Origin of the sequence: Rhodovulum sp. PH10 (genome assembly GCF_000293785.1) — a bacterium.
Lineage (GTDB): Bacteria > Pseudomonadota > Alphaproteobacteria > Rhizobiales > Xanthobacteraceae > Rhodoplanes.
In genome coordinates, this window is sequence record NZ_AKZI01000041.1 from 1 (window position 1) to 46,264 (window position 46,264).

42 protein-coding genes and 1 tRNA gene are annotated in these 46,264 nt (G+C 67.6%); 25 read left to right on the forward strand and 18 right to left on the reverse strand.

Annotated elements, in window-relative coordinates:
- Positions 1-141: 141 nt before the first annotated feature.
- The 5 genes from A33M_RS08135 to A33M_RS08155 all read right to left on the reverse strand — a co-directional run bounded on the left by A33M_RS08135 (position 142) and on the right by A33M_RS08155 (position 6,386).
- Positions 142-1,362 carry an ABC transporter substrate-binding protein gene (locus A33M_RS08135; RefSeq protein WP_008385638.1) on the reverse strand — a complete coding sequence of 407 codons (1,221 nt, stop codon included), beginning with the start codon at positions 1,360-1,362 and terminating at the stop codon, positions 142-144.
- 70 nt (positions 1,363-1,432) lie between these two features.
- Positions 1,433-2,137, reverse strand: a complete 705-nt coding sequence (locus tag A33M_RS08140) for an ABC transporter ATP-binding protein (RefSeq protein ID WP_008385640.1) — start codon at positions 2,135-2,137, stop codon at positions 1,433-1,435.
- On the reverse strand, positions 2,130-2,921 hold the full coding sequence (locus A33M_RS08145; RefSeq protein WP_008385642.1) for an ABC transporter ATP-binding protein: 792 nt from the start codon (positions 2,919-2,921) through the stop codon (positions 2,130-2,132). Before A33M_RS08145 ends, A33M_RS08140 begins: the two co-directional genes overlap by 8 nt.
- A 495-nt stretch (positions 2,922-3,416) precedes the next feature.
- Positions 3,417-5,810: a hypothetical protein gene (locus tag A33M_RS08150; RefSeq protein ID WP_008385645.1), complete on the reverse strand. Its 2,394-nt coding sequence runs from the start codon at positions 5,808-5,810 to the stop codon at positions 3,417-3,419.
- Between the two features lie 126 nt (positions 5,811-5,936).
- Positions 5,937-6,386 (reverse strand): DUF6163 family protein, encoded by a 450-nt coding sequence (locus tag A33M_RS08155; protein ID WP_008385647.1) that lies wholly within the window; start codon positions 6,384-6,386, stop codon positions 5,937-5,939.
- 189 nt (positions 6,387-6,575) lie between these two features.
- Between A33M_RS08155 and hemB the strand changes: the two genes are divergently transcribed.
- Both hemB and A33M_RS23470 read left to right on the forward strand, forming a co-directional pair.
- Entirely contained in the window at positions 6,576-7,649 is a 1,074-nt protein-coding gene (gene hemB, locus A33M_RS08160) for a porphobilinogen synthase (RefSeq protein ID WP_008385649.1), read from the forward strand.
- 396 nt (positions 7,650-8,045) lie between these two features.
- Positions 8,046-8,696: a hypothetical protein gene (locus A33M_RS23470; protein WP_008385651.1), complete on the forward strand. Its 651-nt coding sequence runs from the start codon at positions 8,046-8,048 to the stop codon at positions 8,694-8,696.
- A 260-nt stretch (positions 8,697-8,956) separates the two neighbouring features.
- On the opposite strand, the gene A33M_RS08170 is transcribed toward A33M_RS23470, so the two are convergent.
- Entirely contained in the window at positions 8,957-10,180 is a 1,224-nt protein-coding gene (locus A33M_RS08170; protein WP_008385653.1) for a threonine ammonia-lyase, read from the reverse strand.
- Positions 10,181-10,366: 186 nt separating this feature from the next.
- Between A33M_RS08170 and A33M_RS08175 the strand changes: the two genes are divergently transcribed.
- The 4 genes from A33M_RS08175 (at position 10,367) to A33M_RS23765 (ending at position 14,441) form a co-directional block, all read left to right on the forward strand.
- The gene (locus A33M_RS08175; protein ID WP_008385655.1) at positions 10,367-10,906 is read left to right on the forward strand and encodes an RDD family protein; all 540 of its coding nucleotides are present in this window, start codon (positions 10,367-10,369) and stop codon (positions 10,904-10,906) included.
- Between the two features lie 89 nt (positions 10,907-10,995).
- A complete protein-coding gene (locus A33M_RS08180) occupies positions 10,996-11,739 on the forward strand; it encodes an arginyltransferase (protein WP_008385657.1) in 744 nt (247 codons plus the stop codon).
- Positions 11,740-11,763: 24 nt separating this feature from the next.
- Entirely contained in the window at positions 11,764-12,642 is an 879-nt protein-coding gene (locus A33M_RS22835; protein ID WP_083850370.1) for an HNH endonuclease, read from the forward strand.
- Between the two features lie 494 nt (positions 12,643-13,136).
- Complete coding sequence (locus tag A33M_RS23765) at positions 13,137-14,441, forward strand: hypothetical protein (RefSeq protein ID WP_157223379.1); 1,305 nt, start codon at positions 13,137-13,139, stop codon at positions 14,439-14,441.
- A 211-nt stretch (positions 14,442-14,652) separates the two neighbouring features.
- On the opposite strand, the gene A33M_RS08190 is transcribed toward A33M_RS23765, so the two are convergent.
- Positions 14,653-15,309 carry a recombinase family protein gene (locus A33M_RS08190; protein ID WP_040619716.1) on the reverse strand — a complete coding sequence of 219 codons (657 nt, stop codon included), beginning with the start codon at positions 15,307-15,309 and terminating at the stop codon, positions 14,653-14,655.
- 454 nt (positions 15,310-15,763) lie between these two features.
- Between A33M_RS08190 and A33M_RS22840 the strand changes: the two genes are divergently transcribed.
- Positions 15,764-16,480 carry a reverse transcriptase domain-containing protein gene (locus A33M_RS22840; protein ID WP_157223380.1) on the forward strand — a complete coding sequence of 239 codons (717 nt, stop codon included), beginning with the start codon at positions 15,764-15,766 and terminating at the stop codon, positions 16,478-16,480.
- A 57-nt stretch (positions 16,481-16,537) separates the two neighbouring features.
- Here the strand turns inward: A33M_RS22840 and A33M_RS22245 are convergent, their stop codons facing one another.
- From A33M_RS22245 to A33M_RS08215, 5 genes are all read right to left on the reverse strand, one after another.
- The gene (locus A33M_RS22245) at positions 16,538-18,001 is read right to left on the reverse strand and encodes a site-specific integrase (protein WP_052026948.1); all 1,464 of its coding nucleotides are present in this window, start codon (positions 17,999-18,001) and stop codon (positions 16,538-16,540) included.
- A gap of 220 nt (positions 18,002-18,221) precedes the next feature.
- A tRNA-Leu gene (locus A33M_RS08200) sits at positions 18,222-18,308 on the reverse strand.
- A 658-nt stretch (positions 18,309-18,966) separates the two neighbouring features.
- Positions 18,967-19,794, reverse strand: a complete 828-nt coding sequence (locus A33M_RS22250; protein ID WP_008385662.1) for a hypothetical protein — start codon at positions 19,792-19,794, stop codon at positions 18,967-18,969.
- A gap of 14 nt (positions 19,795-19,808) precedes the next feature.
- On the reverse strand, positions 19,809-20,330 hold the full coding sequence (gpt, locus tag A33M_RS08210) for a xanthine phosphoribosyltransferase (RefSeq protein ID WP_008385663.1): 522 nt from the start codon (positions 20,328-20,330) through the stop codon (positions 19,809-19,811).
- 41 nt (positions 20,331-20,371) lie between these two features.
- Entirely contained in the window at positions 20,372-21,100 is a 729-nt protein-coding gene (locus A33M_RS08215) for a competence/damage-inducible protein A (RefSeq protein WP_040619717.1), read from the reverse strand.
- 430 nt (positions 21,101-21,530) lie between these two features.
- Here A33M_RS08215 and A33M_RS08225 point away from each other — a divergent pair, with 430 nt between their 5' ends.
- The 5 genes from A33M_RS08225 (at position 21,531) to A33M_RS08245 (ending at position 26,267) form a co-directional block, all read left to right on the forward strand.
- Positions 21,531-22,949 carry a circularly permuted type 2 ATP-grasp protein gene (locus A33M_RS08225; protein WP_008385665.1) on the forward strand — a complete coding sequence of 473 codons (1,419 nt, stop codon included), beginning with the start codon at positions 21,531-21,533 and terminating at the stop codon, positions 22,947-22,949.
- 5 nt (positions 22,950-22,954) lie between these two features.
- Positions 22,955-23,896: an alpha-E domain-containing protein gene (locus A33M_RS08230; RefSeq protein WP_008385666.1), complete on the forward strand. Its 942-nt coding sequence runs from the start codon at positions 22,955-22,957 to the stop codon at positions 23,894-23,896.
- A 34-nt stretch (positions 23,897-23,930) separates the two neighbouring features.
- Entirely contained in the window at positions 23,931-24,755 is an 825-nt protein-coding gene (locus A33M_RS08235; RefSeq protein ID WP_008385668.1) for a transglutaminase family protein, read from the forward strand.
- Between the two features lie 138 nt (positions 24,756-24,893).
- Complete coding sequence (locus A33M_RS08240) at positions 24,894-25,634, forward strand: peptidase (protein WP_008385670.1); 741 nt, start codon at positions 24,894-24,896, stop codon at positions 25,632-25,634.
- Between the two features lie 165 nt (positions 25,635-25,799).
- The gene (locus A33M_RS08245) at positions 25,800-26,267 is read left to right on the forward strand and encodes a BLUF domain-containing protein (protein ID WP_083850372.1); all 468 of its coding nucleotides are present in this window, start codon (positions 25,800-25,802) and stop codon (positions 26,265-26,267) included.
- Between the two features lie 35 nt (positions 26,268-26,302).
- Here A33M_RS08245 and A33M_RS22255 read toward each other — a convergent pair whose 3' ends face one another.
- Both A33M_RS22255 and A33M_RS08255 read right to left on the reverse strand, forming a co-directional pair.
- Complete coding sequence (locus A33M_RS22255) at positions 26,303-29,227, reverse strand: hybrid sensor histidine kinase/response regulator (RefSeq protein WP_008385674.1); 2,925 nt, start codon at positions 29,225-29,227, stop codon at positions 26,303-26,305.
- 205 nt (positions 29,228-29,432) lie between these two features.
- Positions 29,433-29,807 (reverse strand): cyclophilin-like fold protein, encoded by a 375-nt coding sequence (locus tag A33M_RS08255; RefSeq protein ID WP_008385676.1) that lies wholly within the window; start codon positions 29,805-29,807, stop codon positions 29,433-29,435.
- Between the two features lie 252 nt (positions 29,808-30,059).
- On the opposite strand from A33M_RS08255, the gene A33M_RS08260 reads away from it, so the two are divergent.
- A complete protein-coding gene (locus A33M_RS08260; RefSeq protein WP_008385678.1) occupies positions 30,060-31,325 on the forward strand; it encodes a NupC/NupG family nucleoside CNT transporter in 1,266 nt (421 codons plus the stop codon).
- Between the two features lie 63 nt (positions 31,326-31,388).
- Here A33M_RS08260 and A33M_RS08265 read toward each other — a convergent pair whose 3' ends face one another.
- Together A33M_RS08265 and A33M_RS08270 are read right to left on the reverse strand one after the other, a co-directional pair.
- Positions 31,389-32,189, reverse strand: coding sequence for a 3-hydroxybutyrate dehydrogenase (locus tag A33M_RS08265; RefSeq protein ID WP_008385680.1), 801 nt, complete (start codon positions 32,187-32,189; stop codon positions 31,389-31,391).
- Between the two features lie 211 nt (positions 32,190-32,400).
- Positions 32,401-32,670, reverse strand: a complete 270-nt coding sequence (locus A33M_RS08270) for an usg protein (RefSeq protein ID WP_008385682.1) — start codon at positions 32,668-32,670, stop codon at positions 32,401-32,403.
- A 364-nt stretch (positions 32,671-33,034) separates the two neighbouring features.
- On the opposite strand from A33M_RS08270, the gene groES reads away from it, so the two are divergent.
- From groES to A33M_RS08295, 5 genes are all read left to right on the forward strand, one after another.
- Positions 33,035-33,349: a co-chaperone GroES gene (groES, locus tag A33M_RS08275; RefSeq protein WP_008385685.1), complete on the forward strand. Its 315-nt coding sequence runs from the start codon at positions 33,035-33,037 to the stop codon at positions 33,347-33,349.
- A 125-nt stretch (positions 33,350-33,474) separates the two neighbouring features.
- Positions 33,475-35,112, forward strand: coding sequence for a chaperonin GroEL (gene groL, locus A33M_RS08280; RefSeq protein ID WP_008385687.1), 1,638 nt, complete (start codon positions 33,475-33,477; stop codon positions 35,110-35,112).
- Positions 35,113-35,309: 197 nt separating this feature from the next.
- The gene (locus tag A33M_RS22260) at positions 35,310-35,870 is read left to right on the forward strand and encodes a Uma2 family endonuclease (protein WP_008385690.1); all 561 of its coding nucleotides are present in this window, start codon (positions 35,310-35,312) and stop codon (positions 35,868-35,870) included.
- Between the two features lie 559 nt (positions 35,871-36,429).
- Positions 36,430-37,125, forward strand: coding sequence for a cellulose biosynthesis protein BcsS (gene bcsS / locus A33M_RS08290; RefSeq protein WP_008385691.1), 696 nt, complete (start codon positions 36,430-36,432; stop codon positions 37,123-37,125).
- A gap of 56 nt (positions 37,126-37,181) precedes the next feature.
- Entirely contained in the window at positions 37,182-37,646 is a 465-nt protein-coding gene (locus A33M_RS08295; RefSeq protein ID WP_008385694.1) for an SRPBCC family protein, read from the forward strand.
- A 12-nt stretch (positions 37,647-37,658) separates the two neighbouring features.
- On the opposite strand, the gene A33M_RS08300 is transcribed toward A33M_RS08295, so the two are convergent.
- Positions 37,659-38,273 (reverse strand): nucleoside deaminase, encoded by a 615-nt coding sequence (locus A33M_RS08300; RefSeq protein WP_008385696.1) that lies wholly within the window; start codon positions 38,271-38,273, stop codon positions 37,659-37,661.
- Between the two features lie 427 nt (positions 38,274-38,700).
- Here A33M_RS08300 and A33M_RS24395 point away from each other — a divergent pair, with 427 nt between their 5' ends.
- Together A33M_RS24395 and A33M_RS08310 are read left to right on the forward strand one after the other, a co-directional pair.
- The gene (locus tag A33M_RS24395) at positions 38,701-39,030 is read left to right on the forward strand and encodes an ATPase inhibitor subunit zeta (RefSeq protein ID WP_008385698.1); all 330 of its coding nucleotides are present in this window, start codon (positions 38,701-38,703) and stop codon (positions 39,028-39,030) included.
- Positions 39,031-40,715: 1,685 nt separating this feature from the next.
- Entirely contained in the window at positions 40,716-41,573 is an 858-nt protein-coding gene (locus A33M_RS08310; RefSeq protein WP_008385703.1) for a universal stress protein, read from the forward strand.
- A gap of 105 nt (positions 41,574-41,678) precedes the next feature.
- Here the strand turns inward: A33M_RS08310 and A33M_RS08315 are convergent, their stop codons facing one another.
- A complete protein-coding gene (locus A33M_RS08315) occupies positions 41,679-42,134 on the reverse strand; it encodes an outer membrane protein assembly factor BamE (RefSeq protein WP_008385706.1) in 456 nt (151 codons plus the stop codon).
- Positions 42,135-42,413: 279 nt separating this feature from the next.
- On the opposite strand from A33M_RS08315, the gene A33M_RS08320 reads away from it, so the two are divergent.
- The 5 genes from A33M_RS08320 to A33M_RS24845 form a co-directional block, all read left to right on the forward strand.
- Positions 42,414-42,977 carry a YceD family protein gene (locus A33M_RS08320; protein ID WP_040619726.1) on the forward strand — a complete coding sequence of 188 codons (564 nt, stop codon included), beginning with the start codon at positions 42,414-42,416 and terminating at the stop codon, positions 42,975-42,977.
- 186 nt (positions 42,978-43,163) lie between these two features.
- Positions 43,164-44,207: a phosphate acyltransferase PlsX gene (gene plsX, locus A33M_RS08325; RefSeq protein ID WP_008385711.1), complete on the forward strand. Its 1,044-nt coding sequence runs from the start codon at positions 43,164-43,166 to the stop codon at positions 44,205-44,207.
- Positions 44,204-45,181 carry a beta-ketoacyl-ACP synthase III gene (locus A33M_RS08330; RefSeq protein ID WP_008385714.1) on the forward strand — a complete coding sequence of 326 codons (978 nt, stop codon included), beginning with the start codon at positions 44,204-44,206 and terminating at the stop codon, positions 45,179-45,181. The genes plsX and A33M_RS08330 overlap by 4 nt, the downstream gene beginning before the upstream one ends.
- Positions 45,182-45,369: 188 nt before the next feature.
- On the forward strand, positions 45,370-45,681 hold the full coding sequence (locus A33M_RS08335) for an integration host factor subunit alpha (RefSeq protein ID WP_008385715.1): 312 nt from the start codon (positions 45,370-45,372) through the stop codon (positions 45,679-45,681).
- A 45-nt stretch (positions 45,682-45,726) separates the two neighbouring features.
- Positions 45,727-46,264 (forward strand): MerR family transcriptional regulator (locus A33M_RS24845; protein ID WP_237718320.1); only part of this gene is annotated, 538 nt, incomplete at its 3' end.

Sequence of the window (46,264 nt, forward strand, 5' to 3'; positions counted from 1 at the left end):
CCACCTCGCTCCGCCCCGCCGCCCCGTCCCCGATTGCTCCGAAACGCTGCCGCCCCTCACCCCGCCCCTCTCCCCGCATACGGGGAGAGGGAGAGCCGGCGCCGTGCCGGCCCGCAAGTCTCCGCGTCGTTCGCCTCCGTGTCACTTCACCAGCGGGCAGCCGCCTTCGGACATCGGGCGGAACGCCTCGTCGGCCGGAATGGTGGTGACGATGTTGTAATAGTCCCACGGGCCCTTGCTGTCGGCGGGCTTCTTCACCTCGACCAAGAGCAGCGGGTGGATGTGGCGGCCGTCCTTGCGGATCTCGCCCTTGCCGAACAGCTTGTCGTCGGTCGGCATGGACTTCATCTTCTCCACCACCTTCACGCCGTCACCGTCGCTGCCGAGCGCGAACACCGCCTTGAGATAGTGGGTGACGGCGGAGTAGACGCCGGCCTGCACCATGCTCGGATGGTTGCCCTTGTTGGCCGCGGCGAAGTCCTTGGCGAAGGCACGGTTGGCGTCGCTCGTGTCCCAGTACCAGGCGGTCGTGAAGTTCAGGCCCTGCGCCGTCTTCAGCCCGAGCGCGTGCACGTCGGTGATGAACACCAGAAGGCCGGCGAGCTTTTGGCCGCCCTGCACGATGCCGAACTCGGAGGCCTGCTTGATCGCGTTGCTGGTGTCGGCGCCGGCATTGGCCAGCCCGATCACCTGCGCGCCGGACGCCTGCGCCTGCAGGAGGAACGAGGAGAAGTCCTGCGCCGGGAACGGATGACGGACGCTGCCCAAGACCTCGCCGCCCATCTCCTTCACCACCGCCGCGGTGTCACGCTCGAGCGCGTGGCCAAAGGCGTAGTCGGCGGTGAGGAAGAACCACGTCTTGCCGCCCTGCTTGACGATCGCGGCACCGGTGCCGTGCGCGAGCGCCCAGGTGTCGTAGGTCCAGTGCACGAAATTCGGCGAGCACGCGGTGCCGGTCAACTCCGAGGCGCCGGCGCCGGAGTTGAGAAACACCTTGTTCTTCTCGCGGGTGATCTGGCTCACGGCGAGCGCCACCGACGACGTCGGTGTATCGACGATCACGTCGACCTGCTCGGTGTCGTACCAGCGCCGTGCGATGCCGGCGCCGATGTCGGCCTTGTTCTGATGGTCGCCGAAGATCACCTCGATCTTCGCGTCGCATTTGTTCGCCTTGCAGTAGTCCTCGACCGCCTTTTTCGCGGCCCACACCGAGCCTTGCCCGGAGAGATCGGAATAGGTGCCCGACTGGTCGTTCAGCACGCCGATCTTGATCACCCCGTCGGTGAACTCCGCATGCGCCGGCAGCGCCGTCGCGGCGCCCATGAGAACGGCGGCGAGGCCGCCCAGAATGCCCTTGTTCATCTGCTTCCTCCGAGTGTCGTTGTCGTGTCGTCGGATCGACGAAAGGCGAGCGGCCGTGGCCGATCGCCGGTCAGACGCCGAGATACGCTTCGAGCTTCTCGCGGCTCTTTTCGATCTCGGTGTTCTCGAGCATGTCGACCACCCGGCCGTGCTCGACCACGTAGTGGCGGTCGGCGACCGTGGCGGCGAAATGAAAATTCTGCTCGACCAGCACGATGGTGAAGCCACTTTCGCGCAACGCCCGGATCGTGCTGCCGATCTGCTGAACGATCACCGGGGCGATGCCCTCGGTCGGCTCGTCGAGCAGAAGAAGGTCGGCGCCGGTGCGTAAAATCCGGGCGATCGCCAGCATCTGCTGCTCGCCGCCCGACAGTTTTGTTCCTTGGCTGCCGGATCGCTCCCTCAGGTTCGGAAACAATTCGTAGATCTGGTCGAGCTCGAGCCCACCGTTCTTCACGCGCGGCGGCAGGAGCAGATTCTCGCGCACCGAGAGGCTGGCAAAGATGCCGCGCTCCTCCGGGCAGATGGCGATGCCGGCGCGCGCGATCTGGTTCGATTTCAGGCCGATCAGCTCGCGTCCGCGATAGCGCACAGATCCGCGGCGGTTCGCCAGCATGCCCATCACCGCGCGCATGGTGGTGGTCTTGCCGGCGCCGTTGCGGCCGAGCAGCGTCACCACCTCGCCGGCGCGCACATCGAAGCTCATGCCGTGCAGCACGTGGCTCTCGCCGTACCAGGCGTTCAAATCCTCCACGGCGAGCAGCGCCTCAGCCATGGCCGGCCTCCGCCGCGGCGGGCGCCGCCGCGCTGCCGGCGCCGGTGCCCATATAGGCCTCGATCACCGCCCGATCGGACGAGACCTCGGCATAGGTCCCCTCGGCGAGAATCTCGCCGCGGGCGAGCACCGTGATGCGATCGGAGAGATCGGCGACGACCGACAGATTGTGCTCCACCATCAGCACCGTGCGGTTCTTTGCGACGCGCCTGATCAAGGCCGAGATGCGCGCGATGTCCTCGCGGCCCATGCCGGCCATCGGCTCGTCGAGCAGCAGCATTTTCGGCTCGAGCGCGAGCGTCGTCGCGATCTCCAGCGCGCGCTTGCGGCCATAGGGCAACTCGCCGGCGGTCAGCCGGGCATATTGCGCGACGCCGACCTGCTCCAACAGATCCATCGCCTCGCCGTCGAGCACCGCGACCGAGCTTTCCGCGCGCCAGAAGTGATAGGAGGTGCCGAGCTTTCGCTGCAGCGCCACCCGCACGTTCTCGAGCACGGTGAGATGCGGGAAGACGGCCGAAATCTGGAACGAGCGCACCAGCCCCATGCGGGCGACCTGATGCGGCCGGGCGGCGGTGATGTCGTGACCTTCGTAAAAGATGCGGCCGGAGGTCGGCGGCAACACCTTGGTGATCAGGTTGAAGCAGGTGGTCTTGCCGGCGCCGTTCGGGCCGATCAGCGCGTGGATGGTGCCGCGCGCGACGGTGAGGTCGACATTGTTGACCGCGCGAAAGCCGCGAAAATCCTTGGTCAAGCCCTTGGTCTCGACGACGGCCTCGCTCATCGGGCGCCTCCCGGCCACCCGACGTCACGCTGCCTCACCTCGAGACATGGCTGTAGCGCTCGGTGAGATCGCACCGCCGCAACTCCTCCCGGACGATCGAACGGTCACCGGGCCGGTGCCGCTCGTTTTGTTGTCGTTGCTCGTGTCGTGGTCGCCGCTCGGGCGTCACCCCGGCGACGACGCGGTGCGGACTCGCTCGTTCCGCACTGCATCGCGTACGTACTTTACCAAAGGGCGAGACCGCGGGAAGCCGTCATTTTGTCGAATACGATTTTGGGTCGCGCGTTCGCGCGACCGAATGCACACGTCGCGTCGCATGCAGGCGTCCGTCGTGCGCGGGCTCCGACCCGCGCATCCACCAAATCGAGAAACATCTTCTTGTTCGGCTTGATGGATCGCCGGGTCACGGCCTGCGGCCGGCCCGGCGATGACGGCGGAGTTCCCAGCGACCTTCCGCCGGCGCCTCCGCGGGGACCAGCGGAGAATGTCTCCGCCTCACGATGCCCGCAGATGGCGGATCGGCTTGCCCGGCGCGACCGTCTGCGCGGCGGCGACGATCGCCTGGGCGTCGATCCCGTAGTGGCGATAAAGGTCCGGCAGCGCGCCGGTCTGGCCGAAATGCTCGACGCCGAGCGAGCGGGTGCGATGGCCCATCACCGCCCCGAGCCAGGCGAGCGAGGCCGGGTGGCCGTCCAGCACGGTCACCAGCGCGCAGTGCGGCGGCACCTCGCCCAGAAGCCGCTCGACATGCGAGCGGGCGTGACCGAGGCCGTGCTCGCGGGCACGGCTCGCCGCCGTCCAGCCGGCATTCAGCCGGTCGGCGGAGGTGACCGCCAAGAGCCCGACATCGCGGCGGTCCTCGGCCATCAGCCCGACCGCCTGGATCGCCTCGGGGGCGATCGCGCCGGTATAGGCCACCACCACCTGGCAGTTCGGGCCGGGCTTTCGCATCCAATAGGCGCCGTCGATGATGCTCTGGCGCAGATCGTCGGTCATCTCGCGCAGCGGCTGCTCGATCGGTCGGGTGGAGAGGCGGAGATAGACCGAGCCGCCGGTCTCGTCGCGCAGCCAGGTGCGTTCCGAGGGCACCCCCTCGCCGTTGCGCTGGAGATAGTCGAAGGCGAAGGCGAGCACCACCGCGACCTCGTCGACGAAGGCCGGCTCGAAGGCGGCGAGCCCGTCCTGGGCCAGGCCGATCAAGGGCGTGGCGATCGACTGGTGGGCGCCGCCCTCGGGCGCCAGCGTGATGCCGGACGGCGTGCCGACCAGGACGAAACGGGCGTCCTGGTAGCAGGCATAGTTCAAGGCATCGAGGCCGCGCTCGATGAAGGGATCGTACAGCGTGCCGATCGGGAACAGCCGTTCGCCATGGATCGCGTGCGACAGGCCGAGCGCCGACATGAGGATGAACAAGTTCATCTCGGCGATGCCGAGCTCGATGTGCTGGCCCTTTGGCGAGAACTCCCAGGTCAGCGTCGAGGGGATGCGCTCCTTCTTGAAGGTGTCGACCATCGGCTGGCGGGCGAACAGGCCGCGGCGGTTCACCCAGGCGCCGAGATTGGTCGACATCGTGACGTCCGGCGAGGCGGTCACCACCCGTGCGGCGAAGGCGGACGTCTCGTCGCGGCCGATCTCGTTGAGGATCGCACCGAACCCCGCCTGCGTCGACATGGTGCGGGCGATCTCGATCGGCAGGGTCGCCGGCACCGCGACATGGGCGGCCTCGTGGCGGCGGGCGCCCTTCGCCGCGAACGGCACCTTTTCGAGAAACGTCCTCAGCTCCCCCTCGGGCAGCCGCAAGCCCTCGAAAAGATTCCATTCGTGGCCGGGGCGGATGTCCATCGCCTGCCGCAGCGTCTCCATCTGGGCGGTGGTCATCAGGCCGGCGTGGTTGTCCTTGTGGCCGGCGAACGGCAGGCCGTGGCCCTTCACGGTGTAGGTGATGAAGCAGGTCGGCCGGTCGTGATCGACCTTGCCGAACGCCTCGAGCAGGGTCGGCAGGTCGTGGCCGGCGAGGTTGGTCATCAGGCGGGCGAGATCGTCATCCGAAAGGGAGTCGATCAGCGCGGTCGGGCCGCTTCCACCGAGATCCTCGGCGAGCCGCTTGCGCCACGCCGCGCCGCCCTGAAAGGTGAGCGCCGAATAGAGCTGGTTCGGGCAGGTGTCGATCCAGCTGCGCAGCGCCGCCCCGCCCGGCTGGGCGAAAGCGTGCTCGAGCAGCACGCCGTATTTGAGGATCACCACGTCCCAGCCGAAGGCGCGAAACAGCTGCTCGTAGCGCTCCCAAAGACCCTCGCGGATCACCGCATCGAGGCTCTGGCGGTTGTAGTCGATGATCCACCAGCAGTTTCGAAGGCCCTGCTTCCAGCCCTCGAGCAGCGACTCGAAGATGTTGCCCTCGTCCATCTCGGCGTCGCCGACCAGTGCGACCATCCGGCCGGCCGGCTCGTCCGCGCGGCCCCAGCCGTGGCTGCGGACATAATCCTGCACCAGCGAGGCGAACAGCGTCTGCGCCACGCCGAGCCCGACCGAGCCGGTGGAGAAGTCGACGTCGTCGGTGTCCTTGGTGCGCGAGGGATAGCTCTGCGCGCCCTTGTAGCCGCGGAACGCCTGCATTTTTTCGCGAGACTGGCGGCCGAGCAGGTACTGAATGGCGTGAAAGATCGGGCTCGCATGCGGCTTCACCGCCACCCGGTCCTGCGGCCGCAGCACGTGGAAATAGAGCGCCGTCATGATGGTCGACAGCGAGGCCGAGGAGGCCTGATGGCCGCCGACCTTGAGCCCGTCGACATTGTCGCGGACGTGGTTGGCGTCGTGGATCATCCAGGCCGCGAGCCAGAGCACTTTGCGCTCGAGCTCGGAGAGAAGGTCGAGAGTGTCTTGGGTCATGGTCGCGATCCCCGCGAGGCCGGCCTCCGGTCGGCCGTCCGTCCGCTCGCGGGGATCATGCGCCGGGCGGCGCGCCGGCGGAAGGGCGAAGGCGGAGAGCTGCGGAGGTCGCGCGAAAAACCGGCGTCAGCCGGCCTGCTCGCGGGCGGCGAGCAGCGCGACCACCAGATAGGCGACGATCAGCACGCACAGGCCGGCGACCAGCAGCGGCCGGAACCCGTAGACCAGCGGAAAGAAGATCTGCACCGCGATCATCGTGCCGGACGCGGTGAGCCAAACGAGCGCCCCCCACGGCGCGGCGAGCCACAGCCCGACCGCGGCGACGAGATCGATCACCGCGAAAAAGACGGTCGCGGTCTGCCATGGCAGCGGCTGGGCGCCGAACGTGTCGCCGGGCGCGGCGCCGAAGCCGCACACCTGCGCCCAGTGCCAAAGGCCCTTCAGCATCGCGAGGCCGGCGACCACCCGCACGAACACCACGAGCCGCCACGTCCAGTGCGCCCGGTCCGAGCGCACGTCGTCGACCTGGACGGGGGCGAGCTCGCCGCTCGCGCCGTTCACCGACACCTCGTTCATCCGCGTCTGCCTTCCCTCGCCCGTTTCGTTCGCGCCGTTCGGCGCGGCGCCCGGCCCGCTTTCCGGCCCGCTTTCACCGGGCGTGCCGGCGGTCCCCCTGCGACGAGAAAACAGTGTCAAGTGCATGGAACACCGCGCCGGAAAGGTCTAGAACCCCGCCAAACGGCAGAACCCTTACGGAGAAGAGCCATGGCCATCAAGTACGGGCGCCCGGTCGAGTCCAAGGTGCGCGTCGTATCCGCCGACGAGCGGGCCGACCGCTCGGTCGGTCTCGACCTCGTCCACCGTCCGCGCCGCAACCGCAAGACCGACTGGTCGCGCCGCATGGTGCGGGAAAACACCCTCTCCACCAACGACTTGATCTGGCCGCTCTTCCTCGTCGACGGCGACGACGTGCGCACGCCGGTGCCGTCGATGCCGGGTGTGCACCGCATCTCGGTCGACCAGGCGGTGCGCGATGCGGTGAAGGCCGCCGAGCTCGACATCCCCTGCCTCGCCTTGTTCCCCTACACCGACCCGGCGCTGCGCGACGAGACCGGCACCGAGGCGCTCAACCCCGACAACCTGGTGTGCCGCACCGTCCGCGCCATCAAGAAGGAGGTGCCGAACATCGGCCTCCTGTGCGACGTCGCGCTCGATCCCTACACCAGCCACGGCCACGACGGCCTGATCCGCGACGGCGTGATCCTCAACGACGAGACGGTCGACCTCCTGGTGAAGCAGTCGCTGCTCCAGGTCGAAGCCGGCTGCGACATCATCGCCCCCTCCGACATGATGGACGGCCGGATCGGCGCGATCCGCGAGGCGCTCGACGACGACGGCCACACCGACATCCAGATCATGGCCTACGCGGCGAAATTCGCCTCGGTGTTCTACGGCCCGTTCCGCGACGCGGTGGGCTCCTCGACCACCCTGATCGGCGACAAGCGCACCTACCAGATGGACTACTGCAATACCGACGAGACCCTGCACGAGGTGGCGCTCGACCTCGAGGAGGGCGCCGACATGGTGATGGTCAAGCCCGGCATGCCGTATCTCGACATCATTTGGCGGTTGAAAGACACCTTTGCGCGGCCGACCTTCGCCTACCAAGTGTCCGGAGAGTATGCCATGATCATGGCTGCCGCCGGGCACGGGTGGCTCGACGGCGAAAAGGCGATGGTGGAAAGCCTGCTCGCCTTCAAGCGGGCGGGTGCGGACGGGGTCCTCACCTATTTCGCCCCGCGGGTGGCCGAGAAGCTGAAGCACGGCCGGATCGTCTGACCCGGGATCGTCTCCCGGATACGCGACCCCGAAGCGCTTCACCGGACCGGAACCCGCGAGCGAAAACGGCTCGAGGTGGTCCACGGCGTCAGTGGGGGCGTATCAGGGGGGCGTACCATGCAAAAGCATGGAGTCGATGGGCGACGGTTCGGAACCGGCCCCCGCAAGCGATTTCTGGCGGCCGCACGCGGCCGCCGCATCCTCCGCGACGGCGGCCGCGCGACCGGCTCCTCTTGGTCCAACGCGGGCTGGTCCGGGTCTTCCTGGTCCGGCGCGGGTTGGCCCGGCGAGCGGACACGCACCGCCACGACGGCCGGCCGTGCCGCCGGAGCGTCGGGCCGCGCCGGCTCTGCGGCCGACGAGCGGCCGATCGCCCCGCCCGGCCGGCTCGGGCGCGTGCTGGTGAACGGCCTCGCCTGCGGCGTCGCGCTGATGGGCATCTGGGTCGCCCTCGCCAACACCGTGCTGCGCGACCCGGCCGATTTTTCTCGCCCCGGCCTCGGCAGCGTGACGATCGTCGGCGGCCCCTCCGCCGGCATGCCGATCCGGCTCTCGGGCAGCCCGCCGGCCGAGCTCGATTTCGGCCTTCCCCCCAAACCCGTCGCGACGGTGGCGATCGCCGCCCCCTCGCCGGTGCCGGACGACGCGAGCCACGACGGCCTCGCCCTCGCCTCGGCTGGCGGCCTTCCGGCCGCAGCCTCCGCACTGCGGGTCGGCGCCGGGCCCGAGGCGGTGGGCGCGGCGCTGCCCGGCTTACCGGCCTTCCCGGGCGTCACCGACATCCCCGACACCACCGGCGCCGACACGACCGGAGCCCTCGCGCCACCCGCGGACGGAGCCGCCGTGCCGCTGCCGCCGACCCGTCCGGAGATCGCCCGGCTCACCCCGCCCGCCGTCGACCCGCCCCTCCTCGGCCCGGTGCCGATGCCGCGCGCGAGGCCCTATGCGATCGCCGCCCGGCCGGCCGCGCCGTTCGCGCCGTTCGCCTCGCCGGCGGATCCGCGCACCCTCACCGGCACCGAGATCGACCGCAACCGGCCGTATTGAGTTGGCGCGGGCTCGCCCGCTGCTCGCGTGGCGTCGAACGCCACTGAGTTTTCCGAAGCGGTTCCCCACCCGCTCGTCCCCGCGAAAGCGGGGACCCAGACTTTCTCCCGAGCTGTTGCCGCAAGATTTCTGGGTTCCCGCTTTCGCGGGAACGAGCGGAGGATGGGGTTTTCTCGCGAAGGACGGGCTTTCATGCGGACGAAGGACGGGATCCGCCCCCTCCGCATCCGCCCCCTCCGCATCCGCTCCGACCCCGCGTCTCACCCGTAGGCCTTGGTGGCCTCGATCCGCATCGGCCGGAACCCGCGGGCGGCGAGCGCCTCGACGATCTCCTGGCCGTGCGCGCGGTCGCGCGCCTCGATCGTCACGTCGACGGTCGCCCCCTTGGCCGGCACGTCGAGAAACAGCCGGTGGTGCTCGACCTCGAGGATGTTCGCGCCCTGCGCCCCGAGCACGGTGGCGATCGAGCCGAGCACGCCCGGCCGGTCGGGGATGGTGAGCCGGATCGACACGATGCGCGACTCGCGCTCGAGCTCCCGCACCACGATGGAGGCGAGGATCCGCGGGTCGATATTGCCCCCGCACAAAATCAGCCCGACCTTCTTGCCGCGGAATTTCTCCGGCTTTGCCAGCATCGCCGCGAGCCCGGCGGCGCCCGCGCCTTCGGCCATCGTCTTCTGCAGCGTGAGATGCGCGTTGACCGCCCGCTCGAGGTCGCCCTCGTCGACCAGCAAAATCTCCGGCACCGAGGCTTCGATGATCGGCCGGGTCAGTGCGCCGACGTTCTTCACCGCAATTCCCTCGGCGAGCGTCGGCCCGCCGATCGGCCGGGTCTCGCCGGTGATCGCGTTGCGCATCGAGGGATAGAGCGCCGCCTCGACCCCGAGAATCTCGATGTCGGGCTTCACGCCGCGGGCGGCCACCGCATTGCCGGCGATCAGCCCGCCGCCGCCGATCGGGACGACCAGGATATCGAGGTCCGGCACCGCCTCCAGCATCTCGAGCGCGACGGTGCCCTGCCCGGCGATCACGTGCGGATCGTCGTAGGGGTGCACGAACGACAGCGTCTCCGCCGCGGCGATCGCTTCCGCCCGCGCCTGCGCCTCGGTGAGCGTGTCGCCCTCCAGAACCACCCGGGCGCCGAACGCCTTGGTCGAGGCGACCTTCACATAAGGCGTGGTCGCCGGCATCACGATGGTGGCCGGCACGCCGAGCCGCTGGGCGTGGTGGGCGACCGCCTGGGCGTGATTGCCGGCCGACATCGCGATCACCCCGCGGCGGCGCGCGTCCCGGTCGAGCGCGACCAGCTTCACATAGGCGCCGCGGTCCTTGAACGAGCCGGTGACCTGCAGGTTTTCGTACTTCACGAACACCTCCGCCCCGGTGAGCGCCGACAGGCGCGGCGCCGGCAACGTCGGGGTGGCAAGGATTTGGCCGGCGAGGATTTCTCGGGCGGCTTCGACGTCGGCGAGGGAAACGGTCACGGCAAGCTCCGGTGAAGGGGCGCGCGAGGGCGCGGGCGCCGGCGGCCGGCAGGGGCGCGGCGGCGTATACGTGCGGCGGCGGGGCGGCGGAGGATGCGCCGAGATGTCCCCTTGCGGGCGGCGCCGGAGACGGCCATGTGCGGACGAGGGGCGAATTCGACCCGCATTGCATCGACGAGGCGCACGATGGCGAACGCAGGCTTCGGCCGGCCGAACGAGCCGTATTCCGACCGCCCGGCCGAGCTCGGTCCCGAGCTGCAGCCGGAGCTGTTCGAGGGCGTCGTCTCGCGCCGCGTGCTGGCCTTCCTGGTCGATCTGGTGGTGCTGGCGGTTCCGGTGATCGTCGGCTCGATCCTCGTCTTCCTGTTCGGCATCGTCACGCTCGGCCTCGGCCTGATGCTGTTCTGGCTGTTCACGCCGGCGGTGATCGTGTGGGCCTTGGTCTACTACGGAAGCACCCTCGGCGGCCCCTACTCGGCCACCATCGGGATGCGGGCGGTCGACCTCGAGATGCGCACCGTCCACGGCGAGGCCTGCTCCACCCTGCAGGGCGCGACGCATCCGGTGCTGTTCTGGCTGTCGATCTCGGCCGTCACGCCGCTCGTGCTGCTGGTGTGCTTTTTCAATCGGCGCAAGCGGCTTCTCCATGATATCGTGCTCGGCACGATCGTGATCAACACCGAGCGGCGTGCCCGGCGCGTGCTGGGGATCGATCCCACCTTTTGAGCGGAAATGGCTTCTCTCGGCAGCGGACGGCGCAGCGAGGACCAGACGACGGGCTCTTGCCCGGGCGGGCCGGGGCGGAGGACGCGTTCGTGACCCGCCACTCCCGCGACACCCCGCAATTCTATCTCACCGCCCCCTCGCCCTGCCCCTATCTGCCGGGCCGCGAGGAGCGGAAGGTCTTCACCCACCTGGTCGGCGAGCGCGCCGCCGACCTCAACAACCTGCTCACCCACGGCGGCTTCCGCCGCAGCCAGTCGATCGCCTACCGCCCGGCCTGCGAGGGCTGCCGCGGCTGCGTCTCGGTGCGGGTGGTGGTCGACGAGTTCTCCCCGGGCCGCAATCTGCGCCGGGTGCTCGAGCGCAACGCCGACCTTTACGGCGAGATGCGGGTGGCGGTGCCGACCTCCGAGCAGTACGGCGTCTTCCGCGCCTATCTCGACGCCCGCCACCACGACGGCGGCATGGCCGACATGACCGTGCTCGACTATGCGATGATGGTGGAGGACAGCCACGTCGACACCCGGCTCGTCGAGTACCGCCGGCGCACGCCCGAAAACCCCAACGGCGGGCGTGGCGACCTCGTCGCGGTCGGGCTCACCGACGTGCTCAAGGACGGGCTGTCGATGGTCTACTCGTTCTTCGAGCCGGCCGAGGCGCACCGCTCGCTCGGCACCTTGATGATCCTCGACCACATCGCCCGCGCCCGCGCCATGGGCCTCGCCTACGTCTATCTCGGCTACTGGGTCGCGGGCTCGCGCAAGATGGACTACAAGGCCCGCTTCCTTCCCCAAGAACGCCTCGGCCCGGAGGGCTGGGAGCGCGTGATGCGGTGAATCACCTCCGAAAAGAGCCTTTGGATGCCGACTTTCGACCGTCTCCCCGACTCGTTGCGAGGATACTGCATTTACACAGGAAAAACTTGGCCAGAATCCGCACTTTCCCGTGAGCATATAATTCCTCGCTCGCTCGGCGGAACACACAGCCCTACCATTTGGGTAAACCGAAAAACGAACAATGTTTTTGGATCGAAGATCGATGCTAAGATTACGAACGATCCGCTGATTTCTTTCGGCTGCCGCGACGCAGATGCAAGAGGTTACAGCAAAAAAGCTCGCATTCCGGAGTGGCGAGGTGCTGTACGTTGGGGCTCTGGACAGCCTGTTGGGTCGGGAGAAGGTCGCTACACACTTCGTTTCCCGTCCGCCGGCGCAACAGCATACGATTGCAGAACTCGACGCTTCGTTCCTGTTGCTTCAAACGGAAGCGCTCTGGTGATTTGGAGGTTTCCTATTGATCACGTCGCCAGACTCAAGTTTACCTTGAAGACGCTCCTCGGCATCGGATATGTGCTCTCGCCATATAATTTTTCGAATTGCTTGGATGCCGATTTCATTCGCAACGCCCTCAATGCCCCGATATCCCTCTCTGAGAACCACAAAGAAGGCGGCCTATCCTTTACTGACAGCTTCCTCGACAATACAGTCGAAGGCAGGGCACGAGACTTGGCGATCCGAAATTTTCTGGAACGAAAGTCGAAGACCACAGCCCTAATTCATCAAACTGACAGCCTACTGAATTGGTCAATCTCTTGCGTAGGATATTTCGTCGGTAGCGTTTGGCTTCCAGCCGCCAATCAACTACTGCCAAACGTGTCTAATGGAGACGGACTTCTCATCACCTTTGACCGACTTGGCTCATCCGTATCTCACGTACCCCGAACCGAGATTCCTTTTTAACTGCAATACATAATGCGACGCCTCGCGAATGAAATCGGGCGGAGATCGAGCACCACCTCGGTGGGCTTGCCCGCCGGAGAAAAGGCGCCGCCAATGGAGCGACAGCACCAGCACTGGGCACGGATGCGCTGGCTTGCCTGAGTGATGCGAGCCTGGTGCGGACGGCGGGAAACGACCTTGTCTTTCCTATCAACTTGATTTTACGCGCTTTTCTTTTCGAACTTCGCACCCCTGTGTAGCGTTTAGGCTGCGGACAGTCCGTGTTCCGTCGCTCATTCCCTGGCCACTCGCGGCTTTTCCCTCCTCACTGCACCACCGGAACGAATCGGGCTCCCCGCTCGAGGCGTTGCACACGGCCACTCGTACGCGCTGGAGTGCCCCTCCCCCAATGCAGAAAGTGTCTGGATGACCCCACGAATCAAAAAAAGGTCCATTATCAGGCAGACTATCCTTCGCTAAACCTACAATACACAATTCAGCCCGTCACAACCGGCATGCTCACCGAAAAAGACATCGATCAGGAAGCCGCAGACCCGATAAAGGAAATTCCACAAAGCAACCAAGCGGAGGAGTACAGGAAAGCGCCCTTCGCAGGCTGTGCTTGGAAACCGAACTCGGAAGCCGCCCATGAACTCGTCGACAAAATCTCGGGCCTCATAGCCGAACACGAAAAGCGAAAGCGAAAGCGCGGGTCCAAGCAGGCTCAATTCGATGCCACTGCGGCGGGATTCTTAGGCGACCTACTGGTGGCCGTTACCGAGGAGAACCCGCAAGGCTGGGTGTACCGGCCCATGGGTAGGAGCAGGTTTTCCTCCTCCGACGTGACTTACCATGACTTCAAGAGCCTGACGGACGAAATGACCCAACTGAGGTTGATCGAAGAAAAGCCTGGCTTTTCAGAGCGATTTCAGTGGGATGATGATGACGAACCGTGCATGGGGCGCAAGGCCGCGACCCGGTTCAGAGCCTCATCACCCGACCTATGGGAAGCTGCCAACTCGCTCGGCATAAGCAGCCACAACGTCAGAACACACTTTATCCTACGATTGCCGTCCTACCCCCTCATCCTTAGGGGGCAATCAGGGAGACATCACAACCATTGGGAAGAGACAGGTTCGACTATCAAGTTTCCCCACACCCGTGAAACAGACCTCCTCGCGAACGAGGTAAAGGAGCTGAACGAGTTCCTAGATCAGATCGAGATCCGAGGCGGGACACATCGTGACTACAATCGTATCTTCAACAAGGGTAACGACGACAACTTTCATTGGAACAAGGGAGGACGCCTCTACAGCCAAGGAGACGAGACATACCAGCGGCTTAACAAGGAAGAACGCCTTCGGATGACCATGGATGGAGAGCCTGTTTCCGAATTGGATATTCGGGCAAGCTACCTCACGATCCTCCATTCGGTTCACGGGTGCCCTCTCGACCAGTCGAACGACCCATACGTACTTCCGGAACTCGGGCTGAATGCCCGAGGCGCGGTCAAGAGTTGGTGTGCCGTCACCTTCGGGAGCGAGAAACATTTCGATCGGTGGCCGACGAAGATCATCGAGAAATATCTCTCGAAAACAGGAAGAAAGCTTGGGAGGGATTACCCTGTGCGCATGATACGAGACCACGTATGCAGACATTATCCGCTACTGGCCGATTGGGAAAAGCTCGACACGACCTGGGCCGCGCTCGGATCGAGAGAAAAGGCACCGGAACGCGCTTTCGGGTCTCTCCTTCGTAGCGGCCCCGCAGCCGCTGCCTCACTCCCGTCCCTGCCCATAGTACTAGTACCTACGCTTTAACCGAGTTTTTGAAGTCATATGTAGAAAATCCCTGAAATCGAGGAGCAAGAAGGGACCCGAAGCAGGCGTATCGACAATAGCCCTCCTGAAGCGCCCAGGAAGACCGCTGGTTGAGTTTGGCGTTTTCCCTCCCTTGGTGCCGCTCTCCACAAATAATCGTTCAGCGAGGCCCTCAGGAGCGTTTGGAGGGGTTTTCGGTACACATGCTCGACTACAGAGACCACACAGCAAGCCCCGCTTCCGCCGCCACAGGATCATCCTTAATGCGGTACACCGTTTGCCTGCTCAATCCGGTCAGCTTGGCAATCTGCCCAATTCCTGTGTCCTGACCCAAGAGGTCGCGGACGGCCGTAAGCTGGTCCCTGGTGTAGCTCGGCTTACGGCCCCGATAATGCCGTTCACCACCCTCCCCGGCCTCTGCATCCTTAGCCTTCGCAAGCTCGATGCCGGCCCTCTGGGCTTCCTTCGTGGCCTCTGCCTGGGCCTGGGCCATGGCAGCCATGAACCCGATCAGCGCGTCTCTGACGGCCTGCTGCATGGGATCCTGGGTGGCCCCATCGAAGGTGAGCCCGTTGATGACCGTGCGGACCACCACCCCACGGCGCATGAACTCACGAACCGTGTCACAAACATCGAGGTAGTTCCGGCCCAGCCGGTCGAGCCATCGAACCACGAGGGTGTCACCGGCCCGCAGGAGGTCGAACAGGCGCCTTCCCTCGGGTCGCTCTTGCAGCCGAGTGCTGATCCCGGACACCCCGTGGTCGGCCACCACATGGTCGATACGAAACCCGGCGGCTTCGGCCTGGGTGCGTTGGTGCTCCAGGGTCTGCTCCGCGGTCGAGACCCGAGCGTAGAGGAACGTAGGCATTGACACTTCTCGTCCGCTGAGATGGTGTCCGCACACTTCCATGTCCGTTGATGGAAATCAACCCTAGCGAACGCAATTTCGAGCACCGTCTCGCGTGTCCGCTAGGGCATACCGTAACGGCCACAATGAGCACAACATTTCGGACGGCTAGGCAGGAGCAAGATTGACATCCTCGACAAATTGCGCGAGCATACCGATCCCTGTGCACAAGGGCGCGCCAAGGCGCATTCCAGCGGCCACACGGCCGAACCTGTAGTATGGCACGGGGGCGGGGCTTTCCCTGCCCCCAGTGTCATCTAAGGTATGAGAACCGATCAGTGACGAACGTAGCGCGCACCTTCACTAAAGGAGGAAAACAGTACTTTGTGCCCGTCAGCTCTATATGGGCATTAATGTACGGGTCGCGCCTGGCTCAATCCGACAGAGACGAGGCGTTCACAACCCACGAGCAAAAGTGCTCGGAAATAATCAAAAAATAAGAGAACACTGGCATCCACATGAAACATTCAAGACCTTTTCAAAAAAGGCCCATATAGCTGCCCTGCGCCCGCACATTGGAAATAGATGGTTTGCTTCAATTGACTTAGAGAGTTTTTTTGAACATGTAACACGAGCTAAAGTACACAGAGCCATTGAAAACATTGGATTTTCCCGCACACGGGCGTTTCGGATCGCCGGAGAAAGTACGGTACGACAAAACGAGAAATACTCCCTTGCCCGAGGATTTCCCCAATCAGCTGTATTGGCTACCCTTGTCCTCGACCGCTCTTTGTTTGGCTCGTACCTACGGAAACGGAACGACAAATCAGCGTTAACTATTTATAGCGACGACATTATCCTCTCTTCCAATAATTTTCAAAATTTGGTGGACGAGTACTGGCTAATTATTGAACTCCTGGGACGCTCAAATTTCTCGGTCAACACCCACAAGTCGCAGCCTCCTAATCGAGAAGTAGTTGTATTCAACATTCGTCTTTCACACAAACTATTGCGCTTTACTGATGAGCGCATGTGGAGATTCTTTATAAGAGCCAAAGACCTACTACAAAATACGTCTAGCGAGCAGAGAGATGAAAAGTATCAGGAATTCTTCGGGAGATACGTTGCGAGCATCAACTCTGAGCAGGCACGCCAGCTCGCGGAAAGCCTCGGCGTTTCTGCTGCCACCTGAGCCAATGTCCCTTACTGGGCACTGAGATAACTATACACATTCTCTTCGGAAGACTGCTTAAGTTTCGTATCGAGGAAACCGCTCCAGCGCCTTCGCCATGTCGCCCAGCGTCGGCGCCCCGTACTCCCGGCCCACGGTGGTCGGGGCATGGCCCGTGATGGCATCGGAGACGCGTTCGCTGATGCCACACCGGTCGGCAATCTGCTTGAAGGTGTGCCGCCATGCGTGGTTCGGGCGAAGCTCGGGATCCGTCACGCCGAGGCTTCTCACCCAAGCGGCCAGACGCTCCCGAGTCTTCACGTATCGTGGCTTCGAGGGGTTCGTGAGGTCGTCTTTTCCCCGCTTGTCCCGCCCCTCGTTGTAGAACAACGGCCCCTCCCCGCTCCCGCGGACGAATTCGAGGAAGCCCTGGGCGAGCAGGTGTTCGTGCAACGGCACGACACGAGCGTGGCCGGTCTTTACCGTTCCGGCCTCGGGAGTGATCCGGATCGCGTGAATGCCGTCCCGCTCGATCACGTCCACCCCGCGCAATTGGGTGATTTCCCCGGCTCGGGCACCCGTGTAGGCACACACCCAAGGCACCCACCGCTTTGCCGCCTCGAACGTCCGCGTGGTGTCCTCGATGGCGAGCGACGCCGACAGGATGACCTTCACCTCGGCATCGAGGAATGCCTTGGTTTCCCGCGAGGTGCTTCGCCTGGGGACGGTCACGGACACCTCGGTGAACGGGTTCTTCGTGAGCAGCTTGCTGGCCACGCCCCAATTGAAGACCGTCTTCAGCGCAGAGAGCCACACGTCCCGGACCGTTTGCGGTGACCGCTGGTCGTTCGGAAGGCCCCGGATCCACTCCTGAGCGTCCTCGGGCGATATCGATCCGGCACTCCGATCGGGGAAATCCTCTCGCAGTTGAACGAAGACGCCGCGCCACCGGTCCACGGTGGAGGTTGCGGGCTTCTTTTCTGCAATCCATTGCTCGAACAGAGCCCACGGCGTGAGGCCCGGATCCGGTGTCCGCTCGAACTCCGGAAACTCTTTCGGGTGCTCGTCCGGCGAGTAGTCTCCCTTGGCCCGCCTGATCAGCAATCGAAGGCCCGCGGCCATGTCCCGATAAAGGAAATCGAGGAACATCCCTCGCGAGGTTTCATCGAGGGCCAGCTTCCGGTGGGCGAGGAACCGGGAGGTCTCCGCCACGTCCGCCAGAACCGGCCGGAGCCGTTCACGAAACTCCGGGCTCTCCTCCCAAACATCGGGGTCTTGATCCCCGGCGACACCGAGGTCCACGAGGACGGCCTGAACCTCATCCCCGATATCACCGAGCACGGCTTCCCAGTGAGACGCCGGAAGCTGTCGCTCCAATTGCCGTTCGGTGAACCATCGATACCACTCGCCGGCGAGGGCTCTGGCCTGCTGAACCGTGAGCGTGTGCCCACCACCGTCGCGCTTCGCCCTGAGGTTCGTGATGCGCGTTTCGATTTCCGACTCCCAGTCCCGGCACAGATTCCTGGCGTGCTGAAGCGGCACGAGACCCGAGTTGAACCGCTCCTCCCACCGCAGACCGAACGCGCGCTCGTAGTCGTCTCGGATGTCCGTCGGGATGCGCTTACGGGCGGTCCATCCACCCTTGGCTCTGGGGTCGACGTCATCGCTACACCGCCCTCGTGCAGCGTTCCGTGTCGTCCCCACGGTGGAAAAGGCAATCTAATCCAGCATGTTATTGAAATCGAAGACCTCGCGAACCGCCTGGTGCGGACGGCGGGACTCGAACCCGCACGAGGTCTCCCCCAGCGGATTTTAAGTCCGCTGCGTCTACCGGTTCCGCCACGTCCGCACGGGCGGCGTCTCGCGCCGTCGGGCCGGCCCGCGGCGCGGGCGAGGACGGCCTGTCGGGCGCAAACGCAAAGCCCCGGCGCGACCCTAGCATCGCCGGCACCGGGGTGCATCCGCCGTGGGTGCGTACGTCCGCCGCGTCGAGCTACGGCGCGCGCCGTCGGGGCGGGGGATGCGGCGCGTCGCAAAGTCCGCGATTGGCCCGCCTCGGGCTCGCCGCCGGCGAAAAAACTCGCTCGCCCCCGTCACCGATCGAACGGCCCGAGGATTGCGACTCGCTCGGCTGCACCCTGCGCGCCGGCGCGTCGCGGAGGCGACGGGGCTCGGACCGAACGGCCCGCGAGGCGCCCGACGCCATCGTCGGACACAAGGCGTCGGCGGTGGCCGCCCTCCCCGCCCCCACCGTCGATTTCCGGACCGTCGGCCGCCTCCGTTTCCCATAACCACGGCCGCCCGGGCCGGACCGCGCGCCATCTCCGTTCCCCGGAACCGCGGCTGCCGAGCCGGACCGTCGGCCGCCTCCGTCTCCCAGGACCGCCGCCAACAGATCCGAACCGCGCGCCGCCTCCATTTCGGGGAACCGCAACTGCCCGCGCCGAGCCGCCGCTCGCCTCTACTTCCCAGAATCGCGGCCGCCCGAGCCGGACCGCCGACCATCCCTACTTCCCCGAGCCGTGCCCCCCGGAACCGTGGCCGCCCGAGCCCTTGCCGGGCTTCGACGCCTCGTCCGCGTTCTCGTCGTCCTCGTCGTCCTCGGGCTCGCGGGTCCCGGAGTCGTCGTCCTCGGACTCGCCCGTCTCGGAGTCGTCGTCGTCCAAATCCTCGTCGTCTTCGTCTTCTTCTTCGTCGTCGTCGTCGGAGTCGTCGTCCTCGTCTTCGGAGTCGTCGTCCTCGTCGTCCGAATCCTCGTCGTCGTCGGAGTCCTCGTCCTCCAAATCCTCGTCCTCGAGGTCGTCCTCGTCGCTCTCGCCGTCGTCGTCCGCGAGGTCGTCGTCCTCCTCGTCCTCGTCGTCGTCGAGATCGTCGTCGCCGGCGGCGATCGCGGTGGCGCCCCGGCCGCGCCCGGCGGTTTTCGCCCCGGCCTTCGGATCCTCGGCCTCGTCCTCGTCGTCGTCCTCGAACCCGGCCAAATCCTCGTCGGTCAGCTCGGCGGCGCGGGCGGCCGCCTCGGCGATCGCCGCCTGCAGCCCGCGGATGAACGGCTCGGCCTGCTTCTTGTGCTCGCGAATCGCCTTGTCGACGTCCGCCTTGCAGCGGTCGAGGTCCATCTTCAGCCCCGCCACCGACGGCTTCTCGGCGGTCATCGCATAGCCGATCTTGCGCAGGTCGAGCGCGAGGTCGAGCAGCAGCGAGGCGACCATCGCGTCCGGCACCTCGTTGTCCTCGATGAAGTCGAGCACCAGCGCGTGCAACTCGTTGTAGTAGCGGTCGATCTCGTCCTCGTCGAAGTCGTCGTCGTCGAGCGGATCGTCTTCGGGGGAAGCCATGGCGTCTCCAAGAATCAGTCGTTGCCGTGGATCGGCGGCTGGAAGGTGAGCCCCATGTCCCACGGGAAATAAATCCAGGTGTCCTGCGACACCTCGGTGATGAAGGTGTCGACCAGCGGCCGACCCATCGGCTTCGCATACACCGTCGCAAAATGCGCGGCCGGCAGCAACTCGCGCACCACCCGGGCGGTCTTGCCGGTGTCGACCAGGTCGTCGATGATCAACACCCGGCGCCCCTCGCCGTTTCCGAGCACGCGGATTTCCTCCGCCACCCCCTTGAGGATGGTCAGCTCGCCCTGCGAGGTCTCCGGCTGGTTGCCGCCGTGGCCGTAGCTCGCCACGCAGATCGTCTCGATCACCCGGATGCCGAGCTCGCGGGCGACGATCGCCGCCGGCACCAGCCCGCCGCGGGTCACCGTGACGATGGTCGAGAACGGCCCGTGGCCGGCGAGCCGCCAGGTCAGCGCCCGGCAGTCGCGGTGAAACATCTCCCAGGAGACCGGGAACGCCTTATCGGGGCTCTTCGCCGCCGCCATCGTCATGTCCTCCGTTCGCGCGGCCGTCGCGGTCGCCGTCGTCATTGCCCGGCCGCCCCGGCGAGCCCCGCCCGCACCTCGGCCAGCATCTTCACCAGTGCGACCTTGGCGGCCGCGAGCTTTTCCGGATCGCGCGAGCGGATCACCAGATTGGCGTTGGGCACGCCGTTCTCGTCGTTGAACGGATAGCTGCCGAACATCACGTCCGGGTGCGCCTTGGCGAGCTGGCCGAGCTCGGTGCCGATGTCGCCTTCCTTGAGGTCGGCGCGCACGGTGTCGGACAGGAGCTTCACGCCGGTCGCGAGCTTTGGCGCCACGCCCTCCAGCATGCCCTGCATCACCGCCGGGATGCCGGCCATCACGATCACGTTGCCGATCCAGAAGCCGGGCGCCTTGGAGACCGGGTTCTCCACCAGGGCGGCGCCGCGCGGGATGCGGGCCATCCGCAGCCGCGCCGCATTGAGGTTCTCGCGGCCCATCCGCTCGGCGAGCAGCGCCACCGCCCGCTCGTCGAGGTCGAGCGGCACGCCGAAGGCTTTCGCCACCGCGTCGGCGGTGATGTCGTCGTGGGTCGGGCCGATGCCGCCGGTGGTGAACACGTAGGTGTAGCGCGCGCGCAGCGCGTTCAGCGCGGCGACGATCTCCTCCTCGATGTCCGGCACCACCCGCACCTCGCGCAGGTCGATGCCCATCGTGGTGAGATATTCGGCGATCCAGCCGATGTTCTTGTCCTTGGTGCGCCCGGACAGGATCTCGTCGCCGATCACCATGACGGCGGCGGTGACGGTCGCGGGCGTGGCGGGAGTGGGGGTGGCGGAAGTGGGGGTGGCGCTGGGGACGGCGTCCAGCATCGTCTCGTTCATGGGGTCGAAGACCTCGCTCGGCTTTGCGCAGGCCGTCGTCTACCCTGCCGGCCGGGGCGGCTCAAGCGCGCCGGGCGCGGAGCTCGGCCGCGGCGGGACGAATGCGGTGGACGAGCGACCGCCGTCATCCTGGTCAGCGGTAGCACAATAGGTGTGCAACGCCCGGCTGTCCGCCGCGCCCGGGGCATTCTCCCGGATCCGGCGGCCGGTCCGGCCGGCGGTCCGGGCACGGTCTGGCGCACGACCGGTCGGAATGCGTAAACATTGGCTCGATGCTTGCATCGATTTCGGGCGGGAGCATCCCGCCTCGGGTGGATGCCGTCGCGGGGACGGAGACATGACGGTCTGCTTCGACGAGATGAAGGGCGAGGACGGAAACCTCCGCGCCACCTACGAAGGACTGGACGCCTGGCTGCGCGACCTGTCGCCGGACGTCCTCGATCAGCGCTGCCAGGAGGCGGAATTCCTGTTTCGCCGGATCGGCATCACCTTCAACGTCTATGGCGAGGCGGACGCCACCGAGCGGCTGATCCCGTTCGACGTGATCCCCCGCATCATCGCCGCCGACGAGTGGAAGCGCCTCGAGCGCGGCCTCACCCAGCGGGTGAAGGCGATCAATCTCTACCTCAAGGACATCTACGGCAGGCGCGAGATCCTGCGAAAAGGCCTCATCCCCGAGGATCTCGTCTTCCAGAACCAGGTGTTTCGGCCGGAGATGAACGGCCAGAAGGTGCCGCACGACATCTACATCCACATCGCCGGCATCGACATCGTGCGGGTCGCCGCCGACACCTTCTACGTGCTCGAGGACAATGTCCGCACGCCCTCCGGCGTCTCCTACATGCTGGAGAACCGCGAGATCATGATGCGGCTGTTCCCGGACCTGTTCTCGCGCTACCGGGTGGCGCCGGTGGAGAACTACCCGGACGAGCTGCTGGCGACCCTGCGCTCGGTCGCGCCCGACACCGCGGCGGCCGAGCCGAACGTCGTGCTGCTCAGCCCCGGCATCTACAACTCGGCCTATTTCGAGCACTCGTTCCTGGCCGACAAGCTGGGCATCGAGCTGGTCGAGGGGCGCGACCTGATGGTCAAGGGCGGCGTCGTCTCCATGCGCACGACCGAGGGGCCGAAGCGGGTCGACGTGATCTATCGCCGGGTCGACGACGACTTCCTCGATCCGCTCTCGTTCCGGCCCGACTCGACGCTCGGCGTGCCGGGGCTGATGTCGGCCTATCACGCCGGCAACGTCACGCTGGCGAACGCGGTCGGCACCGGCATCGCCGACGACAAGGCGATCTACAGCTACATGCCGGAGATCGTGAAATTCTATCTCGGCGAGGAGCCGATCCTGCAGAACGTGCCGACCTGGCGCTGCCGCGAGCCCGACCACCTCGCCTACGTGCTCGAGCATCTGCCCGAGCTGGTGGTGAAGGAGGTGCACGGCTCGGGTGGCTACGGCATGCTGATCGGGCCGATGGCCGACAAGGGCAAGCTCGCCGCCTTCCGCACCCGCATCGAGGCGGACCCGAAGAACTACATCGCCCAGCCGACGCTGGCGCTGTCGACCTGCCCGACCTGGGTCGATCGCGGCGTCGCGCCCCGCCACATCGATCTGCGCCCGTTCGTCCTCACCGGCAGCGACACGGTGCGGATCGTGCCGGGCGGCCTCACCCGGGTCGCGCTGCAGCGCGGCTCGCTCGTCGTCAATTCCAGCCAGGGGGGCGGCACCAAGGACACTTGGGTGCTGGACGTCTGACCGTCATGCTGTCGCGGACCGCCGACAATCTGTACTGGGTCGCCCGCTACGTGGAGCGGGCCGACTATCTCGCCCGCATCCTCGAGGTGACGATGCGCCTCACCGCGCTGCCGCTCGCCTATGTGGGCTCGACCAACGAATGGGACTCGGCGGTGGCGACCGCCGGGTGCGGCAACGGCTTCTTCTCGCACTATTCCGAGGCGAACGAGGACACCGTGCGGGAGTTCCTGGCGTTTTCCGCGGCCAACACCTCCTCGATCCGCAACTGCATCGAGCTCGCCCGCACCAACGCCCGCGCGGTGCGCACGGCGCTGACCAGCGAGATGTGGGAGGTGATCAACGACTCCTGGCTGACGCTCAAGAAGTTCGGCAAGGGACCGACCTCGCGCGAGGAGTTCATGCGCTTCCTGCGCTTCGTGCAGGAGACCTCGCTGCGGTTCGACGGCTCGGCCTATCGCACCATGCTGCGCACCGACGCCTACTGGTTCTTCCGCCTCGGCCTGAACATCGAGCGCGCCGACAACACCGCCCGCATCCTCGACACCAAGTACCACCTGCTGCTGCCGGAGGACACGCACATCGGCGGGCCGCTCGACTACTATCAGTGGGCGGCGATCCTGCGCTCGGTGTCGGCGCTGACCTCGTATCACTGGGTCTATCGCGAGAGCCTGAAGCCCTGGCTGATCGCCGACCTCCTGATCCTCAATCCGAAGATGCCGCGCTCGCTCGCCAGCTGCTACGACAATCTGGTGATCGACTGCGACGCGCTGGCCGAGGCCTATGGCCGTCAGGGCACCTCGCAGCGCAAGGCACGCGGCATCCGCACCCGCCTCGCCAACAGCCGGATGACGGAGATCTTCCAGAACGGCCTGCACGAATTCATCACCGAATTCATTTCCAACAACAACGAGCTCGGCAGCGCGATCTCACGTCAGTATCTGATGTGAGCGCCGCCCGCCCTCCAACCCACCGGACCCCGCCATGCGCATCCGTGTCTCGCACCGGACGGTCTATCGCTACGACAAGCCGCTCTCGCGGGTGATCCAGACGTTGCGGCTGACGCCGCGCCCGCACGACGGCCAGCACGTCGTCAGATGGCGGATCGACGTCTCCGAGGACTGCCGGCTGGAGGCGCAGGACGACGCCTTCGGCAACGTCACCCACGCCTTCTCGGCCGACGGGCCGGTCTCGCATCTCGAGGTCCTGGTCGAGGGCGAGGTCGAGACCCAGGACACCGACGGCATCGTGCGCGGCGCGATCGAGCGCTTTCCGCCGAGCCTCTATCTGCGCGAGACGCCGCTCACCGTCGCCGATCCGCCGATCCGCCAGTTCGCCCGCGACGCGGTGGCCGGCCGCGAGGGCGAGATCGCCGTGCTGCACGCGCTGCTCGGCGCGGTGCACGAGGCGGTGGTGTTCGACACCGACCCGACCCACGTCACCACCACCGCCTCCGAGGCGTTCGGCCTGCGGCGCGGCGTGTGCCAGGATCTCGCCCACGTCTTCATCGCCGGCGCCCGCAGCCTCGGGATACCGTCGCGCTATGTCGGCGGCTACCTGCACCGCAGCGACGGCGTCGTCGCGCAGGAGGCCGGGCACGCCTGGGTCGAGTCGTGGGTGCCGGAGCTCGGCTGGGTGGCGTTCGATCCGGCCCACTCGATCTCGGCGACCGAGGCGTACGTGCGGGTCGCGATCGGCCTCGACTATCTCGGCGCCGCGCCGGTCCGCGGCACCCGGTTCGGCGGAATCGGCGAGACGCTCGAGGTCGAGGTCCAGGTCGACCAGGCGTTTCATCAGGTGCAGAGTTGACGTTCCGCGGGTTCACTCCCGGCTCGAATCGGCGATGATGTCCGGCGGTTCCGGGAGCGAACGGCGGAGGGTGCGATGCTGCGGGCGGAACAGCGGAGGGTTTTCCGCCGTGGCGTCGGTGCGAAAGGGCTCGACGGAATGACCTATTGCTGCGGGATTCTGGTGGACGACGGTCTCGTGATGATCGCCGACACGCGCACCAATGCCGGGCTCGACAACATCTCGACCTTCCGCAAGCTGCACGTCTTCGAGGAGCCGGGCGAGCGGATCATGGCGCTCGCCTCGGCCGGCAACCTGTCGCTCACCCAGTCGGTCCTGAGCATGCTCACCGAGGGGATCGACAACCCCGAGACCGGCGAGCGCGAGACCCTGATGAACGCGCCGACCATGTTCCAGGCCGCCCAGCGGGTCGGGCGGGCGATCCGCACGCTGGCCGCCGCCGAAGGGCCGGCGCTGGAGGCGGCCGACGTCAAGTTCGACCTCGCCTTCCTGTTCGGCGGGCAGATCAAGGGGCGGCGGCTGCGCCTCTACATGATGTACTCGGCCGGCAACTTCATCGAATGCACCCGCGACACGCCCTATCTGCAGATCGGCGAGCACAAGTACGGCAAGCCGGTGCTCGACCGCGCGGTGACCCACGAGATCGACCTCTACGACGCGCTCAAGGTGGGGCTGATCTCGTTCGACTCGACGATGCGCTCGAACCTGTCGGTCGGCATGCCGCTCGACCTCCTGGTGGTGCGCACCGACGCCTGCGCCGCCGAGCTGACTTACCGGATCGAGCCGGACGAGCCCTATTTCCAGGATCTCCGCCAGCGCTGGTCGATGGCCTTGCGCGCCGCCCACCAGTCGATCCCGCGCCCGCCCTACGGGTCGTGAGACCCTGCCCCCCGGGCAGAGCGGGCGGTAACGCACTGCCTGCGGCCGAAAACAACCTCCGGTATTCATCGCATTGAGGCGTGACCGCCTTCGGGTTAGGTCCGAACGGCCGGGGCCGCGTTCCGCGGCCGGCGAGCGACCGTTCACGCCAGTCGGGCAGCCGAGATGGCAGCCGAGCTGGCAGCCAAGGGGGCCGCGATGCACTATCTCGTCTATGTGAGCCAGGCGGTGAAGCCGATGAGCGTCGCCGATCTCGATGCCATCCTGGCGCAGAGCCGCGCGAACAATCCCGCGCTCGGGGTCACCGGCCTGTTGCTCTACCGCTACTCGCCCGACACCGACAGCGGCCACTTCATCCAGTGCCTGGAGGGCGAGGAGACGGCGGTGCGGACGCTCTACGAGACGATCGCCCGCGACCGGCGCCACCACACCAAGCTCGTGCTCGACCGCGGCGAGGCGGCGGCGCGGATGTTCGGCGACTGGGCGATGGGCTTCAAGAACATCGACGACCGCGCGCTCGCCGCCGCCCCCGGCTTCGCCCGTATCGGCGAGGCGAGCTTCGCCCCCGAGAGGTTTCAGCAGCCGCACGGCAAAGCCTTGGAGCTGCTGAAGATCTTTTTCGACGCGCCGTGAGGCGGGCGGCCCGCCGCTCACCGGGCGGGCTGCCGTCAGGCCACCTTGCCGAGCTCGTCGACCGTGCCCGACAGCTCCTCGAAGGCGACCGACAGGGCGACGCCGAGCCGATCGAGGTCCTGCACCCGCCCCGCCCGGGCGTCCGCCTCGAGCTGGCGGGCGATCTCGGCGAGCCTCGTGAAGCCGAGCGAGCCGGCCGCGCTCTTGAGCGTGTGCGCCTCGTGCTCGACCTCGCCGGCCTTGCGGGCGGCGGCGCGGCTGCGCAGCAGCCGCACCCGCTTGGCGGTATCGCTCATGAAGGTGTCCAGCACCTGGCGCGCGCCGTCGGCGCCGATCGCGTCGCCGAGCCGGTCGAACACCGCGCGGTCGAACACCATCGGCACGCCGACCGCGGTGCCGATCCGCTCCCGCTGCACCCGCAGGCCGAAATAGCGGCGGATCGCCGCCTCCAGCCGCTCGCGGGTCACCGGCTTGCCGACGAAGTCGTTCATCCCGGCGGCGCGGCAGGTCTCGGCGTCGTGCTTGAAGGCGTTGGCGGTCAGCGCAACGATGTGGACGCGGCGGGCCGGATCGGGCAGCGCGCGGATCGCACGGGTCGCCGTCAGGCCGTCCATCTCGGGCATCGTCACGTCCATGAAGACGAGATCGTAGGGGACGGTGCGCACGGCGGTCAGCGCGGTCGCTCCGTCGGGCACGAGATCGGCCCGGTAGCCGAGCGATTCCAGGAGCTTGCTCGCCACCAGCTGATTGATCGGGTTGTCCTCGGCGACCAGGATGCGCAGCGGATGGGCGACGCCGAGCACCGGCCTGTCGGGCTCGGTGCGGGACGCCGGCTCGGGCAGCGCGACATCGTCGAGGATGCGCCGGCACACCGCCGCGAAGCTCACCGGCTTGCCGAGCACCACGTCGAAGCGGCTTCGGATCACCCCGTCCGGATCGTTGCCGAGCGAGGCGGTGGTCAGCACCAGCCGGGTGGTCGCCATGCACGGCTCGGCGCGCAGCGAGCCGGCGATGTCGACCGTGGTGATCGACTCGTCGACCACCACGCAGGCGAACGGATGCGCGGTCACCGCCGCGTCCCACGCCATCGAGATGCCGAGCGCCGGCGTGTTGGCGGCGCTCGCCTCGGCGCCGAGGGCGGCGAGCTGGCGCACCATCGCCGCGCGCGACACCGGGTTGCGGTCGACCACCAGCACCCGCGGCCGGCTGGTGGCGACGCCGCCGATGGTCTCGATCGCCTCGCCGGCGATCGGCAGCTCGAGCGCGACGCGAAACGTGGTGCCGCGCCCGACCGCGCTGGTCACCGCGATGGTTCCGCCCATCCGGTCGATCAGCCGCTTGCTGATCGCCAGCCCGAGCCCGGTGCCGCCGAACTGGCGCCACACCGAGATGTCGGCCTGCTCGAAGGCGCGGAACAGCCGCGCCATCGCCTCCTCGGCGATGCCGATGCCGGAGTCGGCGATCTCGAACGCGATCCCCACCCTCCCCGCCTCGCGGGACGCGGTCCGCGTCACGTCGATGGTGACGCCGCCGGTCTCGGTGAACTTCACGCCGTTGGTGAGAAGGTTGAGCAGCACCTGCCGGATCCGGCCGGGATCGCCCGTCACGGTGCGCGGCAGATCGGGAGAGAACACCGCGGCGAGCGCCAGCCCCTTGTCCAGGGCGCGCGGCGCCAGCGCCTGCACGGTGGTCTCGACCAGCTCCACGAGGTCGAACGAGAGATCCTCGACGTCGAGCGAGCCGGAGTCGAGCTTGGAGAAGTCGAGCACGTCGCTGACCACGTGCAGCAGATGCTCGGCGGCGTCGCGCAGCGTGCGGGCAAAACGCTTCGGCTCGCCCTCGAGCCGGCTGCCGACCAGGAGGTCGGCCATGCCGATCACGCCGTTGAGGGGCGTGCGGATCTCGTGGCTGATCACCGCCAGGAATTCCGAGCGCGCGCGGGCGACCGCCTCGGCGGCGGCGGTGGTGCGGCGCAGCCCCGCCTGGTAGCGCTGGATCATCACCAGGACGGCGATCACCCCGAGGGTGAGCACAGCGGCGCCGACCAGCCAGACGCGGCGGGTGCGCTCGTAGGGCGCCAGCACGGTGCGGTCGGACAGGCCGACGGCGACCACCAGCGGAAGCCCGCGCACCTTGCGGAAGCTGACGATGCGGTCGACCCCGTCGAACTTGCTGCGGAAGTCGAGCGTGCCGTCCGGCGTCTCGGCGAACCGCTCGGTCAGCGGCAGCTCGGCCACCGCCACCTCGTTCATGCCGACGCCGTCGGCCACCCGCGCCCGCACCACGCCGTCGGTGCCGACCAGCGTGATGGCGCCGCCCTGCCCGAGATCGATCTGGTCGTAGAAGCGGGTGAGATCGGCCGGATCGACCGACACCACCGCCGCGCCGAGAAAGCTGCCGTCGGGGGCGGAGATGCGGCGCGAGATGTTGATCGACCACTTCTTGCTGACGCGGCCGAGGATCGGCCGGCTGATGAACAGCTCGTCGCCGACGCCCTCCTTCTGGACGCGAAAATGCTCGCGGTCGCTGAGATCGACCCGCGCGCCGCCGCTCGGATCGAGATTGCTGGTGAGGAAGCGGCCGTCGCGATCGATGATCGAGACCTGGAAGGCGAAGTCGTTCGCCCGCTCGCTCGCCGCCGCCCACGGCAGCACGTCGAAGCCTCGCGGGTCGCGCGCATAGATGTCGCGCACGAACAACAGCGTCTGGTCGACTCCGCGGATCGCCCGGATGATCTGCTCCTCGAACGCGCGGGCGAGGTTCTTGGTGGTCTGGCGGGCGTCGGTCTCGACGGCGCGGCGCTCCTCGTGCACGGCATAGAAGGCGCCGGCCCAGATCATCGCGACGACCGCGACGCCGAGCACGAGCGCGCCGTAGGCGCCGACCCGCGGCCGGCGCAGCGTGTGGAGGAACGAGGAGAGGCTCGCGCGGAGCCCACGATCGGGGGTGTCCAGGGTCATGCGGGTCCTGTCTCTCGGCACGATCGCTCGCCGTGCCGACGTTGGGCGTTTCCCGGGCGACCATGACCGATCGGCGCCGCCGGAGTGGTTAACGGCCACGCTCGACGGACCCGAAAGCTTTTCGGACAATTGACGAGACGTTGCCCGCCTCGACGAAATCTCGAAGAGAATACGGACCTTTACGGAGAGTCGGCCGATCGTCGCCTCAGTCCAGCCGGGTCACCGTCACCCGGGTACCGGGCGCGACGGTGGCCAGCGTGCGGACGTCGCCCTCGGCCCGGGCGAACAGGTTGCACGGCGCCGCGAGGCGGATCTCGCCGTCCCGGCTGATCGGGGTGCGGCCGTAGCCGATGGCGATCGCCGGCCCCTCCGGCCAGTAGACGATCTCGCCCGCCGTCACCACCACCCGCGCCTCCGGCTCGCGCGCCGCCTTCACCGGCACCTCGAAATAGACCTCCTCGCCCCAGGTCAGCACCGCCGCCGAGAACGGCAGCGCGGCGGCCACCGCCTCGGCGGTCGGGCCGTCGAGCAGGATGGCGTCGAGGGTTTGCGATCCGAAATCGAAACGAATACGGGCCATGGCGTCGCTCCGTGGCTGCAGTGCACGGCAGGATAGCACGCCCGCGGCCGGCCGGCAGGCTCGCCACGCCGCCGCGCGAGATGCCGCAGCACGTGCCGCACGAGGCGCCGCCCGGCGGCCACCGCGGTGGTGGACGGCACGCCGGTCGCGACCAAAGACGTGTGTTCCCGGCGGCACGGATCGTGCAGAACGCCGCCGAGGACATACGGGCGAGTCGCCGCACGCGGGTGCGAGCCGACGGGGGCATCATCGATGAGTGGGTTTCTGCCGCAGCTCCAGTCCGGGGCCGGCGTTCTCGTGCTGCTGGCGATCGCTTGGGCCTTTGGCGAGAACCGCCGGGCGGTGCGGCCGCGCACCGTCGCGGTCGGCCTTCTCCTCACGATCGGCCTCGCGCTCCTGCTGCTCGGCGTGCCGGCGGTGAAGGTCGCCTTCTCCGGCCTCGGTGCCGGGGTCGATGCGATCGCCGCCGCGACGCGCGCCGGCACCGGCTTCGTGTTCGGCTATCTCGGGGGCGACACCTTGCCCTTCGAGCCCAAGACGCCGGGCGGCGGCTTCGTGCTGGCGTTCCAGGCGCTGCCGATCGTGCTGGTGATGAGCGCCCTCACCACCCTGCTGTTCCACTGGAAGATCCTTCCGCCGATCGTGCGCGGCTTCGCCTTCGTGCTGGAGCGCACGCTCGGCGTCGGCGGCGCGGTCGGGCTGTCGGCCGCCGCCAACGTCTTCGTCGGCATGGTCGAGGCGCCGCTGTTCATCCGGCCCTATCTCACGAAACTCACCCGCGGCGAGCTGTTCATGGTGATGAGCGGCGGCATGGCGACCATCGCCGGCACGATGTTCGTGCTCTATGCCACGCTGTTGCGCGACGTCATCCCGGACGTCGCCGGGCATCTTCTGGTCGCCTCGGTGCTCGGCGCCCCGGCGGCACTGGTGATCAGCCATCTGATGGTGCCGGACCCGGTCGGCACGGGCGATCGCGACGCCGTGCTGGCGACCCCGCCCTCGGTCGCCGCCAGCACGATGGATGCGATCGTCCGGGGCACCGTGATCGGCCTCGAGCTGCTGCTCAACATCGTCGCCATGCTGATCGTGCTGGTGGCGCTGGTGCATCTCGCCAACCTGCTGCTCGGCCTGGTGCCGGAGGTCGGCGGCGCGCCGTTGTCGCTGCAGCGGCTGCTCGGCTTCGTGATGGCGCCGATCTGCTTCCTGATGGGCATCCCGTGGGACCAGGCGGTCACCGCCGGCGGGCTGATGGGCATCAAGACGGTGCTCAACGAGCTGATCGCCTATGTCGAGCTGTCGAAGCTGCCGGAGGGCGCGCTCGATCCGCGCTCGCGCCTGATCATGCTCTACGCGATGTGCGGCTTCGCCAATTTCGGCAGCCTCGGCATCATGATCGCCGGGCTCTCGACGATGGCGCCGGAGCGGCGCGACGAGGTGGTGGCGCTCGGCCCGCGGACGATCGTCTCGGGCACGCTCGCCACCTGCACGGTCGGTGCGATCGTCGGCATGCTCACGTGAGGCCCCCCCCCGGCCGCCGCGCTGCGCGCGACGCGGCGTCCGGGCTCGTCGGGGACGCCTCCCCTATTGGGCGCACCAGCCGCCGTCCATGTTGACGGCAGCGCCGCGCAGCTCGGCGGCGCCGTCCGAGCACATGAACACCGCGAGCTGGCCGAGCTGCTCGGGCGTCACGAACTGCTTCGACGGCTGGCGCTCGGAAAGCAGCTTGCGGCCGGCCTCCGCATTGCTCAGGCCTTCACGCGCGGCGAGCGCGTCGATCTGCTTCTGGACGAGCGGCGTCAGCACCCAGCCGGGGCAGATCGCGTTGCAGGTGACGCCGGTCTCGGCGGTCTCCAGCGCCACCACCTTGGTGAGCCCGACCAGACCGTGCTTGGCCGACACATAGGCCGCCTTGTCGCGCGACGCGGTGAGCCCGTGCGCCGAGGCGATGTTGACGATGCGGCCCCAGTTGCGGCTCTTCATCTGCGGCAGCGCCGCCTTGATCGCGTAGAAGCAGGCCGACAGGTTGATGGCGACGACCAGCTCCCACTTGTCGTCCGGAAACTCCTCCACCGGCGCGACGAACTGGATGCCGGCATTGTTGACGAGCACGTCGACCCGCCCGAGCTCGTTGGTGGCGGCCTCGATCAAACCCTTGGTCTCGGCGGGCTTCGAGAGGTCCGCCCCATTGTAGGCGACGCGCCCCCCGAACTCGCCGGCGAGATCAGCGCGGATCGCCTCGATCTCGGCGGGATCGCCAAAGCCGTTCAGCATGATGTCGGCCCCCTCGGCGGCCAGTGCCCGGGCGATGCCGAGCCCGATCCCGCTGGTCGAGCCGGTGACGACCGCGACCTTTCCCTTCAAGATTTCTTGCCCCTTCGGCATGTCTCGCTCCTCGTGTGTCCCGCTTTTTCGCGCCCATGCGCGCGTGCGTTGATGGGCGCGCCGATCGCCGGCGGGCCGGCTTCCGCTCTGCAACCACGAGTGTGCAGGCTCGCCGGGCGGACGGCAACGGAAACACGAAAGACGAGTGATCGGGCGATGCGCGGCCCGGGGCACGGCGAGCCGCGCCTCGGCGCCGATCGATCGGTCCGGCTCAGTTCAGCGCGAAGGTGCCGTCGAGCGTGCGGATCTCCGCGGGCTTCACGAGCCGCGAATGAGCGACCGTGACCGAGTGCAGCGGCCCCTCGAGCTCGGCCCGCCAAAACTCCAGAAACTTGTTCAGCTCCGGGAAGTGCGGGTGCAGGTCGTAGTCCTGCCAGATGTAGCTCTGGAGCAGCCAGGGGTGATCCGGGAGCCGGTAAAGAATGTGCGCGGTCGTCAGGCCGTAGCCGAGCAGTTGTTTGGAGAAGTCCTTCGAGGTCATGCCATCCCCCATCCCGGTAGAACGGAAATCATTCGACGCACTCCCGATCATTGCAAGCTCGATTGGTGAACAAACTGTTCACGAAACGGGCTTGGCACTCTCCCTACCCCGCTGCTGACACGGCCTCTACGCTGGACCACACGTCCTCTGCTTCGGAGCCTCGAACGAGGCCCGACCGAACATGCTTCACCATGTCGAATCAGGGGCTTGGCAGTCGACGCGCCGGAGTGCCAAAATTTTTCGGAATACCTCTTGAACCGCCGCGAACCCCCACCCATCTGGCAGCCGGGCTCAGGCTCGCGGCCGCCGCCGAGCCGGCCCGTCTCCAACACACGTCGTCTGCGTCGAAACTCAGGAGGATCCCATGAAGTTCCGCCCGCTTCACGACCGCGTGGTCGTCGAGCGCATCGAGGCCGAGGAGAAGACCGCCGGCGGGATCATCATCCCCGACAGCGCCAAGGAGAAGCCGCAGCAGGGCCGCATCGTCGCCGTCGGTCCGGGCGGCCGCGACGAGGCCGGCAAGCTGATCCCGCTCGACCTCCAGGTCGGCGACAAGGTGCTGTTCGGCAAATGGTCCGGCACCGAGGTCAAGCTCGACGGCGTCGAATATCTCATCATGAAGGAGAGCGACATCATGGGCGTCCTCACCGACGCCGAGGCGGGCCAGAAGGCCGCCTGACCGCCCGATCGACAGACCGAACCGCTCACCTGAACGGACCGCTGCCGGACTTTCTTTGCGTGGTCGGCACCGTGGTCTCGCCGGGTCGGGAGAACCCTACGGTTTCATTCAGGAGCTGAAGAGAGATGGCTGCCAAGGACGTCAAGTTTTCGTCGGACGCGCGCGACAAGATGCTGCGCGGCGTCGACGTGCTCGCCAATGCCGTGAAGGTCACGCTCGGCCCCAAGGGCCGCAACGTGGTGCTGGAGAAGAGCTTCGGCGCGCCGCGCATCACCAAGGACGGCGTCACCGTCGCCAAGGAGATCGAGCTCGAGGACAAGTTCGAGAACATGGGCGCGCAGATGGTGCGCGAGGTGGCCTCGAAGTCGTCCGACGTCGCCGGTGACGGCACCACCACGGCGACCGTGCTCGCCCAGGCGATCGTCAAGGAGGGCGCCAAGGCGGTCGCTGCCGGCATGAACCCGATGGACCTCAAGCGCGGCATCGACCTCGCCGTCGAGGCCGTCGTGAAGGACCTTCTGACCAACGCCAAGAAGATCACCTCGAACGACGAGATCGCCCAGGTCGGCACCATCTCGGCCAACGGCGACGAGGAGATCGGCCGCTATCTCGCCGAGGCGATGAAGAAGGTCGGCAACGAGGGCGTCATCACGGTCGAGGAGGCGAAGAGCCTGGAGACCGAGCTCGACGTCGTCGAGGGCATGCAGTTCGACCGCGGCTACATCTCGCCCTATTTCATCACCAACGCCGACAAGATGCGGGTGGAGCTGGAAGATCCCTACATCCTCATCTACGAGAAGAAGCTCTCCGGCCTGCAGGAGATGCTGCCGCTGCTGGAGGCGGTGGTGCAGACCGGCAAGCCGCTGCTGATCGTCGCCGAGGACGTCGAGGGCGAGGCGCTGGCCACCCTGGTCGTCAACAAGCTGCGCGGCGGCCTGAAGGTCGCGGCGGTCAAGGCGCCGGGCTTCGGCGATCGCCGCAAGGCGATGCTGCAGGACATCGCCATCCTCACCGGCGGCCAGGCGATCTCCGAAGATCTCGGCATCAAGCTCGACAACGTGACGCTGCAAATGCTCGGCCGCGCCAAGCGGGTGACGATCGAGAAGGAGAACACCACGATCGTCGACGGCGCCGGCACCAAGGCCGACATCGAGGCGCGGGTCGCGCAGATCAAGGCGCAGATCGAGGAGACCACCTCCGACTACGACCGCGAGAAGCTGCAGGAGCGGCTGGCAAAACTCGCCGGCGGCGTCGCGGTGATCCGTGTCGGCGGCGCGACCGAGGTCGAGGTGAAGGAGCGCAAGGACCGCGTCGACGACGCCATGCACGCGACCCGCGCGGCTGTCGAGGAAGGCATTCTGCCGGGCGGCGGCGTCGCCCTTCTCCGTGCCACCAAGGCGATCGATGCGGTGACCACCACCAACGAGGACCAGAAGCACGGCGTCGAGATCGTCCGCAAGGCGCTGTCCTATCCGGCGCGCCAGATCTCGCTCAATGCCGGCGAGGACGGCTCGGTGGTGGTCGGAAAGATCCTCGAAACCGGCACCTACGGCTTCGGCTTCGACGCCCAGTCCGGCCAGTACGGCGACCTGGTGGCGAAGGGCATCATCGATCCGGCCAAGGTGGTGCGCGCGGCGCTGCAGAACGCCGCCTCGATTGCCGGCCTGCTCATCACCACCGAGGCGATGGTCGCCGAGCTGCCGAAGAAGAACGCCCCGGCGATGCCGGGCGGCGGCATGCCCGGCGGCGGCATGGATTTCTGATCGACATCCATTCGATGTCGATCGAGCCGCCGCCCCGTCTTGCGTTCCGAAGTCGGCCAGGGCCGACTTCGGGCGGCGGCATGGATTTTTGATCGACACGCGTCGACCGAACCGTCTCGAAGGCCCGGGTGGAAACACCCGGGCCTTTTTCGTCGTCGGCAGGCGCGTTAGACTTCCGGCTCGCGAGCGAGGCCGTCATGACCGTTCAGACCCCCGTGCAGATGGACAAGTCCGCTTTCCTGACCTGGGCCGAGCGCCAGGAGGAAAATTTCGAGCTCGTGCGGGGGCGCATCGTGATGATGACCGGCGGATTGCGCGGCCATTGGCAGATCGCCTTCGATCTGGCCAAAGCGCTGGACGCGAGACTCGATCCCGACACGTGGGCCGTCCTGCCCGAATTCGGCGTCGATGTCGGGCCCTCGACCGTCCGGTTTCCCGATGTCGTCGTCGATCCGGCGGATGGCGCCCGGACCGACCGGACGGCGACCGCTCCGGTTTTCATCGCCGAGGTGCTGTCGCCCTCCTCCGAGCGGATCGACCTCGGCGACAAGGCGGCCGAGTATTTGTTGCTGCCGAGCCTTCGCACCTACCTGGTGGTCGCCCAGGACGAGCCGAAAGCGTGGGTCTGGACCCGCACGTCGGCGGGCTTTCCGCCCGGCCCCGCCGTGCTCGACGACCCGCAAGCGGCCGTCGACATTCCGGCCTTGGGGATCGAATTGCCACTTTCTGAAATTTATCGCCGTATTCGCTTCGAATAGCCGGCGGAACCGCCGTACGCTCTCGATCGGGCGCGGCGCAAAAAAACCGCGCGCGGCAAAAGCTCTCGTCGACGGCAAAAGGCCCGGGTCTGGTCGACCCGGGCCTTTCTGCCGTCGGCGTCGCAGCAGACGCCGGTCCCCCATACCCGCCCCCGAGCGGGAACTGTCGGCCACCGACGGTGCGCGTACATCCGGCGTCACCGGCTCGTGGCCGTCGGCGCCGAAGCGCCTGTCTTCTGAAGACAAAGGATGGTCGCATTCGGTTAATGGGAGGTTAACGGGATCGAGAAAGTCGTGGCGATTTTCCGGCTCGCGCCGTTTTCGACGTTTTTCGCAAAAGTCGCGGAGACGGACGAAAAGTCATTGCGCGTTCGACACACGACTCGACCCCCGCCCGGCCGGCCGGCGCACGAAAAGTGAACCGCTTGGACATCCCCCAATACCACCTTTTATCCTTTCCGGCGCAGCGGCGGACCCTGACATCGTGAGGACTGACCGAATGCGTCGAACTCGTCTCGGCGCAGCCGTTCCGGCTGTCGCCTCGTGTCTCGCGGCCCTGATGGTGGCTCCCGCCTCCGCCACCTCCCCTGCCCCGACCACCGCCGGTGCCGACATCGAGCGCACGCTGCTGTTTTCCGGCAGCGATCTCTGGCACACCGGCGGCTTCCTCTATGGCGGCTTCCTGTGGAGCGATCTCGGCCTCGACCGCGACGGCCTGGTGATCAAGTATTTGGCCGGCACCGGCACCTATCGCTACTTTTCCGGCGCGCAGGAGATCGCCGCGGCACAAATCGTCACCTCGGTGATGCCGGGCTGGAGCTTCGTGAAGGACAAGTTCCAGCTGCGCGTCTTCGGCGGCGTCGATCTTCAGCAGCACTGGCATTCGCCCGACGACCCGTCGAGCCGGCTGCGCGGCAGCGCGTTCGGCCTGCGGTTCGGCCTCGAGACGTGGTGGGAGCCGGTTCCGGGCGAGACGATGACGCGGGCGGCGGCGAGCTGGTCGACGGTCGGCACCAGCTACGGCGTCGAAGCGGCGGTCGGCTGGCGGGTGCTCGAGCGGTTCCACGGCGGCTTTTACGTCGGCCCGGAGCTGCAGGCGCTCGGTGACGGCGATTATCGCCAGATCCGGCTCGGCGCCCACATGACCGCGCTGCGGCTCGGCACGCTCGAATGGTCGGCCGGCGCCGGCGTGACCACCGACAGCGATTCCCGCACCGGCCCCTATCTGCGGTTCGGCGTGCTGTCCCGCCACTGATCCGGCGGGGTGGTCGCCGGCTTCTGCCGGGCGCCCTTTCCTGTTAAGCCGAAAGGATGGCGAACACCGGCTTCGATCTGGTCAGTGACTGGGAACTCGCCGCACCGCCAGAGGCGGTGTGGGACGTGCTGATGCGGCCGGCCGAATGGCCGAGCTGGTGGCCGGCGGTGACGCGTGCCGAGGTGATCGAGCGCGGCGAGCCGAGCGGCGTCGGCTCCTATATCCGCTTCGCCTGGAAGACCAGCCTGCCGGTGCCGCTCGCCTTCAACGTCCGCACCACCCGGATCGAGCCGCTCGCGCTGATCGAGGGCGTCGCCGACGGCGCGCTCACCGGCACAGGGCGCTGGCGCCTCGCCCCGACGAGCGCCGGCACCCGTGTGCGCTACGAATGGCGGGTGAGGCTGACGGCCCCCGGCCTGCGGCTGGTCGCCCCGTTCGCGAAATCGATCTTTCTGCGCAGCCACGCCGAGGTGATGCGCTCCGGCCGCGCCGGCCTCGCCCGCACGCTGTCGCGGGCGTGACGCCCGTCCGCCTCACGTCCCGCTGAACAGCCCGCGAAAGAAGCCGCGCCGCCGCTCGGGCCCGACCGGCAACGCCGCGCCGCCGCTCGTCGCCCGCCCGGCCGGCTCGGTGTGCGCACAAAAGCAGCCGCGCATGCGGATGATGCTCCACACCAGCGGGTTCCAGGCGAGCCATCCGCGCTCCACCTCGCGCGCGAGCAGGTCGCGCACCACCTCCGGCGGCGGCCCGAACACCTCCGGCATGCGGCGCGAGAGCTCCGCGTCATCCAAAATGTTCCATTTCGAGTGCCCGCCCATCATCGGCGAGCGCAGCGCATAGACCACCCGCGCGATGCGCGACTCGCGGATCGCGAAGGAGCACATCGCGCACGGCTCGACCGTCGTGTAGAGCGTGCAGCGGGCGAGGCTGCGCTTGCCGAGCGCGCGCCGCGCCGCCGCCATCGCGACGATTTCCGCATGGCGCGTCACGTCCTGCTCCTGGCGCACCGCATTGGTCGCCTCGGCGACCACCTCGCCGTCGCGACAGATCACGCAGGCGAACGGCAATTCGTGGCCGCTCCGTCCGCCCAGCGCGATCGCCCGCCGCATCATCCGCGCGTCGAGCGTCTCCCCGGTCACCGCTTCCATTCTCCCGTCCTCGTCCCACCTCCGGGATATCGCGCCGGGGGCGCGGCGGACAAGGCCGCCGACGCCGGCGACGGACGCATTTCGGCTGCGGCTGACGGCCGCCGGGGCGGCGGCGGGCCCTCCCGCCGACCCTCCCGAATTACCGCGATCCGACGGCGCTGCCGACGGCGGCTCGGAAAAGCGCTCGGTTCCTCGCGGCCGGGGAACCGAATGCGCGGCGCTGCGTTGCGGCACCGAACTGCATCGCAGCACAGCGTCGGCCGCACGACGGAGGAGAACGCCGCCGGCACGGGAGACGATGGAGTCACGTCGTTGCCATCGGGCGGCTGTATCCGACCGCGAGCGCGGTCGTCGATCCCGACCCGGACCCGACGGCACCGGCACGACACCGCGAATGCACACGGCCAACCCGGCAGAGGAGACGGCCATGATCGACGTCGAAGCCCTCGCACGGCGTGCGACGACACGACGCTGGTGCCCCGAGATCGACACACGCGACAGCATCACCGCCCGACGAAACGCGCTCGCCGGCTTGTGGGCCGGCCGCCTGATGCGGCTCGCCGACGACGCGCTGTCGATCTATGCGGCGGAAGTGCACGGCTGCGGATCGATCGCCGGCAGCGATCGGGAGGTGGTCGACAAGATTTGGTACGACCTCAACCGCGCCGGCGTCGCGACCCCACGCGAGACGATCGCCGAAAAACTGGAGGCGCTGCATCGGGAGGCGGCCGTTCAGCTCGCAACCGTCGGCGCCTGATCGGCTTCGAATGTCCAGCGCGTCGGCCCGCGGATGCCGGGCGCGCACCGGACGCGGCGAACGAGTTCGCAAGCGAGCAGACAAACAGACGCGCAACGAGCGAGCGAGCAAACGAGCGAGCAAACAAACAAACGATCGTGCGGGCCGGCGCACTGCCGGCCGCAAGTGTGTCACCGCTCGGCGACGTGATCACGTCGGCTTGCCGGCGTCGATGCGAGAGAGGGGCACGAAAGACGCTCACGAGAGAGGATCACCTCGGACGGTCACGTGATCAGCCGAGAGATCGCCGGCGTCGCCGCCTCCGCCGCGTCGCCGGCGCGGACGCGCGCAGTCGCCGCGAGACGGAGACATGCGGCAGATACCGTTTGGTGTGCACCGGCAACGGGATCGAAGCGCCGCGCCGCATTGTTCTCTGCTGCATCGCACACCGAACGGCGCACCCGACGACACACCAGGTGGCACACCGGAATCGCGCCTACGACCGTCGTGCGGCGAGGTCGCTCGCACCGTCGCAGCGAGCAACCAGAAATTCACCGCGGCGGCGCGGAGCCGCTTGACAACATCGACCTTCGGCGCGACCATTCACCCATCGGCTCACGAACGACACAGCGTCTTCCAAGGGAGCAAACTTCGGAAGCAGTCGTGAGGAGCAGATACAGGAGCCGGTCATCACAGCGGGCGACATTGCGACCCAATGTCCAGCAGATGCCGGAGCCGAGCGAACGCGGGTGACCGGTGTTCGGAAGCCGGGTGACCGGCGAGAGCGCAGGAGGTCGTATGCCACCGGGCTCGCAAGGCCGCGACAATCGTCGTGATCTTCGTTGGGATCGTGACGTAGCGGCTGACCCCACAACGGTTCGGGCCGGAAGCGGCCCCATCGGGCTGCATCAGTGAGGCAAAGCCCACCTAGGCCGCTTCCGCCTTGAACACCACTCCGAGGGGAGTGACCCTCCCCGACGAGCGGTCCTGATCAGATATGAGTTTGGTGACGCTCCTGCCCCGCAGTGAGCGTTTTTTGTTTCTCGTTTTGTTTGGTCCGTTTTTGTTTGCTCCCTGCGACGTGATTTACGTCCGGCCCATGTGGCGCCCGGCATATGTCGCGTCCAGCGCATATCGGCCCGGCTCATGTCGCGCCCGGCCCATGTCGCGACTATCGCATGTCGCGTCCATCGAATGTCGGCCCGGCCCATGTCCGTCCGGCCGATGTCGCGTCCGGCTCGTTCGTCGGGTGTCCCGAGCCTCGAAAATTCCGCCGTCGTGCCGGCGCACCTTCGCGAAAACCTCTCTCCGTCGTCGGCCGGAGGAACACGCCGCAGGCGCGCGTCTCGAAGAGCGAAAGCGGCCTCGTGGTTCGAGACGCGGCCGGTGGCCGCTCCTCGGCATACGGAGCGGCCCATTGCAATCGCACGCCGGTCTCGCACCGACGGCGACAGAGGCCGACCTCGTCCCGAGGGCGGGCGGAACGCCGGCATCTCGAAGGACGAAGGCGCTGCGCGGGCCGCGCCGTCCATCGGAGACGCCGCCCTGCCCGGGCAAAACCGCGCGGCTCGACACGGGCCCGCGTTTCGTCCTATTCGTCGACCTCGCGTCGGGGGGCGCAGCGGGATCCGAACGGTCTGGGAAAACATCCCGGCACCCTCGCGGCGGCGCGCAAAAATCGCTCAGGATACAGAGGCCGAGCAGCCATGAAAACCATTCTCGTCCCGACCGAGGCGAACGACGTGATGGACGCGACGCTCGCCACCGCATTGCGGGTGGCGACCGGCTTCGGCAGCCACCTCGAAGGATTTGCCGTGCGCGTCTCGGTGCCGACCGTGGTGGCGATGGACGTCGCGCCCTCCGCCTCGCTCGCCTTCTTCGAGGAGGAGAACGCCGAAGCCGCCCGTCTGGCCCGCGCCGCTTTCGAGCGCTTCATGCAGGCGAACGGGGTGCCGGCAAAGCCGCTGCACGTCCCGGCCGGCGTGGCGCCCACCGGCCCGAGCTGGAGCTGGCTCGACGACGCGCCCGAGGGCGACAATTTTGTCGGGCACCACGGCCGGGTGTTCGACGTCCTGGTGATCGGCCGCCCGAGCAACGAGCCGCACGGGCCGCACATGAGCACCTTCGAGGCCGGGCTGTTCGAGAGCGGCCGGCCGATCCTGCTGGCGCCGCCGAAGGCGCCGGCCACCGTCGGCGAGCACGTGCTGATCGCCTGGAACTGCTCGACCGAGCAGGCGCGCGCGGTCGGCTTCGCGATGCCGTTTCTGGCGAAGGCGAAGCAGGTGACGATTCTCACGGTCGAGGGGGCGACGGTGCCGGGCCCGAGCGCCGAGCAGCTCGCCGCGTCTCTGTCGCGGCACGGCATCACGGCGGCGCTGGTGGCCACCACCGGTGGTGACAACCGCACCGCCGGCCCGACCATCCTCGAGCATGCGAGCCGGCTCGGCTGCGACCTGATCGTCAAGGGCGCCTACACCCAGAGCCGGCTGCGCCAGATGATCTTCGGCGGCACCACCCGCCACATCCTCACCCACGCCGAGGTGCCGGTGCTCACGGCCCACTGACCCCACTGACGGGCCACTGACGACCCGGCGGCCGGCGAAACCGGCGACGCGGCCCCTCCGCCGCCGACGCGGGGCCGGCGGCGAGAAGGCGGCGGCGAGCGTGGATCACCAGTTGGTGAGCGCCTTGATGGCGTAGGAGAGGTAGTTCAGCTCCTGGCCGTCGTTCGGGGTCGTGCGGCTGACGAAGTCGAACACCCGGCCGTCCTTGATGCCGTAATTGGCGAGCCGGCGGACCCGGCGATTGTCGTCGAAATAGACGGCGATCACCCGGCGGTCGACCTCCTTCTGGGGCAGGAACGACGTCTTCTCCGAGCGCGAGGAGATGTAATAGAACACCTCGCCGGACACGGTGGCGACCGTCGAGGGGGTGCCGAGCACGATCAGCACCTGGTCCTGCGAGGCACCGAGCGGGATCTGCTCGAGCGCGCCTTCCGGCACGATGTAGCCGCGCTGATAGGTCTGGGTGAGGCAGCCGCCGAGCAGAAGCCCGAGCGCGAGCACGGCGGCGACCGCCCGCAGCGGCGTCCGGAATTTTCGCGCAGCGCATCCGGCTTGCGACATGCCGGGTTGCGAAATCCCGTCCCGCGAAATGCCGTCCCGCGAAATCGTCGTGTGGCGCACGGTTTCCCCCTCACCGGCCGCGGTCCTCCGCGGCATCGAGCCCGTTTCGCGTCCCGCGCCGCCGGGCGGCGGCAGTCGCACGCGAGGCGGCGCGGTCCCGCCCCGAGACCACGCCGAGGCGGCACCATTGTCGCGCTCTATGGCGTGATCGTGGCATACCGGTCGCGGATCGCCGCGGGCCGCCCCATATGCCGGCCTGGTCGCAGAGGAGTTTTCGTCATGTCGGATCCCGAACGTCCCTGGAGCGTGCCGGTGAAAATCGAGGACGTCCCCGAGGACGGCCTGTCGATGCACATCACGGCCGACGAATCGGTGCGGCAGCGGATCGCCGCGCTCGGCGGCCTCACCGGCCTGTCGCGCCTCGAGGCGGATTTCGCCATCACCCCGCAGGGCCGGCGGTTCACCGTCGGCGGCACCGTCACCGCGACCGCCGGGCAAATCTGCGTCGTCACTCTGGAGCCGATGGAGAGCGAGATTTCCGAGGAGGTCGACCTCGTGTTCGCCCCCGATCCTGCGGAAGGCCTCGCCACCCCGGCCGGCGAGCCGGTCGCCGAAAGCCCCGCCGCCGTCGCGAGCCGCGACCCGGCCGCGGCCGAGCCGCCCGAGCCGCTGGAGAACGGCACGATCGATCTCGGCGCCGTCGCGACCGAGTTTCTGCTGCTCGGAATCGACCCCTATCCGCGCAAGCCCGGCGCCGTGTTCGACGCCCCCGACCCCGGCCCGGCCGAGCCCGGACCGTTCGCGGCGCTCGCGGCACTCGCCGAGAAGAACCGGAAGGATTGAGCCACCTCCTTAAACTTCCACGAGAATCCGGAACCGGAAACGCGCGGGGGACGACCCCCGCCATCCGCCATTTAAGCGATTGTCACAGAGCGCGAACGCGCTATTGTCCGTCGCTCCCGCAACCCAGTGACTGGTCCGTTTCGGCCGGTCCTACGGCGCCGGTCGCGCCGCCTGCCAAGACGGTTCATGTCGCAGAAGGTTCGTATCGCGCTCGACGCCATGGGAGGAGATCACGGAGCCTCCGTGGTGCTCGCCGGCGCCGACATTTCCCTCGCCCGGCATCCGGACACCAGCTTCCTGCTGTTCGGTGACGAGACCGTGATCGGCCGCCTGTTGGCCGACCGGCCGGCCCTGCGCGAGGCCTCGACGGTCGTTCACACCGACGTCTCGATCAAGATGGACGAGAAGCCGAGCCAGGCGCTCCGCCACGGGCGGTGGCGCTCCTCGATGTGGCTCGCCATCGACGCCGTGAAGAAAGGCGACGCCGACGTCGCCGTCTCGGCCGGCAACACCGGCGCGCTGATGGCGATGTCCAAGTTCCACTTGCGCACCATTCCGGGCGTCTCGCGCCCGGCGATCGCCTGCCTGTGGCCGACGCTGCGCGGCGAATCGATCGTGCTCGACGTCGGCGCCTCGATCGGCGCCGACGAGCAGCACCTCGTGCAGCTCGCCATCATGGGCGCGGCGATGGCGAGCGTGGTGCTCGACATCGACCGGCCGAGCGTCGGGCTCTTGAATGTCGGCGTCGAGGAGGTCAAGGGCCTCGACGAGATCCGCCAGGCCCACCAGGTGCTGCGCGCCACCGCCCCCGGCCGGATGGACTATCACGGCTTCGTCGAGGGCGACGACATCGGCAAGGGCACCGTCGACGTGGTGGTGACGGAGGGCTTCTCCGGCAACATCGCGCTGAAGACGGCCGAAGGCACGGCGAAGCAGTTCGCCGCCTATCTCAAGAGCGCGATGGGCCGCACGCTGGCGGCCCGCATCGGCTATTTGTTCGCGCGCAAAGCCTTCTCCACGCTCAAGGAGAAGATGGACCCGCGCAAGGTCAACGGCGGCGTGTTTCTCGGCCTCAACGGCGTGGTGATCAAGAGCCACGGCGGCACCGACGCGGAAGGGTTTGCCGCGGCGGTCGATCTCGGCTGGGACATGGCCCGCTACGATGTGCTCGCCCGGATCCGCCGCACGCTCGATGCGACGGCCCCGGCCCCGGTGGAGGTCGCCTCGTGAGTGTCGTGCGTTCGGTCGTTCGCGGGAGCGGGAGCTATCTGCCGAGCCGGATCGTCACCAACGACGAGCTGGCCGGCATGGTCGACACCAGCGACGACTGGATCGTCCAGCGCACCGGCATCCGCGAGCGGCGGATCGCCGCGACCGGCGAGGTGACGTCCGATCTCGCGCTCCACGCCGCGCGCGGCGCGCTGAAGGCGGCCGGGCTCGAGCCGCAGGCGATCGATCTGATCGTGCTCGCCACCGCCACCCCGGACAACACCTTTCCGGCGAGCGCGGTGACGGTGCAGGCGAGCCTCGGCATCACCAAGGGCGCCGCCTTCGACATGCAGGCGGTGTGCTCGGGCTTCGTGTTCGCCCTCTCGACCGCCGACAGCCTGCTGCGCACCGGCGGGTTCGCGCGTGCGCTGGTGATCGGCGCGGAAACCTTCTCGCGGATCATCGACTGGAAGGACCGCGGCACCTGCGTGATCTTCGGCGACGGCGCCGGCGCGGTGGTGCTGGAGGCGACGCCGTCGAGCGGCACCCACCAGGATCGCGGCGTGCTGGCGACCCGCATCCATTCGGACGGCCGCTACAAGGAGAAGCTCTATGTCGACGGCGGCCCGTCCTCGACCGGCACCGTCGGCTGCCTGCGCATGGAAGGCCGCGAGGTGTTTCGCCACGCCGTGCAGATGATCACCGGCGCGGTCGAGGAGGTTTTGGCCGACACCGGCTTCACCGCCGCCGACATCGACTGGTTCGTGCCGCACCAGGCCAACAAGCGAATCATCGACGCCTGCGCCCACAAGCTCGGCCTCGGGCCGGAGAAGATCGTCCACACGGTCGAGCGCCACGGCAACACCTCGGCGGCCTCGATCCCGCTCGCCATCGACGAGGCGGTGCTCGACGGCCGCATCAAGCCGGGCGACCTGGTGATGGTCGAGGCGATGGGCGGCGGCTTCACGTGGGGGGCCGCGCTGATCCGCTGGTGAGATTTCACCGGCGTATCGGGTGACCCGCCGGCTAGCCGATTACCCTCGTCCGCGACGTCGGACGAACAGCGGAACGGCGTTCAAATCTTCCGCTTCGCGGCACGCCGCCGGTTGACCCCGGGGAGACGTGGAGATATCCATGTATTTCAGTAGGATATGTCAGTCCACGGGGAAGCGCTGGGGCGACGATGAGCGCGAAGACAGTAACGCGGGCGGACCTTTGTGAGGCCGTTTATCAAAAGCTGGGACTTTCCCGCACGGAATCGGCCGCTCTGGTCGAGCTCGTGCTGAAGGAGATCACCGACTGCCTCGAGCGGGGCGAGACGGTGAAGCTGTCGTCGTTCGGCTCGTTCGTGGTTCGCAAGAAGGGCCAGCGGATCGGCCGCAACCCGAAGACCGGCAAGGAAGTGCCGATCTCGCCGCGGCGGGTGATGGTGTTCAAGCCGTCCGCCATCCTCAAGCAGCGCATCAATGCAGAGCCGGTCGGCGCCGAGGACTAGCGCCGGGGATTTGCAACGAGGGTTCGGCGACACGAGGATCGGCGCGTGAACAAGGCACCCGACGCGTTCCGGACGATCAGCGAGGTCGCCGACGAGCTCGACCTGCCGCAGCACGTGCTGCGCTTCTGGGAAAGCCGCTTTCCGCAGGTGCGGCCGATGAAGCGCGGCGGCGGCCGGCGCTATTACCGGCCCGACGACGTCGACCTTCTGCGCGGCATCCGCCATCTGCTCTACGGCGAGGGCTACACCATTCGCGGCGTCCAGCGCATTCTGCGCGAGCAGGGCGGCCGCTTCGTGCAGACCGTCTGGCAGGAGGGCGCGCCGCAGCCCGAGCGCAAGCCCGAGCTCGACGCCACCGCCGAGCCGGACGCCGACGAGAGCGCCGACACCGAGGTCGACACCGAAGCCGAGAGCGAGGACGCGGCCGAGATCGCCGACCCGTTCGAGGTTTTGGAATCACTCGATCCTTACGGCCGGCGCGAGCCGACGTTCGGGCCGCCCGCCGCCGCCCCGCAGCCCCGGCCGCATGCGCCGCAAGCGCCCGCCGAGACCCGCGCCGAGCAGCCGCAGGCGCCGCACGCCG

What these genes read in the sequence shown, in the direction of transcription:
- groES (WP_008385685.1), top strand. Translation starts at nt 33,035, where the DNA reads ATGAAGTTCCGCCCGCTTCACGACCGCGTGGTCGTCGAGCGCATCGAG.
- A33M_RS08335 (WP_008385715.1), top strand. Translation starts at nt 45,370, where the DNA reads ATGAGCGCGAAGACAGTAACGCGGGCGGACCTTTGTGAGGCCGTTTAT.
- A33M_RS08320 (WP_040619726.1), top strand. Translation starts at nt 42,414, where the DNA reads ATGTCGGATCCCGAACGTCCCTGGAGCGTGCCGGTGAAAATCGAGGAC.
- A33M_RS08270 (WP_008385682.1), bottom strand. Translation starts at nt 32,670, where the DNA reads ATGACCTCGAAGGACTTCTCCAAACAACTGCTCGGCTACGGCCTGACG.
- A33M_RS08235 (WP_008385668.1), top strand. Translation starts at nt 23,931, where the DNA reads ATGCGCATCCGTGTCTCGCACCGGACGGTCTATCGCTACGACAAGCCG.
- A33M_RS08190 (WP_040619716.1), bottom strand. Translation starts at nt 15,309, where the DNA reads ATGCCTACGTTCCTCTACGCTCGGGTCTCGACCGCGGAGCAGACCCTG.
- A33M_RS08265 (WP_008385680.1), bottom strand. Translation starts at nt 32,189, where the DNA reads ATGCCGAAGGGGCAAGAAATCTTGAAGGGAAAGGTCGCGGTCGTCACC.
- A33M_RS22250 (WP_008385662.1), bottom strand. Translation starts at nt 19,794, where the DNA reads ATGGCTTCCCCCGAAGACGATCCGCTCGACGACGACGACTTCGACGAG.
- A33M_RS22255 (WP_008385674.1), bottom strand. Translation starts at nt 29,227, where the DNA reads ATGACCCTGGACACCCCCGATCGTGGGCTCCGCGCGAGCCTCTCCTCG.
- A33M_RS08225 (WP_008385665.1), top strand. Translation starts at nt 21,531, where the DNA reads ATGACGGTCTGCTTCGACGAGATGAAGGGCGAGGACGGAAACCTCCGC.
- A33M_RS24395 (WP_008385698.1), top strand. Translation starts at nt 38,701, where the DNA reads ATGATCGACGTCGAAGCCCTCGCACGGCGTGCGACGACACGACGCTGG.
- A33M_RS22260 (WP_008385690.1), top strand. Translation starts at nt 35,310, where the DNA reads ATGACCGTTCAGACCCCCGTGCAGATGGACAAGTCCGCTTTCCTGACC.
- A33M_RS08230 (WP_008385666.1), top strand. Translation starts at nt 22,955, where the DNA reads ATGCTGTCGCGGACCGCCGACAATCTGTACTGGGTCGCCCGCTACGTG.
- plsX (WP_008385711.1), top strand. Translation starts at nt 43,164, where the DNA reads ATGTCGCAGAAGGTTCGTATCGCGCTCGACGCCATGGGAGGAGATCAC.
- bcsS (WP_008385691.1), top strand. Translation starts at nt 36,430, where the DNA reads ATGGTGGCTCCCGCCTCCGCCACCTCCCCTGCCCCGACCACCGCCGGT.
- A33M_RS08295 (WP_008385694.1), top strand. Translation starts at nt 37,182, where the DNA reads ATGGCGAACACCGGCTTCGATCTGGTCAGTGACTGGGAACTCGCCGCA.
- A33M_RS08140 (WP_008385640.1), bottom strand. Translation starts at nt 2,137, where the DNA reads ATGGCTGAGGCGCTGCTCGCCGTGGAGGATTTGAACGCCTGGTACGGC.
- A33M_RS08135 (WP_008385638.1), bottom strand. Translation starts at nt 1,362, where the DNA reads ATGAACAAGGGCATTCTGGGCGGCCTCGCCGCCGTTCTCATGGGCGCC.
- A33M_RS08215 (WP_040619717.1), bottom strand. Translation starts at nt 21,100, where the DNA reads ATGGTGATCGGCGACGAGATCCTGTCCGGGCGCACCAAGGACAAGAAC.
- A33M_RS08310 (WP_008385703.1), top strand. Translation starts at nt 40,716, where the DNA reads ATGAAAACCATTCTCGTCCCGACCGAGGCGAACGACGTGATGGACGCG.
- A33M_RS08300 (WP_008385696.1), bottom strand. Translation starts at nt 38,273, where the DNA reads ATGGAAGCGGTGACCGGGGAGACGCTCGACGCGCGGATGATGCGGCGG.
- A33M_RS08260 (WP_008385678.1), top strand. Translation starts at nt 30,060, where the DNA reads ATGAGTGGGTTTCTGCCGCAGCTCCAGTCCGGGGCCGGCGTTCTCGTG.
- A33M_RS08245 (WP_083850372.1), top strand. Translation starts at nt 25,800, where the DNA reads ATGGCAGCCGAGCTGGCAGCCAAGGGGGCCGCGATGCACTATCTCGTC.
- A33M_RS08315 (WP_008385706.1), bottom strand. Translation starts at nt 42,134, where the DNA reads ATGTCGCAAGCCGGATGCGCTGCGCGAAAATTCCGGACGCCGCTGCGG.
- A33M_RS23765 (WP_157223379.1), top strand. Translation starts at nt 13,137, where the DNA reads ATGCTCACCGAAAAAGACATCGATCAGGAAGCCGCAGACCCGATAAAG.
- hemB (WP_008385649.1), top strand. Translation starts at nt 6,576, where the DNA reads ATGGCCATCAAGTACGGGCGCCCGGTCGAGTCCAAGGTGCGCGTCGTA.
- A33M_RS08145 (WP_008385642.1), bottom strand. Translation starts at nt 2,921, where the DNA reads ATGAGCGAGGCCGTCGTCGAGACCAAGGGCTTGACCAAGGATTTTCGC.
- A33M_RS08255 (WP_008385676.1), bottom strand. Translation starts at nt 29,807, where the DNA reads ATGGCCCGTATTCGTTTCGATTTCGGATCGCAAACCCTCGACGCCATC.
- A33M_RS08155 (WP_008385647.1), bottom strand. Translation starts at nt 6,386, where the DNA reads ATGAACGAGGTGTCGGTGAACGGCGCGAGCGGCGAGCTCGCCCCCGTC.
- A33M_RS08150 (WP_008385645.1), bottom strand. Translation starts at nt 5,810, where the DNA reads ATGACCCAAGACACTCTCGACCTTCTCTCCGAGCTCGAGCGCAAAGTG.
- A33M_RS22835 (WP_083850370.1), top strand. Translation starts at nt 11,764, where the DNA reads ATGCCGACTTTCGACCGTCTCCCCGACTCGTTGCGAGGATACTGCATT.
- A33M_RS08175 (WP_008385655.1), top strand. Translation starts at nt 10,367, where the DNA reads ATGGCGAACGCAGGCTTCGGCCGGCCGAACGAGCCGTATTCCGACCGC.
- A33M_RS08240 (WP_008385670.1), top strand. Translation starts at nt 24,894, where the DNA reads ATGACCTATTGCTGCGGGATTCTGGTGGACGACGGTCTCGTGATGATC.
- gpt (WP_008385663.1), bottom strand. Translation starts at nt 20,330, where the DNA reads ATGGCGGCGGCGAAGAGCCCCGATAAGGCGTTCCCGGTCTCCTGGGAG.
- groL (WP_008385687.1), top strand. Translation starts at nt 33,475, where the DNA reads ATGGCTGCCAAGGACGTCAAGTTTTCGTCGGACGCGCGCGACAAGATG.